The sequence below is a fragment of the Polaromonas sp. P1_F1 genome, from assembly GCF_056405795.1.
The window spans coordinates 1-55809 of sequence record NZ_JBFUBJ010000002.1; the positions used below are offsets into that span (position 1 = coordinate 1).

The 55809-nt window shown below is 61.2% G+C and carries 54 protein-coding genes and 2 riboswitches (1 of these 56 only partly in view); of the genes, 22 read left to right on the forward strand and 32 right to left on the reverse strand.

The window, feature by feature from the left end; genetic code table 11:
- Positions 1-277: 277 nt before the first annotated feature.
- The 9 genes from gcvP to AC1DZE_RS06215 form a co-directional block, all read right to left on the reverse strand.
- Positions 278-3172, reverse strand: a complete 2895-nt coding sequence (gene gcvP, locus AC1DZE_RS06175; RefSeq protein ID WP_477673252.1) for an aminomethyl-transferring glycine dehydrogenase — start codon at positions 3170-3172, stop codon at positions 278-280.
- A gap of 58 nt (positions 3173-3230) precedes the next feature.
- Entirely contained in the window at positions 3231-3596 is a 366-nt protein-coding gene (gene gcvH, locus AC1DZE_RS06180; protein WP_457280135.1) for a glycine cleavage system protein GcvH, read from the reverse strand.
- A 54-nt stretch (positions 3597-3650) separates the two neighbouring features.
- Positions 3651-4811: a glycine cleavage system aminomethyltransferase GcvT gene (gcvT, locus tag AC1DZE_RS06185; RefSeq protein WP_477667880.1), complete on the reverse strand. Its 1161-nt coding sequence runs from the start codon at positions 4809-4811 to the stop codon at positions 3651-3653.
- 55 nt (positions 4812-4866) lie between these two features.
- Positions 4867-4970, reverse strand: a riboswitch (glycine riboswitch).
- Between the two features lie 21 nt (positions 4971-4991).
- Positions 4992-5107, reverse strand: a riboswitch (glycine riboswitch).
- 27 nt (positions 5108-5134) lie between these two features.
- Positions 5135-5704 (reverse strand): hypothetical protein, encoded by a 570-nt coding sequence (locus AC1DZE_RS06190; RefSeq protein WP_477665657.1) that lies wholly within the window; start codon positions 5702-5704, stop codon positions 5135-5137.
- 72 nt (positions 5705-5776) lie between these two features.
- Complete coding sequence (locus AC1DZE_RS06195; RefSeq protein WP_477699875.1) at positions 5777-7054, reverse strand: TRAP transporter large permease; 1278 nt, start codon at positions 7052-7054, stop codon at positions 5777-5779.
- A gap of 124 nt (positions 7055-7178) precedes the next feature.
- A complete protein-coding gene (locus AC1DZE_RS06200) occupies positions 7179-7673 on the reverse strand; it encodes a TRAP transporter small permease (protein WP_477699876.1) in 495 nt (164 codons plus the stop codon).
- Between the two features lie 111 nt (positions 7674-7784).
- Entirely contained in the window at positions 7785-8756 is a 972-nt protein-coding gene (locus tag AC1DZE_RS06205) for a TRAP transporter substrate-binding protein (RefSeq protein WP_477667877.1), read from the reverse strand.
- 92 nt (positions 8757-8848) lie between these two features.
- Entirely contained in the window at positions 8849-9874 is a 1026-nt protein-coding gene (denD, locus tag AC1DZE_RS06210; protein ID WP_477667876.1) for a D-erythronate dehydrogenase, read from the reverse strand.
- A gap of 308 nt (positions 9875-10182) precedes the next feature.
- Positions 10183-11196 (reverse strand): acyltransferase family protein, encoded by a 1014-nt coding sequence (locus AC1DZE_RS06215; RefSeq protein WP_477699877.1) that lies wholly within the window; start codon positions 11194-11196, stop codon positions 10183-10185.
- Positions 11197-11571: 375 nt separating this feature from the next.
- Between AC1DZE_RS06215 and epsA the strand changes: the two genes are divergently transcribed.
- The 6 genes from epsA to epsG all read left to right on the forward strand — a co-directional run bounded on the left by epsA (position 11572) and on the right by epsG (position 18288).
- Entirely contained in the window at positions 11572-12360 is a 789-nt protein-coding gene (gene epsA / locus AC1DZE_RS06220; protein ID WP_477667874.1) for an XrtB/PEP-CTERM-associated transcriptional regulator EpsA, read from the forward strand.
- On the forward strand, positions 12353-13780 hold the full coding sequence (locus AC1DZE_RS06225) for an undecaprenyl-phosphate glucose phosphotransferase (protein ID WP_477667873.1): 1428 nt from the start codon (positions 12353-12355) through the stop codon (positions 13778-13780). Before epsA ends, AC1DZE_RS06225 begins: the two co-directional genes overlap by 8 nt.
- 80 nt (positions 13781-13860) lie before the next feature.
- Positions 13861-15000, forward strand: a complete 1140-nt coding sequence (gene epsL / locus AC1DZE_RS06230; RefSeq protein ID WP_477699966.1) for an XrtB/PEP-CTERM-associated polysaccharide biosynthesis outer membrane protein EpsL — start codon at positions 13861-13863, stop codon at positions 14998-15000.
- Entirely contained in the window at positions 14972-15991 is a 1020-nt protein-coding gene (gene epsE, locus AC1DZE_RS06235; RefSeq protein WP_477699878.1) for a polysaccharide export protein EpsE, read from the forward strand. The genes epsL and epsE overlap by 29 nt, the downstream gene beginning before the upstream one ends.
- 3 nt (positions 15992-15994) lie before the next feature.
- The gene (epsF, locus tag AC1DZE_RS06240) at positions 15995-17392 is read left to right on the forward strand and encodes a chain length determinant protein EpsF (RefSeq protein WP_477667871.1); all 1398 of its coding nucleotides are present in this window, start codon (positions 15995-15997) and stop codon (positions 17390-17392) included.
- Entirely contained in the window at positions 17389-18288 is a 900-nt protein-coding gene (gene epsG / locus AC1DZE_RS06245; protein ID WP_477646209.1) for a chain length determinant protein tyrosine kinase EpsG, read from the forward strand. The genes epsF and epsG overlap by 4 nt, the downstream gene beginning before the upstream one ends.
- On the opposite strand, the gene AC1DZE_RS06250 is transcribed toward epsG, so the two are convergent.
- A complete protein-coding gene (locus AC1DZE_RS06250) occupies positions 18275-18679 on the reverse strand; it encodes a VanZ family protein (RefSeq protein WP_477667870.1) in 405 nt (134 codons plus the stop codon). The genes epsG and AC1DZE_RS06250 overlap by 14 nt on opposite strands.
- 41 nt (positions 18680-18720) lie before the next feature.
- On the opposite strand from AC1DZE_RS06250, the gene AC1DZE_RS06255 reads away from it, so the two are divergent.
- Complete coding sequence (locus AC1DZE_RS06255; RefSeq protein ID WP_477667869.1) at positions 18721-19488, forward strand: WecB/TagA/CpsF family glycosyltransferase; 768 nt, start codon at positions 18721-18723, stop codon at positions 19486-19488.
- Here AC1DZE_RS06255 and AC1DZE_RS06260 read toward each other — a convergent pair.
- The 12 genes from AC1DZE_RS06260 to AC1DZE_RS06315 form a co-directional block, all read right to left on the reverse strand.
- Positions 19447-20127 (reverse strand): serine O-acetyltransferase, encoded by a 681-nt coding sequence (locus AC1DZE_RS06260; protein ID WP_477672769.1) that lies wholly within the window; start codon positions 20125-20127, stop codon positions 19447-19449. The two genes, AC1DZE_RS06255 and AC1DZE_RS06260, sit on opposite strands and share 42 nt — an antisense overlap.
- Positions 20115-21143 (reverse strand): NAD-dependent epimerase/dehydratase family protein, encoded by a 1029-nt coding sequence (locus AC1DZE_RS06265; RefSeq protein ID WP_477667867.1) that lies wholly within the window; start codon positions 21141-21143, stop codon positions 20115-20117. The genes AC1DZE_RS06260 and AC1DZE_RS06265 overlap by 13 nt, the downstream gene beginning before the upstream one ends.
- The gene (locus AC1DZE_RS06270; protein WP_477667866.1) at positions 21140-22831 is read right to left on the reverse strand and encodes an FAD-dependent oxidoreductase; all 1692 of its coding nucleotides are present in this window, start codon (positions 22829-22831) and stop codon (positions 21140-21142) included. The genes AC1DZE_RS06265 and AC1DZE_RS06270 overlap by 4 nt, the downstream gene beginning before the upstream one ends.
- On the reverse strand, positions 22828-24006 hold the full coding sequence (locus AC1DZE_RS06275; RefSeq protein WP_477699879.1) for a glycosyltransferase family 4 protein: 1179 nt from the start codon (positions 24004-24006) through the stop codon (positions 22828-22830). The genes AC1DZE_RS06270 and AC1DZE_RS06275 overlap by 4 nt, the downstream gene beginning before the upstream one ends.
- A 2-nt stretch (positions 24007-24008) precedes the next feature.
- The gene (locus AC1DZE_RS06280) at positions 24009-25028 is read right to left on the reverse strand and encodes an acyltransferase family protein (RefSeq protein ID WP_477699880.1); all 1020 of its coding nucleotides are present in this window, start codon (positions 25026-25028) and stop codon (positions 24009-24011) included.
- Between the two features lie 80 nt (positions 25029-25108).
- Positions 25109-26188, reverse strand: coding sequence for a glycosyltransferase family 2 protein (locus AC1DZE_RS06285; RefSeq protein ID WP_477673852.1), 1080 nt, complete (start codon positions 26186-26188; stop codon positions 25109-25111).
- 4 nt (positions 26189-26192) lie between these two features.
- Positions 26193-27161, reverse strand: a complete 969-nt coding sequence (locus AC1DZE_RS06290) for a glycosyltransferase family 2 protein (RefSeq protein ID WP_477667862.1) — start codon at positions 27159-27161, stop codon at positions 26193-26195.
- Positions 27158-28525 (reverse strand): O-antigen ligase family protein, encoded by a 1368-nt coding sequence (locus tag AC1DZE_RS06295; RefSeq protein ID WP_477699881.1) that lies wholly within the window; start codon positions 28523-28525, stop codon positions 27158-27160. The genes AC1DZE_RS06290 and AC1DZE_RS06295 overlap by 4 nt, the downstream gene beginning before the upstream one ends.
- 126 nt (positions 28526-28651) lie before the next feature.
- Positions 28652-30175, reverse strand: a complete 1524-nt coding sequence (locus AC1DZE_RS06300) for a lipopolysaccharide biosynthesis protein (RefSeq protein WP_457280158.1) — start codon at positions 30173-30175, stop codon at positions 28652-28654.
- Positions 30176-30177: 2 nt separating this feature from the next.
- Positions 30178-30510 (reverse strand): hypothetical protein, encoded by a 333-nt coding sequence (locus tag AC1DZE_RS06305; RefSeq protein ID WP_457280159.1) that lies wholly within the window; start codon positions 30508-30510, stop codon positions 30178-30180.
- 144 nt (positions 30511-30654) lie between these two features.
- The gene (gene galE / locus AC1DZE_RS06310) at positions 30655-31794 is read right to left on the reverse strand and encodes a UDP-glucose 4-epimerase GalE (RefSeq protein WP_477699882.1); all 1140 of its coding nucleotides are present in this window, start codon (positions 31792-31794) and stop codon (positions 30655-30657) included.
- A gap of 445 nt (positions 31795-32239) precedes the next feature.
- Positions 32240-33925, reverse strand: a complete 1686-nt coding sequence (locus AC1DZE_RS06315; RefSeq protein ID WP_477667859.1) for an electron transfer flavoprotein-ubiquinone oxidoreductase — start codon at positions 33923-33925, stop codon at positions 32240-32242.
- A gap of 125 nt (positions 33926-34050) precedes the next feature.
- Here AC1DZE_RS06315 and AC1DZE_RS06320 point away from each other — a divergent pair, with 125 nt between their 5' ends.
- Genes AC1DZE_RS06320 through AC1DZE_RS06335 form a run of 4 tightly spaced genes read left to right on the forward strand, consistent with a single transcriptional unit; the run spans position 34051 to position 36843 of the window.
- Positions 34051-34833, forward strand: a complete 783-nt coding sequence (locus AC1DZE_RS06320) for an SDR family oxidoreductase (protein ID WP_457280162.1) — start codon at positions 34051-34053, stop codon at positions 34831-34833.
- 16 nt (positions 34834-34849) lie between these two features.
- Entirely contained in the window at positions 34850-35500 is a 651-nt protein-coding gene (locus AC1DZE_RS06325) for a LysE family translocator (protein WP_477667857.1), read from the forward strand.
- A 3-nt stretch (positions 35501-35503) separates the two neighbouring features.
- Positions 35504-36406, forward strand: a complete 903-nt coding sequence (locus AC1DZE_RS06330; RefSeq protein WP_477667856.1) for a DMT family transporter — start codon at positions 35504-35506, stop codon at positions 36404-36406.
- A gap of 14 nt (positions 36407-36420) precedes the next feature.
- Positions 36421-36843 (forward strand): acyl-CoA thioesterase, encoded by a 423-nt coding sequence (locus tag AC1DZE_RS06335; RefSeq protein ID WP_477667855.1) that lies wholly within the window; start codon positions 36421-36423, stop codon positions 36841-36843.
- Between the two features lie 105 nt (positions 36844-36948).
- Here AC1DZE_RS06335 and AC1DZE_RS06340 read toward each other — a convergent pair whose 3' ends face one another.
- Both AC1DZE_RS06340 and AC1DZE_RS06345 read right to left on the reverse strand, forming a co-directional pair.
- Positions 36949-37851: a metal-dependent hydrolase gene (locus AC1DZE_RS06340; protein WP_477667854.1), complete on the reverse strand. Its 903-nt coding sequence runs from the start codon at positions 37849-37851 to the stop codon at positions 36949-36951.
- Positions 37852-37933: 82 nt separating this feature from the next.
- On the reverse strand, positions 37934-38557 hold the full coding sequence (locus AC1DZE_RS06345) for a peroxidase-related enzyme (protein WP_477673280.1): 624 nt from the start codon (positions 38555-38557) through the stop codon (positions 37934-37936).
- A 327-nt stretch (positions 38558-38884) separates the two neighbouring features.
- Between AC1DZE_RS06345 and katG the strand changes: the two genes are divergently transcribed.
- The 3 genes from katG (at position 38885) to AC1DZE_RS06360 (ending at position 42194) form a co-directional block, all read left to right on the forward strand.
- The gene (gene katG, locus AC1DZE_RS06350) at positions 38885-41095 is read left to right on the forward strand and encodes a catalase/peroxidase HPI (protein WP_477699883.1); all 2211 of its coding nucleotides are present in this window, start codon (positions 38885-38887) and stop codon (positions 41093-41095) included.
- 103 nt (positions 41096-41198) lie between these two features.
- Positions 41199-41588 carry a carboxymuconolactone decarboxylase family protein gene (locus AC1DZE_RS06355; RefSeq protein ID WP_477699884.1) on the forward strand — a complete coding sequence of 130 codons (390 nt, stop codon included), beginning with the start codon at positions 41199-41201 and terminating at the stop codon, positions 41586-41588.
- A gap of 90 nt (positions 41589-41678) precedes the next feature.
- Positions 41679-42194 carry an N-acetyltransferase family protein gene (locus AC1DZE_RS06360; RefSeq protein ID WP_477667850.1) on the forward strand — a complete coding sequence of 172 codons (516 nt, stop codon included), beginning with the start codon at positions 41679-41681 and terminating at the stop codon, positions 42192-42194.
- Positions 42195-42227: 33 nt separating this feature from the next.
- Here AC1DZE_RS06360 and AC1DZE_RS06365 read toward each other — a convergent pair whose 3' ends face one another.
- The gene (locus tag AC1DZE_RS06365) at positions 42228-43253 is read right to left on the reverse strand and encodes a zinc-binding alcohol dehydrogenase family protein (RefSeq protein WP_477699885.1); all 1026 of its coding nucleotides are present in this window, start codon (positions 43251-43253) and stop codon (positions 42228-42230) included.
- Between the two features lie 135 nt (positions 43254-43388).
- Here AC1DZE_RS06365 and AC1DZE_RS06370 point away from each other — a divergent pair, with 135 nt between their 5' ends.
- On the forward strand, positions 43389-44294 hold the full coding sequence (locus tag AC1DZE_RS06370; protein WP_477667848.1) for a LysR family transcriptional regulator: 906 nt from the start codon (positions 43389-43391) through the stop codon (positions 44292-44294).
- A gap of 197 nt (positions 44295-44491) precedes the next feature.
- Positions 44492-44848, forward strand: a complete 357-nt coding sequence (locus tag AC1DZE_RS06375) for an HPF/RaiA family ribosome-associated protein (protein WP_477667847.1) — start codon at positions 44492-44494, stop codon at positions 44846-44848.
- Between the two features lie 8 nt (positions 44849-44856).
- Here the strand turns inward: AC1DZE_RS06375 and AC1DZE_RS06380 are convergent, their stop codons facing one another.
- A complete protein-coding gene (locus AC1DZE_RS06380; RefSeq protein WP_477673250.1) occupies positions 44857-45342 on the reverse strand; it encodes a GNAT family N-acetyltransferase in 486 nt (161 codons plus the stop codon).
- 262 nt (positions 45343-45604) lie between these two features.
- On the opposite strand from AC1DZE_RS06380, the gene AC1DZE_RS06385 reads away from it, so the two are divergent.
- Together AC1DZE_RS06385 and AC1DZE_RS06390 are read left to right on the forward strand one after the other, a co-directional pair.
- Complete coding sequence (locus AC1DZE_RS06385; protein WP_477667845.1) at positions 45605-46357, forward strand: metallophosphoesterase family protein; 753 nt, start codon at positions 45605-45607, stop codon at positions 46355-46357.
- Complete coding sequence (locus AC1DZE_RS06390) at positions 46354-47829, forward strand: protein kinase domain-containing protein (RefSeq protein WP_477699886.1); 1476 nt, start codon at positions 46354-46356, stop codon at positions 47827-47829. The genes AC1DZE_RS06385 and AC1DZE_RS06390 overlap by 4 nt, the downstream gene beginning before the upstream one ends.
- A gap of 83 nt (positions 47830-47912) precedes the next feature.
- Here AC1DZE_RS06390 and AC1DZE_RS06395 read toward each other — a convergent pair whose 3' ends face one another.
- Positions 47913-48470 carry a helix-turn-helix transcriptional regulator gene (locus AC1DZE_RS06395; protein ID WP_457280177.1) on the reverse strand — a complete coding sequence of 186 codons (558 nt, stop codon included), beginning with the start codon at positions 48468-48470 and terminating at the stop codon, positions 47913-47915.
- 97 nt (positions 48471-48567) lie between these two features.
- On the opposite strand from AC1DZE_RS06395, the gene AC1DZE_RS06400 reads away from it, so the two are divergent.
- Positions 48568-49275 carry a CoA transferase subunit A gene (locus AC1DZE_RS06400; RefSeq protein WP_477667843.1) on the forward strand — a complete coding sequence of 236 codons (708 nt, stop codon included), beginning with the start codon at positions 48568-48570 and terminating at the stop codon, positions 49273-49275.
- 1 nt (position 49276) lies between these two features.
- Entirely contained in the window at positions 49277-49912 is a 636-nt protein-coding gene (locus tag AC1DZE_RS06405; RefSeq protein WP_477667842.1) for a 3-oxoacid CoA-transferase subunit B, read from the forward strand.
- Between the two features lie 48 nt (positions 49913-49960).
- Here AC1DZE_RS06405 and AC1DZE_RS06410 read toward each other — a convergent pair whose 3' ends face one another.
- From AC1DZE_RS06410 to AC1DZE_RS06430, 5 genes are all read right to left on the reverse strand, one after another.
- Positions 49961-50839 (reverse strand): DMT family transporter, encoded by an 879-nt coding sequence (locus AC1DZE_RS06410; RefSeq protein ID WP_477699887.1) that lies wholly within the window; start codon positions 50837-50839, stop codon positions 49961-49963.
- Between the two features lie 104 nt (positions 50840-50943).
- Entirely contained in the window at positions 50944-51099 is a 156-nt protein-coding gene (locus AC1DZE_RS06415) for a hypothetical protein (RefSeq protein WP_477667840.1), read from the reverse strand.
- 66 nt (positions 51100-51165) lie between these two features.
- Positions 51166-51738, reverse strand: coding sequence for a MarR family winged helix-turn-helix transcriptional regulator (locus AC1DZE_RS06420; RefSeq protein WP_477667839.1), 573 nt, complete (start codon positions 51736-51738; stop codon positions 51166-51168).
- Entirely contained in the window at positions 51735-52934 is a 1200-nt protein-coding gene (locus AC1DZE_RS06425; protein WP_477667838.1) for a Gfo/Idh/MocA family protein, read from the reverse strand. Before AC1DZE_RS06425 ends, AC1DZE_RS06420 begins: the two co-directional genes overlap by 4 nt.
- Positions 52931-53926 (reverse strand): PDR/VanB family oxidoreductase, encoded by a 996-nt coding sequence (locus tag AC1DZE_RS06430; RefSeq protein WP_477673429.1) that lies wholly within the window; start codon positions 53924-53926, stop codon positions 52931-52933. Before AC1DZE_RS06430 ends, AC1DZE_RS06425 begins: the two co-directional genes overlap by 4 nt.
- A 146-nt stretch (positions 53927-54072) precedes the next feature.
- Between AC1DZE_RS06430 and AC1DZE_RS06435 the strand changes: the two genes are divergently transcribed.
- Both AC1DZE_RS06435 and AC1DZE_RS06440 read left to right on the forward strand, forming a co-directional pair.
- Complete coding sequence (locus tag AC1DZE_RS06435; protein ID WP_477673428.1) at positions 54073-55380, forward strand: Rieske 2Fe-2S domain-containing protein; 1308 nt, start codon at positions 54073-54075, stop codon at positions 55378-55380.
- 79 nt (positions 55381-55459) lie between these two features.
- A protein-coding gene (locus tag AC1DZE_RS06440; protein ID WP_477667835.1) for a Bug family tripartite tricarboxylate transporter substrate binding protein crosses the window boundary here: on the forward strand, positions 55460-55809 show its start. 640 nt of this gene lie beyond the right edge of the window; the window shows 350 of its 990 coding nt (coding positions 1-350); the start codon lies at positions 55460-55462; its stop codon lies beyond the right edge, outside the window.

Genomic DNA, 55809 nt, shown 5'->3' on the forward strand with positions numbered 1-55809 from the left:
CGTCAGGACGTCAGGACCTGCCAACATTGTGTTTGCAAATGCGAATGGGGTGAAAACGGCGCCAATCAAGGCGCGCGACGACGCCCAGACCGGGCGTCTGGGCTAGGAGCGCAACGCCGAGTGGCGCCGTTTTCACCCCATTCCCTCCGGGTTGCGATCAAAAAGGCCTTGCGCGGCGTTGCAAAGCCTTGACGGGGTTCACCCCGCCTGCGTTTTGCGCCTTGCTCAAGGCCTTTTTGACTCGCAACGCATCTTGCAAACACAGTGTTGACAGGTCCTAGGCGTAGTCAGTCACGGGCACGCAACTGCAAAACAGGTTGCGGTCGCCGTAGACGTTGTCGACGCGGCCCACCGGCGGCCAGTACTTGACCTGCTTGAGTGAAGCCAATGGGAACGCACCGATTTCGCGGGAGTAGGGGCGGTCCCAGTCGGCGCCCATCAGGCTGGCCGCGGTGTGCGGCGCATGCTTGAGCGGGTTGTTGTCTTGCGGCCATTGCCCGGTTTCGACTTTGCGGATCTCTTCGCGGATGGCAATCATCGCGTCGATAAAGCGGTCCAGCTCGGCCAGGGTTTCGCTTTCAGTGGGTTCCACCATCAGTGTGCCGGGCACGGGAAAGCTCAGTGTCGGTGCGTGAAAACCGTAGTCCATCAGGCGCTTGGCCACGTCTTCGGCGGTGACGCCGCTGGGTTCCTTCAGCGGGCGCAGATCGAGAATGCACTCATGCGCGACATGACCGTTCTCGCTGGCGTAAAGCGTCGGGAAGTGGTCCTTCAGGCGCGAGCTGATGTAGTTGGCACTCAGGATGGCGACTTCGGTCGCTTGCGTCAATCCTTCGGGGCCCATCATGCGGCAGTACATCCAGCTGATGGGCAGGACGGCCGCGTTGCCCAGCGGTGCAGCCGAGACAGCGCCGACGCCGTTGACGGGAATGCCCGCCGTGGCATGGCCGGGCAGGTAGGGCACCAGGTCGGCCACCACGCAGACAGGTCCCACGCCCGGGCCGCCGCCGCCGTGCGGGATGCAAAAGGTTTTGTGCAGGTTCAGGTGGCTCACGTCGCCGCCGAACTCGCCTGGCGCGGCCACGCCCACCAGTGCGTTCATGTTGGCGCCGTCCACGTAAACGCGTCCGCCATGGCTGTGCACCATGGCGCAGAGCTCTTTCACCTGGGTTTCGAACACGCCATGCGTGCTGGGGTAGGTAATCATCACGCAGGCGAGGTTGGCGCTGTGCTGTTCACACTTGACCTTGAGGTCGGCCATGTCGACATTGCCCTGCGCGTCGCAGGCGGTGACGACGACGGTCATGCCCACCATCTGGGCGCTGGCCGGGTTGGTGCCGTGGGCCGACGATGGAATCAGGCAGATGTTGCGGTGGCCCTGGCCCTTGGCTTCATGGAAGGCCTTGATGACCAGCAGGCCGGCGTATTCGCCTTGCGAGCCGGCATTGGGCTGCAGGCTGATGCCAGCGTAGCCGGTGGCCTGGCACAGCCAGTCGCGAAGCTGCTTGTCGAGTTCGGCATAGCCCAGCAGTTGCTCGGCAGGTGCGAACGGGTGGATGTTGGCGAACTCCGGCCAGGTGATGGGAATCATCTCGCTGGTGGCGTTGAGCTTCATGGTGCAGCTGCCCAGCGGGATCATGCTGCGATCCAGTGCGAGATCCTTGTCGCTGAGCATGCGGATGTAGCGCAGCATGCCGGTTTCGGAATGGTGTGTGTTGAACACCGGGTGCGACAGGAAGGCGCTGGTGCGGCGCAGGTCGGCGGGGATCAGCGATTCAACGCCCTTTTCGAAAGCGCTGACCACGGGCACGGTCTGGCCGGGCTTGGCGAAGAAAGACCACAGCAGTTCGATATCTTTGCGGCTGGTGGTTTCGTCCAGCGACACGCCCAGGTGGTTATTCAAGCGAAAACGCAGGTTAGCCCCCGCAGAACGTGCGCGGTCAGCTATCAAATTGGTAGCGTCACCGGTTTTCACCGTCACGGAGTCAAAGGCGCCCGTGTTGGTGATGTCATAGCCCAGTTCTTGCAGGCCGCGCACAAAGATGGCCGTGTAGGCGGCCACGCGCTCGGCGATGCGCTTGAGGCCTTGCGGGCCGTGGTAGACCGCGTACATGCTGGCGATCACCGCCGGCAGCACCTGCGCAGTGCAGATGTTGGAGGTGGCTTTCTCGCGGCGGATGTGCTGCTCGCGTGTTTGCAGTGCGAGGCGGTAGGTCGGGTTGCCGTGGCTGTCGACTGTGACGCCGACCAGGCGGCCGGGCAGCGAGCGCTTGAATTCATCGCGGCAGGCGAGGTAAGCCGCGTGCGGCCCGCCGTTGCCCATGGGCATGCCGAAGCGCTGGGTGTTGCCGAGCACAATGTCGGCATCCCATTCACCGGGCGGGGCCAGCAGCGTGAGCGCCAGCAGATCGGCTGCGACGCACAGGGCCGCGCCGTCGACATGCGCCTGGCCGGCCAGCGGGCGCAGGTCATGGATGCTGCCTGTGGTGGCGGGGTATTGCGCCAGCACGCCGAAGTAATTGCCTTCGGCCATCAGCTGCGGCACCGTGACGGCGGCCGTGCTGACCTTGATTTCGATGCCCAGCGGTTTGGCGCGGGTTTGAATCACTTCAATCGTCTGCGGATGGCAGTCGCCCGCCACGATGAAGACATTGCTTTTGCTTTTTACACTGCGCTTGGCCAGCGTCATGGCTTCGGCGGCGGCGGTGGCTTCGTCGAGCATGGAGGCGTTGGCGATCGGCATGCCGGTCAGGTCGCAGACCATGGTCTGGAAGTTGATCAGCGCTTCCATGCGGCCCTGCGAGATCTCGGCCTGGTAAGGCGTGTAAGCCGTGTACCAGGCGGGGTTCTCGAGGATGTTGCGCAGGATCACGCCTGGCGTGTAGGTGCCGTAGTAGCCCTGGCCGATGAAATTCTTGAACACCTGGTTCTTGGCCGCGATGGCCTTGAGCTGCTTGAGCGCGGCAGCCTCTGTGACAGGCGCGGGGATCGCCATGGCCGTGCTGCGCGCAATCGAGCGCGGAACGATGCCTTCCACCAGCGCGCGGCGCGAAGCCGAGCCCACGATGCTGAGCATGTGTACTTCGTCGGCGTCATCGATGCCGATGTGGCGGGCGATGAATTCGGCGGGGTTTTCAAGGTCGCCCAGGGGCTTGGCGGTTTGCATCAACATGTCGGGTCCCGTGTCAGGCTTGGCAGCCAGGAGTCAGAAAAAAGAATCGGTCAGAAAATCAGGCAGCGAAAGCGGTGTAGCGGGTTTCGTCCATCAGCGCGTCAAGCTGCGTTGGGTCGGACAGCTTGACTTTGAAAAACCAGCCGGCGCCCATCGGGTCGCTGTTAGCGAGAGACGGGTCGTCTCTTAGGGCTTCGTTGATTTCGGTGACTTCGCCACTCAAGGGCATATACACGTCGGCCGCGGCCTTGACGGATTCGACAACACCGGCGGTTTCTTTCTGGGCGAAGGTGGTGCCGACAGCCGGCAGGTCCACAAACACCACATCGCCCAGCGCATCCTGCGCATGCACGGTGATGCCGACGGTGGCGACGTTGCCTTCAATCTTGACCCATTCGTGGTCTTCGGTGTATTTGACGGTCATGAGGTTCTCCAGGGGTTGAGTGGGGTGAATAAAACGGGGAGCTTGATCTGGTGCTTAACCGCGGTAGTAGCGGGCGGGAACGAAAGGCATGGCGACCACTTCCATGGGCACCGGCTTGCCGCGCACGATGGCGTTCACGCGTGTGCCTAGCGCAGCGAACTCAGGTTTGATGTAACCCATGGCGACGGGCTGGTTGATGGTGGGGCCCAACAAACCGCTGGTGACTTCGCCGATAGCCATGCCGTCGGTGCTTTGCAGTTCGGTGTGGTCGCGTACAGGAACGCGCTCCAGCGCCACCAGGCCGATACGCTTGCGGGTGAGTAGGGCGGGGTCTGCCAGTTGGGCCAGGATTTTGTCCGCACCCGGAAAGCCGCCGGCACGTGCGCCACCCGTGCGGCGGATCTTTTGCATGGCCCAGTTGAGGTTGGCCTCCACCGGCGTGGTGGTGGTGTCAATGTCGTTGCCATAGAGGCACAGGCCCGCTTCCAGCCGCAGCGAATTGCGCGCGCCCAGGCCGATGGGTTTGACTTCAGGTTGCGCGAGCAGCGCGCGTGCGAGTGCGTCAGCTTGCGAAGCAGGCACCGAGACTTCAAAGCCATCTTCACCGGTGTAGCCGCTGCGGGTGATGAAGCAGTCGCAGCCGGCCACGGTGAAGCGCCCGCCGGTCATGAACACCAGCTTTTCGACGCCTGGCGCCAGTCGCTGCAAGGCCGTGACGGCCTGCGGGCCCTGCAGTGCCATCAGAGCCATCTCGGGCATGGGGATGACTTCGCAGCGCGAACCGATTTTGGCCTGGATGTGCGCGATGTCGCCCGCCTTGCACGCACCGTTGACGATGACAAACAGGTCGCCGCCGTTCGCATAGTCACGGTTGAAGAACATCAGGTCGTCGATGATGCCGCCGTCGTCGTTCAACAGCAGGCCGTAGCGCTGCTTGCCGGCGGGCAGGTCGATCACATCAACGGGTATCAGGGATTCCAGCGCGACTGCGGCATCAGCACCCACCAGGCGTAGCTGGCCCATGTGGGACACGTCAAAAAGGCCGGCAGCCTGGCGTGTGTGGTGGTGTTCCGCCATCAGGCCCGCGGGGTACTGCACTGGCATCGAATAGCCCGCGAAAGGCACCATGCGCGCGCCAAGCTCCACATGCAGGTCATGCAGGGGCGTTTTCAACAAGGTTTCGGGGGCGGCGGAAGAGGTGGACGAATCGGACAAGGCATTCTCCAGGGGGCAAACACGGTCATGGCAAGAACTTGTTCTCAATCCATGGGCTGCCCCTGCTGTCCACTTTACCTGAGAGATTCACCCGGCGATGCAGGCTTGCTCCTTCGGTGGGCTGCCCGTGAAAGGCGGCCTCTCTCCAGTAGGGAACGCCTTGCCGCGTGGTGCGCCGCAGGGCGGTTGCCAGTCCTTTTGCCTGAGCGTTCAGTGCTACTCAAGGGGGGTGCCCCCCGGGTGCTCGTGCGCCTTCGGCGGTTTTCGCGAGGAAAACTCTCTCCTGACACCGCTGAGTGTAACGGAAGCCGCTGTCGGCTCGATCAGGCGGCCTGGTGCTGCGGCAGCAGCATGGCGATGCGCTCGCTGATGGAGTCGGCGCGCTCGTGGCCCGCGATTTTTTCGATTTCCTCGATCATTTCGCGCGAGGCGCTGAGCATGGTCTCGCGGTCTTTGGCATTGCGCAGCGCTTCGCGAAAGCGCTCGGCCATCTCCGGGTTGCGCCGGGCGAACATGCGTTCGCAGATGTCGAACAGGAACATCCGGGTTGTGGCAAGCGAGCGCTTGCCTTCAAATTGATCGGCAGAGACCTGAATGGCCTGGGTGGTTTCGGGGCTGGGAAAGTTCTGTAACTGCGCCGGCGTGAGTGTTTGGGCGGGTGCAGGCGCAGGGTTTTTTGCCGGCGCGGACGTCTTGCCGGGATGGGCTTCCAGAAAGCCGTCGCGCAAAAGGCGCAGGGCAATGGCTTCGCCGTCGCCCTCAAACAGCGGGCGGAAGTCCTGGGCCGACTTGCTGCCGTCGGCCATCAGCAGCAGGGTGCGCTCGCGCTGGCCTAGCGTTCTCACGCCGGGCTTGAGCTCGGCACGGGCACGGTCGGTTTTGTGAAGCTGCATGGATTTCATCCTGAAATGAAACCCCGAGCATGGCTGCTGAAAATGACAGCCTCGTGAATCCTGTCCGAAAAGCTATTTTGCGTAGACGAGATCCCGCAGAGCCAGCGACAGCTGCGGGACGTAAGTGACCACCATCAGGCAAGCCAGGATGACGAGCACAAAGGGGATCAGGTGCGTCACGATGCGGTCCAGCGATATCCTGGCGACGGTGCAGGCTGCAAACAGGTTCACGCCGAATGGCGGCGTGATCATGCCCAGCGCAAGGTTGACCACCATCACCAGCCCGAAGTGCACCGGGTCAATGCCGAAATGCACTGCCACTGGCGCCAGGATGGGCGCCAGCACGATGATGGCTGCGCTGGTTTCAATGAACATGCCGATGATGAATAGCGCCGCGTTGACGCCCAACAGGAAGAGGGCGGGCGACTGCAGCACGGCTTCCAGCCAGTGGCCTATGGCGTCCGGCACGCCGGCCCGGGTGATCAGGAAGGCGAACAACCCGGCATTGGCGATGATGAACATGATCACGGCACTGGAGAGCACCGATTTGCGCAGGATGACGTACAGGTCGGCCAGCTTGATCTCGCGGTAGATCACGATGCCCACGACCAGCGCATAAAACACCGCCACGGCAGAGGCTTCGGTCGGCGTGAAAATTCCGCCATAAATCCCGCCCAGAATAATCACCGGCATCAGCAATGCCCAGCCCGCCCGCCAGGTCGCCTTACCAAAGCTCAGGCGGCCGTCACCGTCCTGTTTGCCCCAGCCCTTCCAGCGGCAGTACAGGTGCACGAACAGCATCAATGCGCCGCCGATTAAAAGCCCCGGGCCGAAGCCGGCAATGAAGAGTTCGCCGATCGAGACCTCGGCGCTCACGCCATAAAGAATCATGGGGATGGACGGCGGAATAATCACCCCCAGTTCTGCGCTGGTGGCCTGCAGGGCCGCAGCGTAAGCGGTAGGGTAGCCGTGCTTGATGAGTGCCGGTATCAGGATGGCGCCTATGGCGAAAGTGGTGGCCACAGAGGAGCCGGACACTGCCGCAAAAATCATGCAAGTCAGCACGCAGGTCATGGGCAGACCGCCTTGCACGCCTCCCACAATGCTTTTGGCGAATTCGACCAGCCGGCGCGAGATGCCGCCGGTTTCCATCAGGTTGCCGGCCAGGATGAAGAAGGGAATGGCGGCCAGCGGAAACTTGTTGATCGAGGAGAACATCTCCTTGACTGAAATCAGCATGTTGGCGTTGGACGCCTGGATACCGAAGATGGACGCCAGGCCGATGGAAACGGCCACGGAAACGGTGAGTGCAAAGCACAGCACCATGGTCGAGATCATCACGGCGGTCATACCTGGCCCCCACGCTTTTCACTTCGTGTAATGCGCTGCCCCCCGAGGGGGCCGCTGCGCCTGCGGCCCGGCAAAGCCGGTTCCGCGGCCCCTGCTTGAATAAGGTGCAAGCCTGCTCGTGTCCTCATTGCGCTGTCTCCAGTTCATTGCGCTGTGGGTCAACCAGGTTGCCGATGATGCCGATCACGCAGAACATGCCGCCGATCGGCATGGCCACATAACCCCAGAACATGGAAATGGATTCAAGGCCGGCCATGGACTGCACACGCCCGCGAAGGGAATAGTCCCAGCCCCACCAGACGATGACTGCGACGAGGGCCAGAGCGGCGATGCAGACCAGCCAGTCCAGCACCCGCCGGATGCGGGGTGGGCTCCAGCGGTAGAGCACATCCACGCTGACCATGGCGCCCTGGCGGAAAGCCATGGGAATTCCCATAAAGACCATCCAGATCAGGCTGAGGCGGATCAGAATTTCACTCCACTCTGCAGGCTGCTCGAAGACAAAACGCGTCAGGATCTGGAACACACCGAGCCCCGATGCGATGACCAGCATCACGCAGGCCACCAGCATGGAGAAGCCGGTGGTCCACCGTTCAAGTTGGAGAAAAGCTTGTTTCATGGATGCGCCGATACATGAGGAGAATTGAGAATTGCAATGAAAACGCCCGCAGACCAATGGTGGCGGGCGTAAGCGGCTACAAAAAAAGTAGCAAAATAGTTGCGGTACGGTTTACTTGTAGTTCCTGATCGCGTCGATGTTGGCTTTGCCGAACTGCTTTTCAAATTCAGCGTTGACCGGCGCCAGCGTTGCCACGAACTTCGCCTTGTCGACGTTTTCGATCACGGTCATGCCTTTGCTGCGCAGCTCGGCTACACCGTTGGCATCGTCCTGGTCCACGCGGGCCCGGTTCGCCTTGGTCGCTTCCTTGGCGGCATCAACGAAGGCTGTCTTGTCGGCAGCGCTGAGCTTGTCGAAGGCCGCTTTGTTCATCAAGAAAATGCAAGGTGAGTAAACGTGGCCGGTCAGTGAAAGGTGCTTTTGCACCTGGTCGAACTTGGCGGACATGATCACAGACAGGGGATTTTCCTGGCCGTCGACCGTGCCTTGCTGCAGCGCCGTGAATACTTCGGGAAAAGCCATGGGCGTGGTGATGATGCCCAGGCCTTTGTACGCAGCGATATGCACCGGATTTTCCATGGTGCGCATCTTCAGTCCCTTCAGGTCCTCCGGAACTTTCACGTCCCGCTTGCTGTTGGTCATGTGCCGAAAACCGTTTTCGGCCCAGGCCAGCGCCTTGAAGCCCTTGGCATCGAATTTGGTCAGGAGATTCTGGCCGATGGGGCCGTCCAGCACGGCGCGCGCGTGCGCCTTGTCCCGGAACAGGAAGGGAACGTCGAGGATCTTGGTCTCGGGGACAAAATTGGGTACGGGGCCGGTGGAGGAGAAGGCCAGCTCCTGGGTGCCCAGCTGCACGGCCTCGATGGATTCGCGTTCGCCGCCCAGGGCCCCGTTGTAGAAGGTCTGGACTTTGTAGCGGCCTGCTGTGCGTTTCTCGACTTCTTTGGCAAAAGTGTCGATGGCAATGCCCTGATGCGAATTCTGGGCCGTGGAAATGCTGATTTTCATGGTGGTCTGTGCATTTGCAGACGCCATGAATCCCGCTGCGAGCGTCATACCGATAATCAGTTTTGAAAGCTTCATGTTGTTTGTCTCCGTTGAGTGATCGGGCCGGGAATTTTGTGGACGACTGGGGCCGGTTCTGCATCAGGATTTTCCGACCATAAGCACACGCATTATTGCCGCGATGCATCTGCGGTCGTGCGCGGGTTTTCGCTTAAGTACGCCGCGATGATGCTTTCAAAATCACTGTCAGGCAGCAGGCCCAGCGACCGCGCGCGTGCTGCGTCGATATCGGCGGGCCAGTTGCCCACGATTCTTGCGATGACAGGGTCGTACACCCAGTCGATCAGTCCCGCCGCATCTTTGCCGGCCACCCGGGCCAACGCCTGCGCCATTTCGCCGACCGTTGTCTTGAGGGCCGGCAGGTTGACGGCTGTGCGGGCGCCCCATTCGGTGTCGGTAGCCTCTGAAGCACGAATCAATCCCTCCACCGTACGTCCGGGCGACGCAAGAGCCACGGCCGTTTCGGGAGGAACAGGGCACTGTGCCCTCGTTCCCGCAAGGGGTTCCCGAATAATGCCGCTGAGAAAGCTCGATGCCGCACCGTTGGGTTTTCCGGGCCGCACGCTCACCGTCATCAGACGCACATTGCGCCCGCGTATGAAGCCCTTGCGCGCGTAATCAGCCACCAGTTGTTCACCGATAAATTTCTGGATGCCGTAGCTGTTCTGCGGTGTGGGCAGCGTTCTGTCATCGATGACCGCCGGGAGTGGTTGCTCGGGTGAATTGCCAAACACTGCAAGCGAACTGGCGAATACGACGGTGGGCGATGTATTCAGGGCACGGCACGCCTGCAGCAGCGCACGCGTAGCATCGACATTGCTGCGCATGCCAAGGTCGAAATCCGCTTCGCATTCACCGCTGACTGCCGCCGCCAGATGGAATATCAGCGTGTCTTTTTCTGTCACCACGAGTGCTTGCGGATGACCGTCTTCCAGCAGCCGGCTCAGATCGCCGGTGATGGTTCGAATGCGGTTGTCCGCGGCCAGCGCGGCCGGCGGCGCCACCCTGTCAACCAGTGTCACCGTCCGGATGGTTTGCGGTGCGCTGCCCGCAAGAGCCAATTGCCCCGCGTCCAGAAGTTGCCGGGCCAGCCTGGCCCCGAGAAATCCGGCGCCGCCGGTGATGACGATATTCATGGGTATGTTGTCTCTATCTTTTTGTTGGTTACTCGCCGGCATGCCCGCGCCGGTCCGATTGCCTGCGGTACGTGAGGCAGTTTAGTTCGAAAGAGGAGTCGTTCCATGCAGCCGCCAGATGGTGCTGATTTGGAAGAGGCTCGGAGAAAAGTATCGTGCAACTCCGGCGGCACGGTTTCTGCTCCGACGTTCGAGCCGTTCAGGATTCGCCGCGGCGGCAGAGTCACTGATTGGGGCGCCAGGACGCCGCCAGTGATGAGCGGCTTGGCGCCCGAATGAAATGGGCCGCTGGCTCGAGCCCCGATCCTTCAGGCTGCTACCACGGGCTTCGGATTGGTTTTCGGCTTGCCCGGCACAGTTCCCAGCAGCCACAGATTCAGGCCTGCGTGCCGGCTGATAAGCAGCGCGGATACGACGGGGCCAGCAATCCCGGCGGCGAGTCCCAGCGTCATCAGGACATAGGTGTCCGTGATACCCAATTTCCTGAAGGCGATACGGCTCGCTGCCGTAAAAAAAACATGCAGCAGGTAAATCGCAAATGAGAAGGATCCAATGTAGGCCAGGGGCGCGAAACTCCAGCCACTCCGCAAAAGAAGAAAGGCGCTTGAGACGCCGAGCGCCAGTGCGGCCACAGAACTTCCCTGCTCGGAAAATTGCGGAAAAAGCATGGCCCCGGTAGCGGCGCAAATAAATACGGCCGCCGCCACAAGCCGGGCCGTTGGCGTCCCGATGTCAAATCGTTTGCAGGCAAGCCCGGCCAGGAAAAAAGGCAGAAGGTAAACAGCGCCGCGGGCGGCGAAATAGTTGGGTGGGCTGAAGTAGTCAAACAGCACCGTGCTGAGCGCCCAGGCCACTGCAAATCCGGTCGCAGTAGAAAGTGCGTTGAGGTGTTCCAGCAGCAGAACAACCAGGAAGACAATAAAAAGCGCTTCAAGAAACCAGAAGTGCCCCACGGGCTCAATGTGCAACAGCCACCACTGGTTGACCGATGAGTTGGCGCCTGGCGTGAAGGCCTGCACGACGGCAAAAATAGTTCCCACCGTAATCAGGGGGAGCAGCAGCCGCCGGACCTTGCCTTTAATGAATTCAGCAGCATTGCCTTCATAGGGGCGAAATGCATACACATAGCCTGAGATGAAAGAGAAGAGCGGCATGCGGATATAGGCCAGCCCTTCATTGAACATCTGCAACCAGTGCCCCTCCGGAACCTTCAGGCCCACTGAGGGCGTATCCCCTACCACATGAAACAGAACCAGCAAGATGCAGGCGATGCCTCTTACCGTATCCACTTCCATGCTGCGCTTCATTTTCTTACCGGTCATCAGCCTTGCGTTCCTCTTCTTGTTTCTTTGCTGTTTTGCTCGCTGCAACTGCGTGCACAAATTATGTGCGCAGCGTAGTCAATAGCAGCCACGGCCGTGCGCCAAAAGAAAGCAAACTGTTGCAAGCCGTATCGTTTTGCGAAGCAACTGCCATCAAGCGCACAGCTGTTACGTAGTTGCAACCAATACGCGCGGGGTCTGACATCTCAATTGCATGCCTGCCACCCTACACTGAGTCGTCTTGTTCCTACATCAACTGTGCCGTCTTTGGTATTGCGACTTATACCAAGCTAGACGATTCTCAGTGGGTCCCTTCTGCCACGCCTGCACACGCAGGCAGGGGGCAGAACAAAACACAGGAAGTGATATCAAGGCATGAAATCTCACGCTCCGCTTTTCAGCGAAGATCCTGCGCACTATACGGCGCTGATAACGCAGGCTACGGCCATCACCCGGCACGCCGACCTGCTCGAATGGTTGCGCGGTGACGTCCAGTATTCCCTTCCACATGACATCCTGATGGTGGGCTGGGGCGACTTTCAGGAAGGTGCTATCCAGCACGACATTCTTTCTGAATTGCCTGGCGTACGTTCTTATGCAGCCGGTACAGACGGCGTGCCCTTTTTGCTTGGCCGGCTTCATGACCACTGGGTGGCGGCCGGCGGGCAGCCCTGCCTCCTCAATTTCAGCCAGTTCGAATATTTGCTGGGCAATGCGAGCTTGCCGGGCTCCTTCACCCGTACCCTGGCGGGTATGCGCTCGGTGCTCGTTCACGCGATGCATGACGAAAGGGCGCACCAGGACTGTCTGTATGCGTTTTTCCGTGCAGATGAGATTCCCAGGGAGTCTGGGCTGAAGGCCATGAGGATGCTGATGCCTGCCATTGATAACGCGCTGCGGCAGATGGCGCTGTTGCCACAGCAGCACCCGCAAGCCGCCGTTACGGTACGCAACGGAGCCGACGACGCGTCCGGCCTGAGCGAACGTGAAACGCAAATCATGGCCTGGGTCGCCATGGGCAAAACCAATGCCGAGATCGGAACCATCCTCAACATCAGTGGCTATACGGTGAAGAATCACATGCAGCGCATATTCCAGAAGCTCAACGTATTTAACCGGGCCCAGGCTGTCTCCAGGATTACGCGGGTGAGCTTGCATGGATGATGTCAATCCGCTCAATTCAGCCTCGGCATGGCTTAACCGGCGCGAACCCCGCTCCATGGGGTTGGGTCGAAGTCATCTTTTCACCGCAGTGGAGGCCGCGCTGGACCCTCTGGTTCTGGTGTTCTCGCTCTGGGGACTGGCTTTGTTCTTTGAAGGGTCGGTGCGTCCTGCCTATCTAATTTTGTCGGTCATCGTGTTTTCGCTGACGTTTCCCGGTACCTCCCAATTGCGTTTGCCCGTGTGGAAGGTGTTCTCAAAGATTGCATTTCACTGGATATGGATTGCCGGCTTGTTGCTGCTGACGGGTTTTGCCACCGAATATTTCTATAAATTTTCCATGACGGTACTGGTTAACTGGCTATGGGTCGCGCCGGTTGCCCAGGCGGGTGCGCATGTGGCTCTGCGTGCTGCCGCTCCGCAGTTGCTGAAATTGCAGGGGGCGGTTCGGGGTGCTGTCATCGTCGGTATGAACGAGCAGGGCGTTTCTCTGGCCCGGCACATCACAGGTTCGGCGTATTCGGGCATTGATTTGAAGGGTTTTTTCGACGACCGCGGGGAAGACCGCAGGGAGTCACAGGATGACTACCAACTGGTGGGAAAAATTGACGACCTTCCGGCTTACGTCAAGCAGCACCGTATCCAGTTTATTTATCTGTCCTTGCCCATGGCATCGCGGCCGCGCATCCTGCAGGTGCTTGATGGCCTGAAGGACACCACAGCGTCGATTTATTTTGTCCCCGACATGTTCATTACCGACCTGATACAGGGCCGCAGCGATTCGGTCTGCGGGGTCACGGTGATATCTGTCTGCGATACGCCGTTCCGGGGTGTCAGCGGCGTACTGAAGCGGGCCAGCGACATCGCGCTGTCACTGCTGATCCTGTTGCTGATTTTTCCGGTCATGCTGGTGATCGGGATCATGGTCAAGCTTGACTCTCCGGGGCCTGTCATTTTCAAGCAGCGGCGCTATGGCTTGGACGGTGAGCAGATTCTGGTCTACAAGTTCCGGTCCATGGCTGTTACCGAGGACGGTGGCACGATTCAACAGGCTCGCAAGAATGACATGCGGATCACCCGCCTGGGCGCTTTTCTGCGCAAAACCTCGCTCGACGAATTACCGCAATTCATCAACGTATTGCAAGGGCGCATGAGCATCGTCGGCCCGCGACCGCACGCCGTGGCACACAACGAGATGTATCGCTCTCTCATCAAGGGCTACATGGTTCGCCACAAGGTCAGGCCCGGCATTACCGGCTGGGCTCAGGTGAATGGGCAGCGCGGCGAAACCGACACGCTCGACAAGATGCAGTCGCGTATCGATTGCGACCTGGATTACCTGCGCAACTGGTCGCTGCAGCTCGATTTTTTCATCATTCTGAAAACGATCCGCCTGGTCTTCAAGGACAGTGCGGCTTACTAAAAGCAAAAAAAGGACAGCTGATGCCTCACCGCGACCTCCTTCCCATTCCGCTCTTGTTGCTGAGCCTGTTTCCGTTGGCGGTGCATGCCGATGAGCTTGACACCCTTCAGTTCAAGGCCGGGCAATCCGTCACGCACGACAGCAATGTCTTCCGGTTGTCCGATACAGCGAATGCCCAGGCATTGATAGGAACCACGGACCGCGCGGACACAGTTTCGGTGACGACAGCAGGTTTTAAGATAAACAAGCCTTTCGGGCTTCAGAGATTTGAGCTCGACGCTGGGGTCGAAGACCATCATTACAGCCGCTTTTCCAATCTTGATTTCACCGCGGTGAATTACGCCGCCGCCTGGCGCTGGAGTTTTACGCCGGCCTTGCATGGCAACCTGACCTCCGACCGGCGGGAATTTGTCGACAACACGGCCGACGTCCAGAACTCAGGTCAACTCAATCGCCGGACCAACCGCTCGACCGTGTTTGATGCGGAATACGAGCTCGATGGTGCGTGGCGGCTGGTTGGCGGACTTTTCGAACGCACCAGCACCAGCAGCCAGCCCTTCACCTTTGAAGGCGACTCACGAATTCGGGGAGCCGAGGGCGGCGTACGCTATGTCTTCCCCTCGAACACTTCCATGGCTTATCGCTATAAGCGGGGCAACGGTGACTATCCGGGCCGGGTGCCGTCGCCAACGTTTGCGGGGAGCTTTACGGATACTGAGCATGAGGTTCGGCTGGACTGGGCGCCGACCGGAAAAACCACCCTGCGGGCGCGCTTGTCCCACCTCGACCGCGAGCACGATGGATTGGCTGCGCGGGATTTTTCGGGTTTTACCGGCCAGCTTGATGCGACCTGGAACATCACGGCAAAGACAAGCCTTGCCGGAGGCCTGGTGCGGGAACTGGGCAGCTATCAGACTTCTACAGCCAGCTATTACGAAGGCTATCGCTTCTTTATCGCGCCGACCTGGAAGCCCAGCGAGAAGACGGCCGTTCACCTGCGCTATGACCACGGCGCACGCGACTTCCGGGGGCCTTTGCCGGGCTTTGCCGCAACGGACCGCCACGACACCAGCAATCTGGTTTCCCTGGCACTTGAGTGGCAGGCGCTGCGTGCCCTCAAATTGATAGCTTCAGTGCAGCGCGACAGGCGCAAATCCACTGAGCCGGGTTTTGACTACACCAGCAATGCCTTTGGTCTTTCAGCACAAGCGAGCTTTTGATGGAATCCTTCAACCAACCCCGCTTTCAGGCGCCGGCGTGGCCCCAGCCTGCGGCGTCCTTTACAGACATTTTGCTTTCCGAAAAGGCGACAACAAGATGAAATTCATGATTCGTAACTTTCCTCCGGTCTTATTGGCCTTGCTTCTGGCGATGACGGTTCCCGCGTTCGCCCAGCCGGCCGCATCAAGTCAGTCTGCTGCAGTGACAGCTCCGGTTGCGCCCGTTGCACCGGCTGCTGCCGGTGCTGCGGCTGTGCCGACCAACCAGGACTATCGCCTGGGCGCCGGCGATTCCATTGGCGTGCAGGTGTACCAGAGTCCGGATCTCTCGGTCGACGCACGGGTATCTGAAAGCGGCGTGATCAGCTATCCCCTGATTGGCAGCGTTCAGCTGGGTGGCCTGACGATTGGAGAGGCCGAGAAGAAAATTGCAGATGCCTTGCGCACCGGCGGTTTCGTTAAGGTACCGCAGGTCAACATCGTCCTGCGGCAGGTACGGGGCAATCAGGTCGCCGTGCTGGGGCAGGTAAGCCGCCCGGGCCGTTTCCCCCTGGAAACATTCAACACCCGTGTCAGCGACATGCTGGCTGCTGCCGGCGGTGTGACCCCTACGGGTGACGATGTACTGATCCTGACCGGCCAGCGTGAGGGTAAGCCGTTTCGGAAAGTGATTGATATTCCGGCACTCTTTCTGAACGAGAAATCAGATGAAGACATTGTGCTGGCGGGCGGAGACACGCTGTATGTCAACAAGGCGCCGATGTTTTATATCTACGGCGAGGCACAGCGCCCCGGACCGTACCGCATCGAGCGGGGCATGACCGTGATGCAGGCGCTTGCCCAGGGCGGCGGACCCACGGTGCGCGGCAGTGAAAACCGGCTGCGCCTGCATCGCCGCGACGCGGCGGGGAAGGTCGTGGAAACAACCCCCCGGCTCACCGACCCCGTTCGCGCCGAGGATGTGATCTATGTTCGTGAAAGCCTCTTTTAAATCATGACACTCCATCAATTCCTGCTGATCCTGCGGGCCCGTTATCGGGTTGTTGTGCTCGTCATGCTGGTGGCCATATTGGCCGCGCTGGCCGTTAGCCTCGCGCTTCCCCGCAAGTACACCGCCCAGGCCGCCGTACTGGTTGACGTGCGTTCACCTGATCCGGTTGCCGGCGGCGCGGCCTTGCCCGGCCTGGTCGCACCCAGCTACATGGCGACACAGGTGGACATCATCGGCGGTGACCGTGTGGCCCAGCGCGTGGTGAAAATGCTCAAGCTGGATGAAGATCCGCGCACCAAAGCCCGTTGGCTTGAGGCCACCGATGGACGCGGGTCGCTGGAGAGCTGGCTGGCTGAGTCCCTGCAGAAGGGACTGGATGTACGGCCCGCGCGCGAAAGCAACGTGATCAACATCACCTACAAGGGCAGCGATCCGGATGTCGCCGCCACTACGGCCAATACTTTTGCCCAGGCCTATCTCGATACCAATCTGTCGCTAAAGACGGAACCTGCCAAGATCTACGCCGAATGGTTTGATGATCAGACCAAGGCATCTCGCGCGAAACTTGAGGAGGCTCAGGCGCGCCTGTCGGAGTACCAGCAGAAGGCCGGTATTGTCAGCAGTGACGAGCGTGTGGACTACGAGACTGCGAAGCTGGGGGAAATTTCTTCCCAGCTCACGACTGTGCAGGGCGAGACTACCGACAGCCAGAGCAAACGCAGCTCCCGCGGAGATACCGTCGCTGAAGTCATGCAGAGTCCCCTGATCAATGGCCTGAAGGCCGATCTTTCGCGGCTGGAGGCCAAGGTACAGGAAATCAGTGTGCGCCTCGGGGCTAATCACCCTGAGCGGCAACGCGCTGAATCCGAACTGGCCGCTGTGAAAAGCCGGCTGGCAACCGAAACTGCGCGCATCACAGCATCCATCGAAACAACCTACCGCGTGGGCAAAGACCGGGAGCGTGAACTGCAGGCCGCGGTGGGTGCACAGAAAGCGCGTGTCCTCGAACTGAACAAGCAGCGGGACGAGCTCAATGTATATCGCCGCGATGTCGAGTCGGCCCAGCGCGCTTTTGAGGCTGTCAGCCAGAGTGCATCGCAGACACGCCTTCAGAGCCTGAGCAACCAGACCAATGTTGTGCGGCTGAACATGGCAACGCCTCCTGTCAACCCTTCGAGCCCGAAACTGCTGGTGAATCTGCTGGTCGCTGCTTTTGGCGGGACGTTGCTCGGCATTGCATGCGGATTGTTGCTGGAACTGGCCAACCGCCGCGTGCGCTCTGCCGAAGACCTTGTGCAGATATTGGGCCTGCCTGTGTTGGCAAGCATTTCTTCGGATGGAGGAAGCGGCAGGCTTCCCGGTTCGCGCCGCCTGATGCTAGGCAATGGAGGGACAGCATGAATAGAAACAACGCTCCGACGATCCGATCGGTTCCCCTGACAGTTCCCAGCAAACCGGCCACGGGTGCCGGCCGCTCCATGGGGACAATCCTGGTGGATGCAGGTCGGCTGTCGCCTCCGGATGCCGAACGTATCCTCCATTTTCAACGGGACCGTGGCTTGCGCTTTGGCGATTCCGGCAAGGCCCTGGGCCTGCTGAGTGACGACGATGTGCGTTTTGCCCTCTCGGTCCAGTTTGACTATCCCTACCTTGCCAATGAAACCAAGCTCAGCCGGGAGCTGGTGGCGGCGTACCAGCCGGGCAGCCAGCCGGTTGAACAGTTGCGTGCGCTGCGCAGCCAGTTGATGTTGCGCTGGTTTGACACCGGGGCCGAGCGCCGGGGGTTGGCGATTGTCAGCGCCGGCGCGAAAGAAGGGCGCAGCTATATCGCGGCTAACCTGGCCATCGTGTTTTCACAGCTCGGGGAGCGTACTTTGCTGGTCGACGCGGATATGCGGACGCCACGGCAGCACCAGCTTTTTAACCTTGGGGCGACTGCGGGCCTGTCTGACATGCTCGCTGGCCGCGCCGGGCCGGAAGCGGTCATCAGCATACCGGCCCTGCAGGATCTGTCGGTACTGCCTGCGGGGGTCATTCCGCCTAATCCGCAGGAGCTGCTTGGGCGGCAGGAATTTTCCAAACTGCTGCAATCATTGGGCGAGGACTTTGACGTCATCATCATCGACACCCCGCCTGCCAGCGAATGTGCCGATGCGCACACGGTGGCCGTCCGCGCAGGGGCTGCTCTGGTTGTGGCGAGGCAGAACATGAGTTCCATGCCGCAAATGACCCGTTTCACCCACAGTCTGCGGGAGTTCGGCGTGGCTTTGGTGGGCTCCGTGCTTAACGATGCCTGAAGAAGCGGCCAGCCCCCAGCCGATAGGCTGCCTCATGCGCGGCGGCTCCCAGAAGCCCGCCTGCGGCGTCCGCTGCCAGGTCAGACCAGCTGGCTGTCCGGCCCGGCAGGAAAGCCTGATGCAACTCATCCATGGCACCTACCATGACGGCGCTGGCTACGCAGCAAAGGGCCATGCGCCAGCCGCGCGTTCCGCTTGCAATACCGGCAGCCGCGCCCACCATGCCAAAGACGAGCAGATGTGCCAGTTTGTCCCAAGGCGCAGGGAACAGCCCAACGGCAACGGGCTGCGCGCCAAGAATGTAAAGCGCTGCGGCCGTCAGGACGACGGTGATGCCCGCCAGGATGCGAAGGGTGCGCAAGGGGTTGCCCGGGGTTACGGTGTTCAACATGACCATGATTTTGTCATGCCGGAGGATGGATGGGTGAGGCCATGCTGAGTTCTTCCTTTGACAGCCCTGCTGACTGGCGCCAGCGCTGGTCGCTACTGGTGGAAAAGATTGAGCGGGTGCAAAGCCCTGTCGACAGCCAGGCACTGCTGGCGTCCCTTAGCCACCCTGCAAGGCCGCAGGTACTGGCTTTCGCCAATGCGCATGCGATGAATTCCATGGTGGCGTCGGTTCCTTTTTTTGAGGCAATGCATTCGGCCGACCTGGTGCTCAGGGACGGCTCCGGCATGGCAACGCTGTTTAAATTGCTGCGGATGCAGCCCGGCCTCAATCTCAATGGGACGGACTTCATTCCGCAACTGATCCGGGCGTTTGACGGCCGCCGCATTGCGTTGTTTGGTACACGTGATCCCTATCTGGCCAAGGGCCGGCTGCGTGTCCAGCAGGAACTGGCTCCCCACAGCCAGCTTATTGCAGCCGATGGCTTCCTGGATGCTGAGGCATACGCCCTGCTGGCAGTTCAGCACCAACCGGCGCTGATCGTGCTCGGCATGGGAATGCCCCGGCAGGAGGAAGTGGCGGCCAGACTGCGTGCCTTGCTGGACTTTCCCTGCCTGATCGTTTGCGGCGGAGCCATCATTGACTTTCTGGGTGGAAAGACACCGCGAGCGCCGCTGTGGATGCAGAGGGCCGGTCTGGAGTGGTTGTTTCGCCTGGCGCTGGAGCCGCGCCGGTTGTTTCAGCGCTACGTGATAGGCAATCCGCTATTTTTAACGCGGGCCTTGCGCCTGGCCTCGCTGAACCGACGCTGATCCGGCATTCACTGCGAGCGATTGACGTTGCGGCCGCGAGTGCTGGCTTTCTTCGTCTACGGCTACCGGCGCGTAGCGGTTGTCTACATCCGGTGTGCAGTGGGTTTTAACAATCTGCCCGGGGTTTCCCATCACCACGCTGTAGGGGGGGACGTTCTCAAAGACATACGCTCCGCCGGCAATCCTGCTGCCTTTCCCCACAGTCACGCCGCCCACTACAATCGCGTGCGGCCCGATCCACACATCGTCTTCAATCACCGGGTAAACGGTGTTCCGCCGGCCTTCACTGTCAATGTAATCCCGCTGCCCGATCGTTACGCCATGAAACAGCGTGACGTTGCTGCCGATACGTGCGTTCGCGTTGACGACGATGCCGCGGCCATGGGTGAGTGCAAGTCCGGGCGCAATGGTGGTTCGCCAGGGTATTTCGATCCCCGCCAGCTGGCTTGTCAGTCGGTACAGCAGCTGTGCAGGAACCATCGCGAACCAGCGCCATGCAGGCGGCAGTTGCTGGGCTGCCTGGCAAAGACGCAAGGTGACCACCACGCGAAATGCCGGATCCAGAAGGGCGCCTTTCAATGCCAGATGCCCGTCGGATCGTCCAAATTTCCGGTGAATATCGGCTTTCAGGGAAGGCATACTATTTTTTCCATGGTTTGGCCGCTGGTTGATGCCCCGGTACGGAACCACCGGGCCGAGTCATGCACACCGGTACGATAAGGTGTCCACGCCAATCCCAATTGTTCCGTTGCTGCCTGCGAGTCGAGTTGAATGTGCTGGGACCACAAACGGAGCAATCCCGGTGGCAACGCATCGGGAAGCCGCCGGCCGGTGATGCCAAGAAATTTCAAGGCCTGCTCAGCTGCCTTGAGTGGTGGGCCACCTACCCAGGAGTCCACGCTCAGCTGGCGCCGGCCGATGCGTTTCACCGGCGTTGCCCTGATATCGAGAGCCAGGTCAACAAAGTAGTCGTTCCAGCGAGGACTGTCCGGCGCAGCCAGATTGAAAGCCGGCAACTCGCCTGGAGCCACCGGCAGCTGCAGCGCAACCAGCAGAGCCTGGCAAACGTCGTCCACGTGGACAAGATTGGACCAACCATCGCCAGCGATGCCAAGGTCGCCAAGACGCCCGGACTGAAGCCATCGGCCGATGCGTCCGACCCAGAGTTCACTGCCAGGGCCAAAAACACAGCCTGGCCGCAGCATCACGGCTGCACCGCCGCGACGGGTAAATTCCTCCAGACTGGTTTCCGCTTCGCACTTGGCACGGCCGTACCAACCCAGGCTGGGATCACGTGGCGCACCCTCACGGATAAGGCCTTCTGCAGGGCCATAAACCGACATGGTGCTCAAATGAACAATGCGCGGACAGTTTGCCTTGAGCGCGGCGTCGACCAGGACGTGCATGCCTTCAGAAATCGACGCTGCATCGCCCGCCACGCAGTTAACAACCGCGTCGAAGTTTTTTAGTGCCACCGCAAGTTGCCCAGCGTCTCGGGTATCTAGTTCCAGCCATTCGGCCCGCAACTTTTCCGTGCCGTTCGAAAGATTCTTCTGTCTGGACGCTCCCGTGGGGATCGCCCACGAAGTGCCGTGCAGCATTTCCAGCAGGCGCCTGCCGATGTGGCCTGACCCTCCCAATACCAGTACCTTCATGCGGCCTCCTTCAACTGGATCGGTGTCCGCTCTGCACGCAAGCGATGCGACAGCGTGTCGCCCAGCCGGAGCGACATGGCAATCAGGGTCAAAGTCGGATTGGCTTGGCTTGACGTAGGGAAAACGGCGCTTCCGGCTACAAACAGGTTGTGCACCGAGTGAACCTGGCAGTCGGCATTGACCACGCTGGTGCGCACGTCATCGCCCATGCGTGCGGTGCCGATGTGGTGTCCCCCGTAGGCGCCGAAGCGCACGAGGTCGTCCTCAAGGGTCTGGCGGTTGTAGTCGAAGTGGGCCTTTCCGCTGCGCGCGAATTCTTCAGCCATCACGTCCAGGGTTTTGCGGACGGAGTCGATGTCCGCCTGGCTGTAGCGCCAATCCACCTTCAGGCGAGGCATGCCCAGCGCATCGACAGTGCCGGCAAGTGTGACCCGGCTGTGGGCTTGGGGTATTTGCTCACCATGAACTTCAAGGCTGAAGCGGTTGGTGCGGTTGCGCAGAATCACTGACGGGAATTTGCGTTCAGCGAAGGAGCGCCTGGCCAGCCAATGGGCCAGGAAAGCCGTGGTGTCCAGAGGGTCGGCCACCACATTGAGGAGGTGGCGGGCGTAAGTCCCTGCCGTGGGGGCGTGGCCATCGTTGAGCCGCTTGCCGTATTCGTAGCTGATCAGCTTGCGGGCCAGGAACAGCCCCGACAACACCCCGTTGCGATGCACCGGATCGGTGATGCGCGGGAAGTGCAGGCGGGCGACTGCATTGGCAAGGCCCAGGCGCCTTTGCTCGTGGGCGGCCACAGACAGCCTGCGCCTGCAATAGATGCCTTCCGGGGAAATTTCATAGCCGTGCCGCACATTGCTGACGGGCCCATGAACGGTCAGGGTGCCGACATTCCCGGCGATGTGGCACATGTAGTAGCGCCCCACCACATCATGCTGGTTGCCGACGCCTTGCGGAACGACATCCCGCGACGCCAGTAACAAACGCGCCGTTTCGAGCCCGCCCATGGCCAGTACCGTGGTATTCGGAGTCACCCAAAAGTGTGTTCCTGCCAAGGTGCGTACCTCGAGTTCCCGGACGGCCCTTCCGTCGGCGTGCAGCCGTACTGCAGTGCAGTTGGCTCCCAGCAGTACCTGGATATTGGGCGCCAGCTCAAGCCGCCGTGCATAGCGATTGCCGAAATGCGTGGGACAGGAAAACCGCTCCAGCCCATTGGTCAGCACGCGCGAACTGTCGAACCCTGCAATCATCGGACCGATTTCCGGCTCCAGGGCTTCACCCGCGTCATAAATGAACCGCCCGGCTTCCGCGAGGGCATTGGCACGCGGGTAGTAGGGTCGCAGGTCTTCGTAAGACAGCGGCCACCCGCTGTGCGGAATGTAGCTGCGGGTCTCGAAGTCAATGGGATCGAAGGGCATGCAGCGTCCGCCCCAGATCGCGGTGGATCCCCCCAGGCGCCGCTGGCGATATTTGCCGGGTGGGCTGTGCAGCCGCTCATCCGCGACTTCTCCCTCGCAGAGCGACTGGGTGGGAGCGTGCGCCTGCAGCTGCCCCGACTCCAGCAGAAGCACGGAATGCCCTTGCTCCGACAAGGTGAGCGCCAATGCAATGCCCGCAGGGCCGCCACCCACTACGCAGACGTCCGCCTGAAGGCGGCTGCCGGCCTGAATGTCATTGGCCTGCGTGATCATAGGTGGGTGTCCGGGACAGATTTGGCGGTGGTGCGCAGCGGTTGGGCTGCTACGCCGAAATTGCGCTGGTGGATGCGCGCAACGCTGGCAAAGAAACGGGCAAGGGAAAAGTTCTGTTCGTAAAGTGCCCGGCCGTTGCGCTCCAGTGAAGTCCTCAGCGCAGGCTCGTTCAGCACCTGCTGCAGGCCCCTGGCAATACCGGCTGCGTCGCCAGCCTGCACAAAGCACGCATTGACCCCATCGGTCAACACGGAAGGTATTTCGCCTACCGGGCTGCAGACCACCGCAACGCCGTTGGCCATGGCCTCCAGGATGACCAGTGGCAGGCCCTCGTCGTAAGAAGGCAATACCAGGACATCGGCGCGAGCCATCAGGCGTGCGACCTGCTGCTGGTCGGACCAGCCGGCAAAATCAAGCAGTGCTTCGATGCCCAGTTGCTTTGCCTTTATCCGGTAGGCTTCGATATCGCCGCCGCCGGCCAGAATCACTTCGGTTCGTGAGGCATCAAATCCCGGGAGCGCCAGCGCCTGCAAAAGATCCGATACCCCCTTGCGCTCCGACAGGTTTCCCAAAAAGAGCACGCGCTGCACGATTTGTTCCGAGGCTATGCGCCGTGCATGGGTAGGTTCGGGAACACCGTTGATAACGATCTCCACGCGATTGGCCGGCACGCCGAGTTCTTCGACCACAAAGCGCCGTGCGGATGATCCCAGCACCACGCAGCTGGCCGGCAGCGAAAATACCCAGCGCGTCAGCATCTGCAGCGGACGGGGTAACGACCTGTAGAAATGATGCAGCTGCGCAGCGTGCAAATGAAGCACCACCGGAATACCGAGGGCGCGGCAGACAATGATGATCACGCTCTTGCGAAAGAGACTCAACCGCTCGGCCATGTTCACATGGACCCCCGCCAGCCGGCCGTTAAGTTTTCCGCGCACTATTCTGGTCATGGCAGTAGCCAGCACCCAAAATGAATACAGCGCGTTGGCGCCGCCGCGGGTGTCAAGCGGACGGAGTTCCGCCGCATCGGCAGGGGCTGAAAACGCCTGGGCCTGAATCAGGTAGTCCGCGACCTTGAACATGCCGCCGCCTTTGGGCGTCCAGGGACATGCAAGGTAGATATAGCGCCCCTCGCGTTCTCGTGCGGCCGAATGCGGCAGCGATTCACTTCTCATATTTACTTTCCTGTACCTTGATAAGAAAGACCGGGTTTCCTAAAGAGTGCGCGCTTGAAGAAGGTGGTCATGGGACGCTCCAGCCACACATACGAGATGCAGCCCGCAACCACCACGGCCATGCCCACGGCAAGCACGATGGCCAGGCTGTCCTGCACGCCCAGTTTTTTCAGTGCCAGCACACCGGCCGGTACCACGAAGGTGTGCGAGAGATAGATGGAGTAGGAAGCGTCACCCAAAAAAGACAGACGGGAAGCCAGTGGTGCGCGCAAGGTCCATGGCTCGAGCCAGATTGACCCGAGGACAACCAGCGCAGCACCGCAGCCCCATGTGGCGAAACGGTCGGCCGAGTGCCCCCAGTCAGGGATAAACATGAACATCACGCCAGCGGCGATGACGATTAGGCCGACTCCTGGCGATGCATGCCGGAAATGCAAAAAGGCATAGGCAATGCAGACCCCAAGAATGAACTCAAAAACAATGCTCTGGGCGTAGAAACCCAGGACCACCGAGTCCGGTACATACCACTCAGCCGTGAAAATCAGCAGAAAAACCAGCAAACAAAACCGGATGCGTGGTGCGCCCAGCGCAATGGCTGCCGCAAAAACCGCATAAAAAAGCATTTCAAAATTCAATGTCCAGCCGACGGGCAGCGCGGGCAATACGAGGCCCCACGGGCTCACGGCAGGGATGAACAAAAGGGAGGCGGCCAGATGCCCGGGCTCGACGGACGCGCGGGACGCGAGAGTCGGCAAAGCCAGCAAGAGGACGACCTTCAACAAGGTATAGAACCAGTAGAGCGGCGCGATCCTCAGCAAGCGCCTTCGCATGAACACCCAGGCGGCATTGACCCGGGACGCAGCGTCGGAAGGCAATGTCGACGTTGACATGGCCATGACAAACCCGCTGATGACAAAAAAGATGTCTACGCCTGCGGAGCCGTCTGCCCAATAATGGGTTGGGCCGGTTCCGCCGATGTGGATGGAAATGGCCTGGGTAATGTGCATGACCACGACAAGCATGGCCGCGGCAAATCTCAGAATTTGTACGCCCGTGAATTGCTGCGTCGCCCGTTGCTTCTGCAGGCTTCCATCTGGGCCGCTCAATGCGCGCTCCCCTGAATTACCTGGCGAGGCGCCATTGAGAAGTCCTTGAGTACCCGGCTCGCGATGGCCTCGCCAGCCGGGCGTTGCCGGCGAAGCAGGCCGCGTATGAGGCCTGCGGCATTGAAGCACCATGAGATCACCGAATACAGCGCCTTGGTGACAGACCGTTTTCGCCAGGTCATCAGCAACACCGGCGCCGTGACGATGATGCAAAAGAATGCCATGCGCAGGGGAGCCGATACCGGCCAGAATACCAGGCTGGCCATGACCGCCCACCAGCCCAGGACGGCCATGTACAGGCGCAGTTCCCGCAGGCCCTGCAGCGCCAGATGCAGTCGGGGCTGGCCGGCGGCAGCGCGGACCAGTTCGCCCAGCCCGCAGATATAGCGGGTGCTCCAGCGCCGCATCAACAAGCGATAGGGTGGTGCATCGTGGCCAAAGTGGTTGGCGGCATCCACCGGCAGGCGCCACAGATGCCAGCCGAGAGCGCGCAGCCTGATGGCCAGGTCAAATTCTTCATAGCTGTGCAGGTTACGGTCGGAAAGATAGCCTGCGGCCTCAATGGCTGTGCGACGGTAAAGCCCTCCGCCGTCGAGCCGGTCGACCTTGCCAGGCAGCAGGTGCGGCGAGGCGCGTTCTCCACGCGCAAGGTATTCCAGGCTCGCGGTGTTTTGCTCCACCACCCGTCCGCCGACGCCTGCGACGTCTTCATGGGCATCCAGAAAATCGAGTGCTTTCTCAAGAAAGCCTTCCTGCATCTGCATGTCGCCATCGAGGATATAAATGAAGTCGCCATGCGAATGCTGGTAGCCCAGTTGCGGGCCCACGCCGCAGCAGCGCTCGTTGGGATTGGCCAGCTGGACGATACGGATGGGGTAAGTACATGCCAGTTCCACTGTGCTGTCGGTCGAGCAGGAGTCGGCAAGAATGACCTCTCCTCCCACGGTGGAAACAGCGCGCAGCGCACTCTCGATGGTCGCCCGGATGCGTTTTTCCTCATTCAGTGCCTTGATGACCACGGAGACCCGGCAGGAATGCCAGAGGGGGGTAATTTTGCGGGGTGATTTGGGGTTCATTTTTTTATCCTGCTTCGGCCGGGCTGCCGGTGTGAACGGTCCGGCGCGTGCGCCAAAGCTGCCAGTTTTTCACCACTTGGCCCGGCATGAAAAGCATGGCCGCCGTCAGCCACCAGCGTCTCCCGGTAGCCGCGCGGTGTGCGCGCACCAGCCAGTCGAAGCCCTCACGGCGGCTTCCGGATGCCAATGCCTGCCGTGCCAGCGTCAACTCGTGTTGCGCCACAAGCCACAGTGCAGACCGGCGTTGTGCTGTGGTCATGGCCCCTGATAGTGCACGTGCCCGCATGCGTTCCAGAAACGGTGGCATGGCCAGGTCGGGGTGGTATGTCGTCAGGCCGCCTTCCACAGCCAGCCGATACGCCATCAAGGGCGACCGGACCAGCGCAACGGGGGTTTTCTCAGCCAGACGGAACCATAGATCCAGGTCTTCGCCGTGCGACTCTCCCGAAGGAAAGCATGGCTGCATTTGCCGCAAGCGCGCGCTTCGCACGGACACCGCGCTGGTGCACAGCGACGGCGCGCTCATCCAGCGCCGCGGCAGATCGGTGATGAGTTCCACTTCCGGTTGATCTGCCAGCACTGGCCAGTTCGGCGGCCACATGGTGTGCGTATCGGGAACCGGCAAGAAGTCGGTGGCCACCGTGTCGACCTGCGGGTAACGCGCCTGCGTCCACAGGAGGGTTTCCAGGTACTGGGGATGGTGCCAGTCATCGGCGTCGAGAAAGGAAACCCATTCGCCTTTTGCCAGCGAAATTCCCAGGTTCCGGGCGGCGGAAACACCGGCATTGGCCTGGCGCACCAGGCGCAATCGCGGGTCAGGTATGAACGTTACCAGTTCCGCACCGCCGTCGGTGGAACCGTCGTCCACCACAATGACCTCGAAGTCCGAGAAGGTTTGTGCCAGCACCGACGCGATGGTGTCGTTGATGTACGGTGCCTTGTTGTAAAGCGGAATGACAATCGAAAATTTCATGGTCGGGCTCGAGAGGTAGCCGGGGACGGATGGAAGTTCCCGGCGAAGCGGGGCGTGGCACCTTCCGGCAAGCTTGCCGGCTGCCTTCTGCGGGCATGGGCTTCGCGCGCTGCAGCCGCCAGCGTCATCAGCAAAAGCACGTGAGTGGTGAGCTCGGGGCCGTAACCGAAGAGCAGCAGCGGCACTTCACTGATGGCGCGCAGTGCCAGCGCCACGAACAACGCCAGTGAAAGGCCGCCGCTGGCACGTGCATAGCGGATAGACAGGACCAGCAGCACCAGTGCGTACAACACCAGTGCAGCGGCACCCACCGTGCCGGAGCGCGACAGCGTGTCCATAAACTGGTTGTGCGCGTGGGTCGCATTGGGCATGCCGATACTTTCACGGAAACTGACATCCCACAGGGTGGGTCCGTAGCCGAACACAGGGTTGCGCTGCCATTCGTCATAGGCAATTGCCCAGATCTGATCACGGCCGGTCATGGACGCGAGTTGCGCGCCCTGGGCGCTGTCAAAGAAGCTGGACAGACGCGCATCGATATCGCCAAACATCAGCACCAACGTGACGCCGGCCACCGCAACCATGAACCCCACCAACGAGACGATGCCGAATTCCGGCCGCACCGGGTCAGTGGCGCGGCGCAGAAACGCGGGCCCCTGGCGTACAGCAAGAATGCAGGCGGAGCACAGGGTAAAAGAAATCCAGGCTGTTTTGGATTGAGCGAGAAAAAGGACAAGGAGCCCCATTCCCCACGCCAGGCGATTCAGCCAGACGCTCTGCAGAGGACGCGCGAGAAGACACAGCAAGCCCAGCTGAGCCAGCATGCCGAGTGACACGGCATGTGCAGCCAGCCCTGCCAGCCGCGGTACACCAGGCAGCAAGCCCTGTGTATAGGAGAGGTCCAGCACCAGCGTTGGCTTGAAAGGGATCAGCAGCAAGCCCGCTGCCATAAAGAGCAGCAGGGCGTTGCGAGCCGCCTTGAATGCGAGGTCTCTTTCCATGCTGGTGGCAAGCACTGCCGCGATGCCGATGAGCAGCGGGTACACGTAATCGTGTGACACATGCGGATGCAGGCCCAGAAGAGCCGGTGAGGCCACCGTGCCTGCCCAGAAAAGAACAAAGGTGATCAACATCACCGGGGGGGCCTGCACCGTCTTGTCGCGTTGAAGCCAGTGCGTGATGATGCGTTCCCCCGCCAGCGTGAGCAGCAAGAGGGAAACCAGCGGCTGCGCCAAAGCCACCAGCGGGTGGCGCACCACCACCGCAACTTCGTCCAATTTAAATGCACTGCTGGAGAGGTCGCGCCCCGAGAGGAAATTGTTCAGGGCCACCATTGCCAGGATGGCGTAGAAAATGACATGCATGTACCCGTGCGCACGGCGTGACGTGACATGAACTGCACCCGCCATGCCCAGCGTCGCCAAAAGCGCCGCCAAAATGGCACCAGCAACCAGAACCGAAATAACGATGGGTTGATCCAGGATAGCTCCTTAGAGTGGCTGCTCAAGGGAATTGGAAAGATCGGTACGTGGTGCCGAAACACCGCGGCGCAAAAACTTCGCCAGTCCGGGGACAAACCGGATGACCATTTCGGATGTTTCCCGCCCCAGCATTTGCGGCCTCAGGGCAAGCAGCAATGCCGGCAGGACTACTGCGGACAGGCTTCCGGCAAGCAGCGAGAGCAGGGGAATATCAAACCGTGCAACCGCGTGCTGACCTGCCATCACACCTAAAACGCAAGCGGCACAAAGAAGAAACCCGCGCAGGGCATCCGGTAGCAGGGACATCCAGCCAAGCTCCAGTGCACGGAATGCAGCCGTAGCCGTAACGGCTGCGCGCAGTACCAGCAACAGACCCGCCACGACTGCAGCCATGTGGATTCCCTGGCCTGCAAACAGGTAAAAACCGAGGATGCCCAAAACGATCAGCGGGAGCTGCAGCGCAAATTCGTAGTACTTGCGTCCGGTGTTCCACAGCACGGGTGTCGACAGTCCCCAGATGACGTACGCCGGCATGCAGAGGAACAAAATTCCCAGCACCCAGGCTGCCCCACTCCATGCGGGCCCATAAAGCACACGCACGATGTCGGGCGACAGAAAGGCAAGCGTCGCAAAGGCGGGGAGTCCCAACACCACAATGGTGGCCAGCATCTGCAGATAAGCGCGGCCCAGTCGTGGCCGGTCGTTTTGCAGGCGTGCGCCCGCCGCCAGGAACGCGGGCTGAAGTGCGCCCAGCAGCAAGGTGTTGGGCATCGTGGCCAGGTTGTAAGCCACGTTATAGAGACCCAGCGATTGCGCGTTGAGCAACCGGCCTATCAATACCCGATCAAGGTTGTTGAGCACCCAGTTGACGATATTGGTCAAAAAGACCGTGTGCCCCGTGCCGACAGCGGACTTTGCATCGGCATACCAGAACAGCGGGCGAAGCGCATGCGGCTTGAGGGCATAACTTGCAACAAACACGACAGCCGCCTGAACCAGCCAGGCCGCTACCAGCGAAGCCTCACCCTGGCCAAGCAGTGCCATCGGCACCCCAACAGCCACATACCCAGCGGCATAGCTGCCGACCTGAATCAGTCCCACTGCCCGGAAATTCAAGTCACGCTGCAGCAGGTAGGTAGCCGGTGCTGCCGCAGCACCCAGCAGGCACGCCACCGATAACCATTCAATGACGAATTGCGAGCGCGGCTCCCGGAAATAAGCCGACAGCAGCGGCGCCAGAAAATACAGGGCAAGCATGGTGGCAATACCCACGATCAGTTGCCATGTCCAGGCAAACCGGACGTCCTCGTCACTCAGTGTGGTGCGTTGCAACAGGCTCCAGCTGAAGCCAAAACCGGAGACAAATGTGGCGAATGTCAGTACCACCATGCCGATGGCAAAAACGCCAAAAATCTCCGGCCCCAGGGTGCGGGCCAGAATCACCTGGGCCACCAGCTGCAGCCCAAAGCGTGCCGCTGTGGAAACGGCGCTCCATTTGACCGCTGCAACACCCGGACGGCCGAGGCCACTCATGCTCAAGACCTCTCTGCTTTATGGCGGCGAACGGCAATCACGCCCATCAACGCCAATGTGGCCAGCAGCGTGCCGTAAGGGTGCCATCCGGATTCGTCCGTATCTGCCTCGCCCGCCGCCGTGACACCCAGGCCGGATTGGCCACTGCGCACCGCGTCCACACTGTGGACTGTGTTGACCTTGACGGGCTCAGTGCCGGGCTGCAGTTTCATACGTGTCGCTTTGGCGGTAGCTCCCGTTGGCGTCACCGCTGCGGGCGCTGCAGGCGGGTTGGTAGACGCCGTTGCTGAAGCAATCCAGGTGGCCAAAATGGCGGTAAACAGGGTTCGAAACATAGGGTTTTCCTTCTGTCAAAGCAGGAAAAGAGTTTGTTGTGCAGTGCAGCAATTGACAATAGTCCGAATGGCTCATGGCGCGCTTTATGCTATTTATTGAGTTCAAAAAAGCGTGGCGCATTCTTGGGGCAAGGCTTGAATTGCTCACATGCTGACTGCCGGCTGAATGAGTCCGTTCGGGCTATTGCGCATGGGCTCAGATGCGGATATGTCCGTACCGTTTTCAGAGGTGTTCCTGTAGCCTTCGGGATTGCGCTGCTGCCAGTGCCAGGAGTCGCGGCACATGTCGTCGATCGTGCATGTGGCGCGCCAGCCCAGCAGGCTGCCGGCCAGGGAAACATCTGCAAAGTACTGTGCGACATCCCCGGCTCGTCGAGGTGCAAATTCATAAGGAATCGGCCGTCCGCTTGCCCGCTCAAACGCCTGGACCACACCGAGAACACTGGTGCCCTCGCCGGTGCCCAGATTGACCGTAAAGCTCTTGCCGCTTGCCAGCAAAGCATCGACTGCGGCCACATGGCCTGCCGCAAGGTCGGTGACGTGCAGGTAGTCGCGCACCCCGGTGCCGTCGGGCGTGGGGTAGTCATTGCCAAACACATTGAGCGTGGCCCGTTTGCCCACGGCCACCTGGGTGACGTACGGCATCAGGTTGTTGGGGATTCCATTGGGGTCTTCGCCGATCAGTCCACTGGGGTGCGCGCCCACCGGGTTGAAGTAGCGCAGCACCCCGACCCGCCACGCCGCGTCTGAAATGCGCAGCGATGCCAGGATGTTTTCACACATCAGTTTGGTGTGGGCATACGGGCTCTCCGGCATGCATGGAAACTGCTCGTTGATGGGCACGGTGGCGGGGTCCCCATAGACCGTGGCGCTTGAAGAGAAGACTACGGCCCGGCAGTCCGTCGTTTCCATCGCCCGCAACAAACTCAGGAGTCCGCCAACATTGTTCTGGTAGTACATGAGAGGGCGTTGCACACTTTCCCCTACGGCCTTGAACCCGGCAAAGTGGACGGCCGCAACGCAGTGGTAGCGTTGCAGGACCCCGGCCACAAAATCGGTGTCCAGTACGTTGCCGCGTTCGCACGGTACGGGCTGACCCGTCAGCTGCTGCAGCCGGTGCAGCACGGCAGGATGGCTGTTGGAAAAGTCGTCGAGGATGACAGGCTGGTAGCCGGCATTCACCAGCGCCACAAAAGTATGGCTTCCGATGTATCCGGCTCCACCGGTTAATAGCACACTAGGTCGCACACTGGATTTGTTCAGGGTCATTGCAAAAGGCTGCATGGCAGCGGGTTGATTTGATACGGGTCACGACGCCGGCGTAACACTGCTGAAACATGTTCGCGTGAGGGATTGCATGGACGGGCAGCATCCAGACATCACCAGACCATTCCCTTTCAGGGGCTAGTTACGAGTGTCTTTGACGCGTGGAGAAAGGATGTCAGCGTAAGCCGCATATGTGCGTGGGAAGCCGTCACGCTGGCCTCAAAGCGTTTCGAATCGTTCGGTAAGCACTTGTGAATGACGGTTGCAAATCGCCAGCTGGCGGGCAGCTGAACTGTTCGTGAGCAGTTGGCATCCCAACGGCAAACGACAAAAAGTCACAAAGATCAGGGGCTGCTGCGACTGCTCGCACAGTGCGCTGAATTCCCGGGAATTAACCCGGCGTAGCAAATCGCATGAAAAAAGCCCGGGGGAGGCCGGGCTTTCGTTGATGGAGAGGCTGTGCTTACATGCCGCTGTAATTGGGCCCGCCGCCGCCTTCAGGTGTGACCCACACGATGTTCTGAGTCGGGTCCTTGATGTCGCAGGTTTTGCAGTGGACGCAGTTCTGCGCGTTGATCTGCAGGCGGTCGGAGTTGTCGGGGTTCTTTACGAACTCGTAGACACCGGCCGGGCAGTAGCGGCTTTCGGGGCCGGCGTATTGGGCCAGGTTGATGCTCACCGGCACGCTCGCGTCCTTGAGCGTCAGGTGCGCGGGCTGGTGCTCTTCGTGGTTGGTGTTGGAGACGAAAACCGAACTAAGGCGGTCGAAGGTGATCTTGTTGTCGGGCTTGGGATACACGATGGGCGTGCACTCGGCCGCCGGCTTGAGCTTGGCGTAGTCCGGAATGCTGTTGTGGATGGTCCAGGGCGGCGACTTGAAGCCCAGCTTGGGCAACAGCCAGTGCTCGATGCCGGTCATGAAGGCGCCGACGTAGAGGCCTTTCTTGAACCAGGACTTGAAATTGCGCGACTGGTTGAGCTCCTGCGCGAGCCAGCTCTTGGCATAGGCTTCAGGGTAAGCGGCCAGTTCATCGTGCTGGCGGCCGGCGGTGACAGCTCCATAGGCGGCCTCAGCGGCCAGCATACCGCTCTTGATGGCCGCGTGGCTGCCCTTGATGCGGGCGGCATTGAGGTAGCCGGCTTCGCAGCCGATCAGCGCGCCGCCCGGGAACACGGTCTTGGGCAGGCTGAGCGCGCCGCCTGCGGTGATGGCGCGCGCGCCGTAGCTGAGGCGCTTGCCGCCTTCGAGGTAAGCCTTGATGCTGGGATGGGTCTTCCAGCGCTGCATCTCTTCAAACGGGCTGAGGTAGGGGTTGCTGTAGTCCAGGCCGGTGACCATGCCCAGCGTGACCTTGTTGTCCTCCAGGTGGTACATGAAACCGCCACCGTAGGTCTGGCTGTCCATGGGCCAGCCGGCAGTGTGGATCACAAGGCCCGGCTTGTGTTTGGCCGGGTCGATTTCCCAGAGTTCTTTCACTCCCAGCGCGTAGCCTTGCGGGTCCCTGTCTTCGTCGAGCTTGAAGCGGTTGATCAGCTGGCGGCCCAGGTGGCCGCGCGCGCCTTCGGCAAACACGGTGTACTTGCCGTGCAGTTCCATGCCGAGCTGGAAGTTGTCGGTCGGCTGGCCATCCTTGCCGATGCCGAGGTTGCCGGTGGCCACGCCCTTGACGGAGCCGTCGTCGTTGTAGAGCACTTCGGCCGCCGCGAAGCCCGGGAAGATTTCAACGCCCAAGCCCTCTGCCTGCTGCGCCAGCCAGCGCACCACATTGCCCAGGCTGATGACATAGTTACCTTCATTGTGGAAGCAGTCCGGCACAAAAAAGGCGGGCGTCTTGATCGCGCTTTTCTCGCTGAGAAAAAGAACCTCGTCGGCGGTGACAGGCTGGTTCAATGGCGCGCCTTGCGCTTTCCAGTCCGGAATCAGTTCGGTCAATGCCTTGGGGTCCATAACCGCACCCGAAAGAATGTGGGCACCGGGTTCGGAACCCTTTTCGAGAACCACCACGGAGATGTCCGTGGCTTTTTCTGCGGCCAGTTGTTTCAGGCGAATGGCGGTAGCCAGCCCGCCGGGCCCGCCGCCCACCACGACCACGTCATATTCCATTGCTTCGCGCGGGCCGAACTGGGCCAGAATTTCTTGGGTATTCATCGGGGACTCGCTGATAATGATTTTCAGGAAGGATTGTCGGTCTCGCGTTGGATTTTATGTCGCGAATGCGGCGATGCGAACGGTCGTTCTCTTTTGTACGGTTTAAATTGAGAGAGGAGCCTCTAATGGCTTACAGCATTGATCTGTCGGGGCGTGTCGCTCTCGTGACCGGTGCATCCGGCGGGCTGGGTGCGCAGTTCGCCAAAACACTGAGCCGTGCCGGCGCGGCCGTGGTGCTGGCCAGCCGCAGGCTCGACAAGCTCAAGGACCTGCGCGCGCAGATTGAGGCTGCGGGTGGCGATGCGCATGTGGTTGAGCTCGACGTGACCGACCACGCCAGCATCAAGGCCGGCGTGGCCCATGCTGAAACGGAGGTCGGCCCCATCGACATCCTGGTCAACAACTCCGGCGTGAGCACCACACAGCGCATCCAGGACGTCGGCGAGGAAGACTATGACTTCATCTTCAACACCAATGTGAAGGGCGCCTTCTTCGTGGCGCAGGAAGTCGGCAAGCGCATGCTGGCCCGTTCGCGCGGTGCCGGGCCCGGCAACTATGCCGGCGGCCGCATCATCAACATCGCCTCCATGGCCGGCTTGCGCGTACTGCCGCAGATCGGCGTGTACTGCATGAGCAAGGCCGCCGTGGTGCAGATGACCAAAGCCATGGCGCTGGAGTGGGGCAAGTTCGGCATCAACGTCAACGCCATCTGCCCCGGCTATATTGACACCGAGATCAACCACCACCATTGGGAAACCGAGCAGGGCAAGAGGCTGGTGCAGATGTTGCCGCGCAAGCGCATCGGCAAACCGCAAGACCTGGATGCACTGCTGGTGATGCTGGCCAGTGGCGAGAGCCACTTTGTCAACGGCGCGGTGATAGCGGCGGATGACGGTTTTGGCGTATGAATTTCTGGAGAGCAACATGATGGATTCGGTAGTCCCTTACCTCGGCCCGATAGGCCTTATTTTCCTGGCCTTGCTGGCGGGCGTGGTCAGCCCGGGCCCCAGTTTTGTGCAGGTTGCGCGCATCGCGGTTTCGCGTTCACGCGCTGACGGCCTGGCTGCCGCGGTGGGTATGGGCCTGGGGGCGCTGGTGTTTGCCGCGTTGGCGCTGGCCGGGCTGCAGGCGTTGCTGGCCGCCTTGCCTGGTGTCTACATGGCGCTCAAGGTCGTGGGCGGCCTGTACCTGATGTGGATCGCCTTCAATATCTGGCGCGGCGCGCGCCAGCCGCTGGAAATGAGCGGCGATGACAAGGGCGCCTCGCGTCGCACGGTGTTGCAATCGTTTCGCCAGGGGCTGGTGACGCAGCTGAGCAACCCGAAGATCGTGGTGGTTTACAGCAGCGTGTTCGCGGCCCTGTTGCCAGCGCAGTTTCCCTTGCCCGCAGCCCTGCTGGTGCTTGTGGGTGTACTCGTGATGGAAACCGGCTGGTATGCCGTGGTGGCGGTGGTTTTGTCTTCCGCTGTGCCGCGCGCAGCCTACCTGCGCAGCAAGGCTGCGGTAGACCGCACCGCCGCCGGTGCGATGGGGCTGCTAGGTTTGCGCCTGGTAGCCACTGCGCACACTGCCTGACGGATGCTGACGGGCATTCTGGCCGGGCTCGCGGCGGGCGCGCTGTGGGGCCTGGTGTTTGTGGCGCCGCGCATGCTCGACATGGGCGTGGGCGGCTATTCGTCCATTGACCTGACGGCCGGGCGCTTTGCGGTGTACGGCGTGTTCGCCGTGCTGGTGATGCTGGCGGGATGGCGCACCCGCCGCCTGCCCACAGCGCGGCAGGCGTGGGCCGCTCTGGTCATGAGCATTCTCGGGTTCAGCGGCTACTACCTGCTGCTGGTGCTGGCTATACGCGACGCCGGCACCGAAGTGCCTTCGCTGGTGATCGGCACCATTCCGATCTGGGTCATGTTGCTGGGCAAGCCGCAAGGCCTGCGTTGGGCTTCCCTGCTGCCCGGCCTGGCGCTCACCTTGGCAGGGCTGGCACTTATGATGGGTTCCACCCACGAGGCCGGCGAGGGAACGGCTACACATTTCTGGCGCGGCATGCTGTTTGTGTCGGCCTCGCTGGTGTGCTGGACGGCTTTTGCGATCCTGAATTCAGCCTGGCTCAAGCGGCACCCTGAAGTCAACGCCACCGACTGGGCCAACTGGCTGGGTGTGGCAACCGGCCTCGGGGCATTGCTGATGTGGCTGCTTGCGGGTTCGAACGCAAGCGTGCTGGCTGGCCGTGAAGACCGTGGTGTGTTCGTGCTGCTGTGTGTCCTGGCCGGTCTGGGTTCCACCTGGCTGGCGACAATTTTGTGGAACATGGCCAGCCAGCGGCTCAGCGCCAGCCTGTGCGGGCAGCTCATCGTGAGTGAAACCATTTTTGCACTGCTGTATTCGTTTGCCTGGGATGGCCACTGGCCCACACTGGTACAACTGTCTGCCTGCGTGTTGTTCACACTGGGAATCCTGGCTTCCATCAGGGCTCATCGATAGGGGAAATTGGCATCATGAAAATTGAAATTCCCGAAAAGAAAAAGCTGGTCCACGAGATGCATATCCCCATCCGCTGGGGTGACATGGACGCGATGGGCCACCTCAACAACGGCACTTACTTCCGTTATCTCGAAACCATCCGCATCGACTGGATGTACGGCATTGGCTGCAAGCCCGACCCTCAGGGGGAAGGCCCGGTCATCGTCAATGCCTTCTGCAATTTCTACAAGCAGCTGGAATACCCCGGCGACGTGCTGATGAAGATGTACGTGAGCGACCCTGGCCGCACCACCTTTGAAAGCTGGGCCACCATGGAGCGCGCGGATACGCCGGGCGTGATCTGCGCCGCGGGCGGCGCCACCACCATCTGGGTGGACTTTCCGGCACAAAAAGCCAAAGCCCTGCCCGAGTGGATGCGCAAGCTGGTTGAAGCGTAATTCTGAAAGAAAAATCCCGCTGGCCTAATCAGGTCATGCGCAAACAGCTATCAATAAGATAGCAATCCTGGCGGCATATGAGTGCTGCAGCATCGCAGCAAAGCTTCAGCGAACTGTGCGAAAGCTGTCCGCGTGCTCTTTCAACCAGCGCTGGGCAATGGCGCGGGTTTGCTGGCCGGGTTCAGCAACAGTTTCCTGGTCGGGGTGGAAGTCCCGCCTGAAGTAGGTCAGCAGCGGGGCGGTACAGCGCCACACAACGCCATTTTTTCCCCAGAAAAATTTCATCGCACTCCACCAGGTGCCTGGTTTGAACAGCGTGCCGTCATGCCAGAGGTTCAGCACCGTTTGCCGGCCCGAGTCCCAGGAAAACAGCAGCAGCGCGTAGACATACCAGCGCACGCGCCATGCGTGGTTTCCGCCAAGCGCTTGGTACAGGTCGTAGGCTACCGCGCGATGCTCGGTCTCTTCGGCTGCGTGCCAGCGCCAGAGGGTCTGCATCTTCGGGTCTGCATGGTCCAGCGCGTCACCGTGGCGAAGCATGTAGTCGGCCAGCACCGCCGTAAGGTGTTCGTAGGCTGCCGTGACCGCAAGGAAGTGGTGGGGCGCCACACCGCGTTTTTTGGCAAAGTCAATGCGGGCCGTGGCCCAGTGTTGCCAGCGGTTGACCAGGCCCTGCCTCTCCAACTGTGCGTTGTACAGGCCGTGGATGTGGCGGTGGGTAGCCTCCTGGCCGATGAACTGTGCAGTGGCTTCATGCAGCAGCGCGTGCTCTGGCGTGCGAGGCAGCAATTTGGCGCAGTCGCGCACGGCCTCGATGAACGACTGCTCGCCGACCGGAAAACTCATCGACAAGGCGTTGTGGTACTGGCTCAGGAAGGCATCGCCGCCAAACCAGTGGCGGTCAAAGCCATCGCTCAGGTCGATCTCCAGCTTGCGCACGGTCAGGCCGTAAGCGCCGGCTGATGGGGTAGAAGATGTCGAGGCGGTGGATGTGGCGTCTGGTGCCATGGTTTTTAAGTCTTGTGAGAAGGCTGATTCATGAGCATAGCGGGTGCGCAGGGTCCTGGGCGTGATTCGCGCCTGAGCGGTTTCAGGCGGCCTTGGGCGGCTTGGGCACACGGCCCATCAGGTAGAACTCGGGGTTGGGCTGCATGTTGCTGAAGCTCGCCATGCGGTTGGAGAGCCCAAAAAAAGCCGTGATGGCCGCGATATCCCAGGCGTCTTCATCGTCAAAGCCGTGGCCGTGCAGCGCTTCAAAGTCGCTGTCTTCAATCTGGTCCGCTTGCAGGCATACCTTCATCGCAAAGTCGAGCATGGCGCGCTGGCGTAGTGTGATGTCAGCCTTGCGGTGGTTCACCGCCACCTGGTCGGCCACCAGCGGTTTCTTTTCATAGATGCGCAGGATGGCGCCGTGCGCCACCACGCAATACAGGCATTTGTTGGCGGCGCTCGTCGTGGTGACGATCATCTCGCGCTCGCCCTTGGTCAGACTGCCGTTGGGGTTGGAGCCTTCTTCCTTGAGCATCAGCGCATCGTGATAGGCGAAGAAGGCACGCCATTCGGCAGGGCGGCGCGCCAGCGCCAGGAATACGTTGGGCACGAAGCCGGCTTTTTCCTGCACCTCCAGGACTTTGGCTTTGATGTCTTCCGGCAGGTCCTTCAGTTCGGGAGCAGGGTACCGGGGTGCTGTGCCGGCGGTTTTGGGGCTGGTCATGAGGGTTCCTTCAAAGGCTTTATAAGTGACTCGATAAGTGACTCGGACCCAAGCGTAACTGCAAGATTACCCGTCAGGTCGCGTTGGGGAATTGAAGCCAAAACAGATGCAATTGATAAAAACTATTAGGTAAATATCTTTAATTGCCTTTGATTATTTTGCAGTGAAACCTAGACTGTGCTTCACAGGCCATCACCTGGCAAGCCCGTCAAAGGAGACCCCATTAGCAGCCCCACCCACACGGCCTTGACCAAAGCGTCCCGGCTGTCCCGCAGTGCAATTCCATGCCGTCATTCGGCACCACTTAATCATCAAAGGTAACTCATCATGGCTGATCACAACACGCAAAGCGAAGGCGGCTGCCCATTCTCGGGTGGCGCCCGCAAACATGCTCTGGCTGGTGCCGCAACGAACGCCGATTGGTGGCCCAACCAGCTGAACCTCAAGATCCTTCACCAGAACTCATCGCTGTCCGATCCCATGGGCGAGGCGTTCAACTATGCCGAGGAATTCAAGACCCTGGACCTGCATGCCGTGGTGAAAGACCTCCATGAGCTCATGACGGATTCGCAGGACTGGTGGCCTGCGGACTACGGCCACTATGGCCCATTCTTCGTTCGCATGGCGTGGCACAGCGCAGGCACCTACCGGATCGCCGACGGGCGCGGCGGCGCCGGCTCCGGCACACAGCGATTTGCGCCGCTCAACAGCTGGCCGGACAACGGAAACCTCGACAAGGCACGCCGCCTGCTGTGGCCGATCAAGCAGAAGTACGGCCGAAAAATCTCCTGGGCCGACCTGATGGTTCTGGCCGGCACCGTGGCCATGGACTCCATGGGATTCAAGACCTTCGGCTTTGCCGGCGGGCGCCCGGACGTCTGGGAGCCGGAAGAGATTTACTGGGGCCCTGAAGCCGAGTGGATGGGCGACAAGCGCTACACCGGCGACCGCGAACTCGAAAACCCGCTCGGTGCTGTGCAGATGGGGCTGATCTATGTGAACCCCGAGGGCCCGAACGGCAAACCGGACCCGCTGGGTTCGGCGCGGGACATCCGCGAGACCTTCGCCCGCATGGCGATGAACGACGAAGAAACTGTTGCGCTCACCGCCGGCGGGCACACCTTCGGCAAGGCCCACGGCGCAGCCGATCCGGGCCAATACGTGGGTCCCGAGCCTGAGGGCGCCACCATTGAAGACCAGGGGTTTGGCTGGATCAACAAGTTTGGCGGCGGGCACGGCGTGCACACCGTCACCAGCGGTATCGAAGGTGCCTGGACCAAGAACCCCACCAAGTGGGACAACGGTTACTTTGAAAACCTGTTCGGCTACGAGTGGGAGCTCACGAAGAGCCCTGCCGGTGTCCACCAGTGGAAGCCCAAAGACCCCGCCGCGGCGACCACCGTGCCGGATGCCCATGACCCCGCGCTGCGCCATGCCCCGATAATGACGACCGCTGATATGGCCATGCGCATGGACCCGGCTTACGRGAAAATCTCGCGGCGTTTCATGGCGAACCCGCAGGAGTTTGCCGATGCCTTCGCCCGGGCCTGGTACAAGCTGACGCACCGTGACATGGGCCCGGCCGCGCGCTACCTGGGCCCGCTGGTGCCGAAGGAGGCACTGATCTGGCAGGACCCCATTCCCGCCGTCGATCATCCGCTGGTCAATGAGCAGGATACTGAGGGCCTCAAGGCCAAGGTCCTCGCCTCCGGGCTCTCCATCTCCCAGCTCGTCACAACGGCCTGGGCGTCTGCTTCCACCTTCCGCGGCAGCGACAAGCGCGGCGGCGCGAACGGTGCGCGCATCCGCCTGGCACCACAAAAGGATTGGGAGGTCAATCAACCGGCCGAGCTGGCGAAAGTCCTGAAAGTGCTGGAGGCCATCCAGGGCGAGTTCAACGGCGCGCAGTCCGGCCGCAAGAAAATCTCGCTGGCTGATTTGATCGTTCTGGGTGGCTGCGCGGCCGTCGAGGCGGCTGCACGGAAAGCCGGTCACGACGTGAAGGTGCCCTTTTCACCGGGCCGCACGGATGCTTCGCAAGCGCAAACCGATGTGGCGTCTTTTGCCGTGCTGGAACCTGCCGCAGACGGCTTTCGCAACTACACCCGCAAGGGGCAGGCGCAGCGGGCAGCCGAGCAGCTGGTGGATCGCGCGAACCTGATGACGCTGAGCGCTCCCGAGATGACGGTTCTGGTTGGCGGCATGCGCGCCCTGAATGCCAACGTCGGGCAGGCCCAGCATGGAGTTTTCACCAAGCGGCCCGGAACCTTGAGCAACGACTTCTTTGTGAACCTGCTCGACATGCGCACGAAGTGGCAGAAATCTGCTGACGCAGAAGATGTGCTGGAGGGCCGCGACCGGTCGACGGGCGAACTCAAATGGACGGGTACGGTGATCGATCTCGTCTTCGGTTCGAACTCGCAGTTGCGGGCCATTGCGGAGGTCTATGCGTGCAGCGATTCGCAGCAGGTCTTCGTGCGTGACTTTGTGGCAGCCTGGAACAAGGTGATGAACCTGGATCGCTACGACCTTGCCTGATTGAGCCGGACCCTCATAGGCCCTGATTGAGGCAAAGCCCGCCCGGTGAAGACCGGAGCGGGCTTTTTTGCTTTCCATTACGCTTCGTCTTTTAGGAGCCTCCATGACGCAGCCCGCAGACAAGGATTTCGAAAAAGGCCTCGCCACCCGCAAACAGGTAATGGGCGAGGATTTTGTGGCCAATGCTTTCGACAAGGCCACCGGTTTTTCCCTGCCGATCCAGCACTTTGTGACCCGCAATGCCTGGGGTGACGTGTGGCAGCGGCCGGGGCTGGACCTCAAAACACGCAGCCTGATTACCGTAGCCATGTTGACGGCACTGGGCAAACAGCACGAACTCAAAGGGCATGTGCGCGGCGCGCTCAACAACGGCGTGACGCCGGAGCAGCTTCAGGAAGTGCTGCTGCACGCGAGCATTTATTGCGGCCTGCCCGCCGCGGTCGAGGCATTTCGCACGGCGGCCGAGGTTGTTGATGCGCCTCCAAAGGCTTGAGGTTTGTAAGCGATTTGAGGTTGCAGCTCTTCCAATACATGGATGTATAGCTACTAAAAAGATAGCAAATAGCTTTTATCCTTATCCGCCATGAATGAACCCAAGCCCTTGATCCGCCGCTGCACCGAGGCCGACTGGCCCGCCGTTTGGCCGCTGCTGCGCGCCACCTTTGAAGCAGGCGACACCTATGCCTTTTCGCCCCACAGCACAGAAGCTGAAATACACGCGGTGTGGATGGACGTGCCCCGGGCGACGTATGTAGTGCGTGAGGGGAACAGCGACGACGGCCGAGTGCTAGGCACCTACTTCATCAAACCCAACCAGCCGGGGCTGGGTGCGCATGTCTGCAACTGCGGTTATGTGGTCGCGCCCGAAGCGCAGGGCAAAGGCCTGGCGTCGGCGATGTGCGAGCACTCCCAGCAGGAAGCGCTGGCCATGGGTTTTCTGGCGATGCAGTTCAACCTGGTGGTGTCGACGAATGAGCGTGCTGTTCGGTTATGGCAAAGATTGGGGTTTGAGATTGTGGGGACCTTGCCGGAGGCTTTTCGGCATGTGAGGTTGGGGTTGGTGGATGCGTTTGTGATGTTCAAGACTTTGCGGCGTTAAGGCCGGAACAAGCCCCGGCCTCAACAAGAAAACTCAAACCCATCCTTCAAGCACAACCTTCCCCCGCGCCTTCCCAGACTCCACCAACTCATGCGCCCGCCGCAAATTGGCGGCATTGATCACACCAAACGTTTCCGTCAGCGTCGTGCGGATCAAGCCGGAATCGACAAGTTGGGCGACCTCATTGAGCAGGCGGTGCTGTGCCACCATGTCGGGTGTGCCGAAGAGGGGGCGGGTGAACATCAGTTCCCAGTGGATGGATGCGCTCTTGCGTTTGAACAGCGTGATGTCGAACTTCACCGGGTCGTCAATCAGGCCGAACTTGCCTTGTGGTGCGATGGCTTCGGCGATTTGTGCCAGGTGGCTGTCGGTTTGCGTGAGGCCCACGATGTAGTCCACCGCGGGGATGCCGATACGCTTGAGCTCTTCGGCAATCGGCCGGCTGTGGTCGATGACATGATGGGCGCCGAGTTCCTTCACCCAGGCTTGGGTTTCCGGCCGTGACGCGGTGCCTATCACGGTGAGCGAGGTCAGGCGCGTGGCCAGCTGCGTCATGATCGAGCCCACGCCGCCCGAGGCGCCGATGATGAGCAGTGTTTTGTTGTTCGGTGTTTTGCCCGGCACGATGCCGAGACGGTCGAACAGCATCTCCCAGGCGGTGATGCTGGTCAGCGGCAGGGCGGCCGCTTCGGCAAACCCCAGCGTTTGCGGCATGCGGCCGACGATGCGTTCATCGACCAGGTGGAGTTCGCTGTTGGTGCCGGGCCGGGCGATGGACCCCGCATACCAGACCTTGTCACCGGCCTTGAACAGTGTGACCTCGGGGCCGACGGCGCGCACGATACCGCTGGCGTCATAGCCCAACACCTTGTAATCCGAGCCAGCGCTGCGCGCCGCGCTGGCGCGTACTTTGGTGTCCACCGGGTTCACTGAAACGGCTTTCACCTCGACCAGCAGGTCGTGGCCGGTGGGCGTCGGGTCGGGCAGGGTGATGTCGGTCAACCCGGTTTGGCCGGTCTGGTTGAGTGCGTGGGCTTGTGTGTAGCCGATGGCTTTCATGGTGATTTCCTTTGCGTGTGATGTTGCGTGGCGTTGTGTTCAGCAGTGCTCAAAACTGATTCTTGAACTGTATTGAATTTGAAAATGAAGATAAACAAGCTTTCAGTTGAAGCTATTTGCAAATAAAATTTGTAAATGAAAGCCCTGCAAGACCTGGAAATCTTTATTCGCACTGTCGACACAGGCAGCCTGTCGGCCACGGCCCGCAGCCTGGACCTGACGCCGGCGGCCGCCAGCGCGGCACTCAAACGGCTGGAGGCAGAATTGCAGGCGCCGCTTTTTGTGCGTTCCACCCGCAGCTTGCGGTTGACGCGCGAAGGTGAGGTTTTCCTCGCACACTGCCGGCCCGCGCTGGCCGCCCTGCGAGATGCCCAGCTGGAGCTCGCCAGCGGCCGGCAGCAGGTGCGCGGTGTGCTGCAGCTGGCCGCGCCATCAGACTTCGGCCGCAATGTGCTGCTGCCCTGGCTGGAAGCGTTTCAGCTGTTGCATCCCGGCATTCAATACCGGCTGCACCTGTCGGATCGCGTGACCAATGTCTACAGCGACCTGGTGGACGCGGCTTTTCGGCAAGGCGAGCCGCCCGATTCCAGCATGCTGGCGTTGCCGGTGGATTTGACGAATCGGCGCGTGCTGTGTGCGTCACCTGCCTACCTCGCGTTGCACGGTACGCCTGATACGCCGCAGGCACTGGCAAAGCATATTTGCCTGTGCTTCATGCTGGGTGAAGACGTGTATGACCGTTGGAAGTTCTGGAGAAATGGCGAAGAGCTCACGGTGCGTGCCACTGGCGGCAATGTTGCCAACGATGGCGACGCGGTTCGCCGGTGGGCCCTGGCCGGCCGCGGCATCACTTACAAGTCGCGGCTGGATGTGGTGGGCGACCTGGCTGCGGGGCGGCTGGTCGCCCTGTGCACAGAATGGCAAACCGAGGCTGTACCGCTGTACATGGTGTTACCGGGACGGCGGCAACTGACGCCCGGCCTGCGCCTGCTCAGGGAATTTATCGGCGCACGCTGCCTGGCGCTTTCCGAAGCCCGGTGAGGCACTCACCCCATGAGGAAACCGTATGTCCGTGTGCGGTGTGGAAAACCACCCTTACTTCAGGGTGGGGATCAGGACTACAGGCTCGCAGCCGTGCAGGGCGCACAATGAATTTTCCAGTTGCCCCCCGGCAACCGCAAGACAGCCCGGCCGGCAGGCCTCTTCGCTGTAACCGTCCTGAAAGGAAAACAATACCCATGCAAGTCCAAGTCAATTCCAATCACACCATGCACACCGGCGAATCGTTCGAGCGCTGGGCCAGCACCGAACTCAACAGCTCACTGAGCCGCTTCAAGGGCGACATCACGCGCATTGAGGTTCATATGAGCGATGAAAACAGCGACAAAATCAGCCCGGACCAAAAACGCTGCGTGATGGAAGCGCGGCTGGCGCACCATGAACCACTGGCCGTCAACCACCACGCGCCCAGCCAGGACGAAGCCTTTCGCGGCGCAAGCGACAAGCTCAAACGGGTGCTTGACCACACGTTGGGAAAATTGCGCGACCACCACCGCACGCGTGAGACCATCCGGCACGAGCCGGACGCCATCTGAACCGTTGACTAACCCTGGTCGCCCAGGGGGACGGTCTTGGTCATCGCAAAGCGGCGGAGCATGGCCCCGCGCCGTTCAACGCATTGCTCTTCCCTCACCGCGAATCCCTGGCGCTCGAAAAATGGCCGGCTCACCAGGCTGGCCTCCGTAAAAAACTCCACGATGCCGAGACCGCGCAGCGCAGTTTCGGCATGGCCGTAAAGCTGTGAAGCCACACCGCGGCGCGCGGCAGCGGGCGACGTAAACAGGAGGTCGATATGGCCATTTTTTTCATAGCCAATAAAGCCCAGCAGACCGCCGCCTTCCGCGTCTTGCGCCAGCAAGATTTGTAATGGCCCGAGCCGCGTTTTCCATAGGCCCGGATCGGGTGGGTGAGGCGCCCAGGCCTCGCGCTGCACGGCGTCGTAATGGCTTCCCGCCAGGCCATGAACCGCATCGGTGAACAGCTGGGCGACTGCGGCGAGGTCTGAGTCCTGGTAAGGGCGGATATGCATGATGGGATCAACGGCGATAAAGCAGGCGATGATAAAGGTGATTGTGGCCTGCAGCCCAGTCAGGGCGAGCGCAAGCAGCTATTAATTTGGTAGCATGCTGATGGCCGCCATCTTGGACATTGGCGCATGGCAGTTGCGTTGACGCGGATAAAAACAGCCACGGCCTCTTCCTTTTACGGCAAACTGTACTGTCCTGCTCCCGAATGACAGGACATCAGCTGCCTGGGATTGCCTGCTGTGAAATAAAACTGCGCCTCACCTTATGAAAATAGCCCTGCTGTCCGATGTGCATGCCAACCTGCGTGCGCTGGAGGCCTGCCTTGCCCACGCTGCAGAGCAGGGCGCCGGCCGACTGGCCATACTGGGAGACCTGGTGGGCTATGGCGCGCAGCCGGCCGAGGTGGTGCAACGGATTCGCGACCTGGCTGGGGAGGGCGCCGTCGTGCTCAGGGGCAACCATGACCAGCACACGGTGACGCCGCCCGCACAGGCCCGATCGGTTGACCAGAGCGGCGCAGCCTGGACGCACGAACGGCTGGACAAGGATGCCCTGGATTTCCTCGAGAGACTGCCACTGACGGCCACCATTGGCACCGCGCTGCTGGTACACGCCAGTGCCGACTCGCCGGGGCGCTGGCACTATGTGGACAATGAACGCCGCGCCGAAGCCAGCCTTGACGCCGCATCGCTCGATCCGGACGTGCGCTATGTGTTTTGCGGTCACGTGCACCAGCAGACGCTGTATTTCCACGGTGCGGGGCAGGGGCTGATGCGCTTTCAGCCTACCCCGGGCGTGCTCATTCCGGTGCCGGCGCACCGTTACTGGCTCGCCACCGTGGGTTCGGTGGGCCAGCCGCGCGACGGCAATACCAAAGCCATGTATGCACTGTTTGACCCGGAGCTGGCCGAGCTGACTTTCCACCGCGTGGCTTATGACCACCTGGCTGCCGCAGCCGATGTGCGCGCAGCCGGCCTGCCCGCATACTTTGCGCAGCGGCTGGAGGCGGGCCTGTGAGGTTGATGGCACCCGGCACCGTGGTAGATGGATTTGTGGTTGGCGAATGCCTGCATGCCGGTGGCATGGCGCACATCTACCAGGTGGGGTATGCCGACACAACGCACGCCGTGCCTTTTCCGCTGGTGATGAAGGTGCCGCGCATGACGCCCGGCGACGGCGCGGAAAACATCGTGGGCTTTGAGGTCGAGCTGCAGTTGCTTTCCGTGCTGACCGGGCCGCATGTGCCGCGCCTGGTGGCAGCGGGAGACCTCGAAAAGCTGCCTTACCTGGTGATGGAATACGTTTCCGGCCGCACTCTGCAACAACTGCTGGACGAGGCTGCAGCGCCGCTGCCTGCCGAAGAAATTGCCCGGCTGGGTGTGGCAGTGGCCCAGGCGGTACACAGCCTGCATCTGCAGGATGCCTGCCACCTGGACCTGAAACCGGCGAACGTGCTGATACGCCCCGATGGCAGTGCCGTGCTGCTCGACTTCGGGTTGTCTTGCCACGCGCATTACCCGGACCTGCTGGCTGAAGAGCTGCGTCCCGCCGTCGGCTCCCCGACCTGGATGGCGCCCGAACAGGTGGTGGGCGTGCGGGGCGATCCGCGCAGCGACATCTTTGCCATCGGCGTGATGTTGTACGAACTGGCCACACGGGCGCTGCCTTTTGGCAACCCGCAGACCCGCGGCGGCCTGCGGCAGCGACTGTGGATGGATCCGGTGCCGCCGCGCGCGCTGCGGCCAGACTTGCCCGAATGGCTGCAGGAAGTGATCCTGCACTGCCTGCAGAACGAGGCCGACCGGCGTTATGCGTCGGCTGCACACCTGGCGCTGGATCTCTCTGACCCAGCGCAGATCGCCGTGACCGGGCTGGGCCAGCGCCTGCACCCCACGGGATTTTGGGTGCATTTCAAGCGTTGGCTGCGCGCAGCGGGCAAAGACTACCAGCCCAGCCCGCTGCCCTCCCGGCAAATTGATGCGGCGCCCATCATCCTGGTGGCCGTGCCTTGCCTGGACGTGAGCGACGCTACGCTGTATTCGCTGCGGCGCGCCGTGATGCGGGTGCTGGGCACGACACCGCGCGCGCGGCTGGCCTGCGTGACGGTGATTGATCCGAAGGCAACCCCGGGCCATGACACGCAGACGAGCGAAACCACCGTGCACCGGCGCTACCTGGGCATGCTTCGCCAGTGGGCGCAGCCTTTGCACCTGAACAGCCAGACAGTGTCTTTTCATGTCATCGAATCGGGCGATGTTGCGCAGGCACTGCTGCACTATGCCCAGGGCAATCATGTCAGCATGATCGTGATGGGCGCTGCGACGCATGGCCTGCAGATGCAGCGCCTGCTGGCGACGGTTCCGATCAAGGTCGCCATGGCGGCGCCCTGTACGGTGATTCTGGTGAAGCAGGCATTGCCGTTTGACCGGCTGGCGAGTGAAGAGGCCAATCCCTCGGAGCCGGCCAGCACCCATGCATCAATGGTTTAAGCGGAAAAAGCCTCCAGCCCTTTTTGGTAAAGCGCAAGGTGCTATATAAAACGTAGCAAATTAAAGCGCGGCAGATGGTCTGTTCACGACCCGGCCATGAGCCGGTGTACCAGGTCGGCCGTGGTGGACGCCTTGTATTTGCGCATCAGGCGGGCGCGGTAAATTTCGACGGTGCGGTGGCTGATCACCAGCGCGCGGCCAATTTCCTTGGAGGTCATGCCGTCCATCAGGTGCGCGGCCACTTCACGTTCACGCGCGGTGAGTTCGGCCGTGACGGGGCGGCGCGAGCTCAGGTCCTCGAAAGTCCAGATGCCGGCTTCGTGCGGTGCGCTTCGGTTGAGCGCCCGCCCCGTGACGTGGCACCAGAAGGTCTCACCCTTGTTGCGGCCATCCACGCGCTTCATGATGCGGTCGTCGGAATACAGGCCCTTGGCGTTCAGGATCGGAATCATGCGTGCGCCTATGCGCTCGTACTCGTCCGCACTGGGATAAAGAATCATGAACGACTGGCCGGCAAGTTGTTCGCGCGTGGCGCCGAACATCTCGCACAAATGCTGGTTGCAGTCCACAATGGAGCGGTTGCGGGACAGCACCAGTCCCACCGGTGCCAGATCGAATGCGAGCTGGTAATCGACTTCCACAGTACTTACCTTTACGGAAAACTACCTAACTTGATAAGTAGTATCGTAATGGGTTGCTGATGGCACCTGCCAGCATCACGACTCAAGGAGACTATTTGTGAAAAAACTTTTCCCTTCCGCCGCAGAAGCCCTCAAGGGCGTCGTCAAGGACGGCCAGTTGATGGCCGTCGGCGGTTTCGGCCTGTGCGGCATTCCCGAGGCGCTGATCGAAGCCTTGCGCGACAGCCGGGTGAAGAACCTCACCGTGATTTCCAACAACGCCGGTGTTGACGGCTTCGGCCTGGGCAAGCTGCTGGAAACGCGGCAGATCAAAAAAATGATTTCCAGCTACGTCGGCGAGAACAAGGAGTTTGAGCGCCAGTACCTGGCGGGCGAGCTGGAGCTGGACTTCACGCCGCAAGGTACGCTGGCCGAAAAGCTGCGTGCAGGCGGTGCCGGCATTCCGGCCTTCTTCACCAAGACCGGCGTGGGCACGCAAGTGGCCGACGGCAAGGAGCTGCGCGAGTTTGACGGCGAAACTTATGTGATGGAACGTTCACTGGTGCCCGACGTGGCCCTGGTCAAGGCGCACGTGGCCGACAAGTCCGGCAACCTGCGCTTTAACCTCACGGCCCGCAATTTCAATCCGGCCGCCGCAATGGCCGGCAAGATTTGCATCGTTGAAGTGGAGAAAGTCGTTGAGGTCGGCGAGCTCGCCCCCGACGACATCCACCTGCCAGGGATCTATGTGCATCGGATCGTGCTCAATGCAAATCCCGAGAAACGTATTGAGAAGCGAACCATTACCGAGAAAGCGGGAGTTTGATATGCCTTGGACCCAAGACCAGATGGCGGCACGTGCCGCCCAGGAACTCGAAGATGGTTTCTATGTGAACCTCGGCATCGGCATCCCGACGCTGGTGGCCAACTTCACAGGCGACAAGGAAGTGTGGCTGCAGTCGGAAAACGGCATGCTGGGCATTGGCCCGTTTCCGACCGAAGACCAGGTGGACGCCGACGTGATCAACGCCGGCAAACAGACCGTGACGACGATCAAGGGCTCATCCATCTTTGGCAGCCATGAAAGCTTCGCCATGATCCGCGGCGGCAAGATCAATTTGTCCATCCTGGGCGCCATGCAGGTCAGCGAAAAAGGTGACCTTGCCAACTGGATGATCCCTGGCAAGATGGTCAAGGGCATGGGCGGGGCCATGGACCTGGTGGCCGGCGTCAAGCGCGTGATCGTCCTGATGGAACACGTTGCCAAAAAGAAGGACGGCACCGAAGACATGAAGATCCTGCCGAAGTGCACCCTGCCGCTGACGGGCGTGGGGGTGGTCGACCGCATCATCACCGACCTGGCCGTGATGGACGTGGTGCCCGAAGGCCTCAAAGTCGTGGAACTTGCGCCCGGCGTAACCCGCGAGGTCTTGCAGGCCAAGACGGGTGTCCAGCTGATTTGATCTGTAGCCGGGCGGCGGTTTTGCACTGCCGCCCGGTAACTCTCAGGGTCAGCGTGCGGCCAACGGCTGCACAGGGTTGCGGAAGACCTGCACCAGGCCCAGCAGGATCGCCAGCATGCCCACCAGGCTCCAGGGTGCCAGGCGGTTGCCCAGCACGAGGTAGTCCAGTGCAGCCGTGCCTGCAGGCACCAGATAGAACAGGCTGGTGACGTTGACCAGGTTGCCCGCGTGAATCAGGCGGTACAGCAGCAGCGTTGCCACCACCGACATGACAACCCCCATCCACACCAGTGCCACCCAGAAGCCGGTGCTCAGATCAACAGACATCGGCTGAAACGGCGCAAAGAGCAGGCACAGCAACAGGCTGCAGGCCAGCTGCAGCGGCAGCACTTCGCGCGGCGCTTGCCTGACTGACTTTTGCAAGATGGCGCCCAGTGTCATGCATGCCAGGGCGCCAAAAGCAAACAGCATTCCGGCTGCGGTGAAGTGCGCACGCGCAATGCTTTCATACACCACCAGCACCAGTCCGCCCAGAGCCAGGCCGAGGCCCGCCAGGCGTCGGCGCGAAAAGGCCTGCCGTTCCGTCAGTGCCAGCGTCAGGATGGGCTGCACGCCCAGCACGGTGGCCAGTACACCGGGTGTGAGGCCGTGGTCCAGCGCCAGCAAATGGCAGATGGAATAGCTGCCGATCATCAGAAGGCCTGTCAGCGCGACGCGCAGGCGTGTGCCGGGCGCCGGCAGCCAGCGGCGCCCGGCCAGCCCGAGCGCCAGCAGAATGCTGAGCGCAAGGGCAAACCGTAAACCGAGGAAGGCGAAGGGGCTGGCGTGCTGCAGCCCGAGTTTGGAGAAAAGCGCGCCGCTGCTCCAGATCAGGACGAAAAGGGAAGTCGGGCCGAAGGTGGCCCAGGCCGTGTTTTTTGAAATCATGAAAATTACCTGCCGAAAAAGGGACAAGCTCCAGCGAGCGCACGTGGCGCGGCTGCGCCAGTGGCTGAATCAAACGAGGGCTGGAGAGCTGGACCGGCTGGGACTCAGCCGGGAACGTGTGCGGCCGGCGGGTAAGCGCCGGAAGCAACCACGTTGCGCGGAGGTGCGGCAGGTGGGGGAGCGGTAAAGCCGCCTGTCAGGCGCATGTCATCGGCCACCAGGGCTGGCGCTGTCGCATGGCTTGAAAAAGGCGTGTACATGGGCAGACTATACCCGGCGAAACGGGTGCGGGAGCGATGGCTTCACGAAGGGACGCCGTGCGGGTTTCAGGACGCGGCTTTTTTACCACGTTTGCTGTGCGTGGCCGAGGGGGACTGCGTGGCCGGTTTTGCGGCAGCCTTGCGCTTCGTTGCGGGTGGTGTTTGCAGCAGCTCGTCTTTTGCGAGGTTTTCAATCATGGCAAGCAGCACCGCGCGCGTGGTTTTGATGTCTTCGGGTGCAATGCCTTCAATGCTGACGTTGTTGGTTTCTTCGGCCAAAGGCACCAGCAGCTTCTTGAGCGCCCGGCCCTTGTCGCTCAGGTGCACGTACATGTTTTTCTTGTTGGTGGGCAGCTGCTTGCGCACGATGTAGCCCAGCGACTCCATGGCCTTCATCGCGATGAAGGTGGTGGGCTCCATCACGCCGGCACGCTCGCTGAGCTCCTTTTGCGTCAGCCCGTCCGACTCCCAGAGGATGCGCAGGAAGGTCCAGTGGCCAAAGGGAACGCCATGCTCCGCCAGCCGTACCTGCAAGGCCCTGTGAAAGGCCCGTGAAGCGTCACGGATCAGGTGCGCCAGGCGGTCATTGGGAACGGCTTCACGCCAGTGCCGGATGATGTTTTGGGTGTCGTTGGTCATGAACCGGCATTGTGACGCACTTGGTACCCCGGCCGGCAATCCCGCCCGGTACGCGCGGACTCCAGCAGCGCCAGGCACACCGCCGTGGTGGCCCGGGCCCATTCGCCGCTATGCACCGGTGAGCGACCCTCCACCACCGCGGCAAAGAGCTCGTCGATCACTTCCTGGCGTGGGACTGTCGGGGCAGGAAGGGGTTCGAAGGTTTTTTCGCCGTCAGCGTAGATGGCGATGCCTGTCGGACCGGGGCGAAGATCAGCTTTTTCGCAGCTCACGATGAGTTGCCCGAAGTGCTGGTTTTGCAGTTCCTGCGGCGGCGCGGTGCCGGCGGAATACTGGCTGCCGCCATAGTTGCGGGCCGCTTTCAGCATAGCCTCTTCGGTGGAACTGGCGGCGCCTTGCAGACGCTTTCGGGCGGTGCCGTAGTCGTTGGGGTTTTTGGCCTGACCCATTTCGCCAACGTTGTCCAGCAACTCGTCCGAGTCGTAGTGGCCGTAGCCGCTGTAGGTGGCCGATGCGAATGCACCGTCTTCAAATTCGACCAGTGCGCTGTAGGCACCTTCGGTGGGGCGGGCGGCATCCCAGGCGCCGGTATGGGCGCGCACGCTGCGCACCAGGCCTCCGCCCAGCAGTCGCACGATGTCTATCTGGTGCGTGGCCTGGCTGTGGATCACGCCACCGCCGGCGGCCGTGTCGAGTTCCTCCGGCCTGCGCGGCCGGTAGAGAAAGTCGGTGTAGTTCATGGCGTGGATCATCTTCACCGTGCCGTAGCGGCCGCTGTCGATAAGCTCGCGCGTGCGCCGTATCGGCGTGTTGAAGCTGTGGCTGTGGCCCACGATAAGGTGAGTGCCAGCGCTGAGGGTCGCTTCAATCATGCTGGTGCATTCGTCAACCGTCAGGGCCATCGGTTTTTCCACCAGCACATGTTTACCGAAGGAGGCGGCCAGGCGCACGTGCTCCGCATGGAACTGGTGGGGCGATGCGATGTAAAGCACATCCACGGCCGGGTTGGCGCACAGCGCTTCAATGGATTCGTAGCTGGGCGCGGCGAAGTCTTTTTCAAACTGTGCGCGGGCCTGGGCAATCGGGTCGGTCGCGCCCACCAGCGTGACGCGGCTGTCATGCACAAAGGTGGGCAGCATGAGCGTGAACGCCCGCCCCAGGCCCACCACGCCCATCTTCAGTGTGCGGTTTGTCATAAGTCGAGTACCAGTTCAGGCGATTTTGCCCGTGAGACGCAGACCATGATGTGGTCGGCCTTTTCCTCGTCGGTCAGCACCATGTCGCGGTGCTCGGCCTCGCCTGCCAGCAGGCGGGTCTTGCAGGTGCCGCAGGTGCCGCTCTCGCAAGAGCTGGCCACGCGCAGGCCCGTGGCGCGCAAGGCCTCCAGAATGGTTTGTTCTGCACTAACCTCGACGTTCTTCCCGCTCTTTTGAAGGCGCAAGGTAAAGGGCGTGTTGTCGGCGTACACCTTGGCGTCGACGCCGAAGCTTTCAAAATGCACCGAACCCGAAGGCCAGTGGCCCGACATGTCGGCCACGCTGTCCATCAGGCCTTTGGGGCCGCAGCAGTAAATGTGCGCGGCGGTGGGCTTTTCAAACACCGGCCACAGGTCCAGCGCCTGGTCGATGTCTCCGTTGTCGTGGTGAATCTGCACCTGGCCAGAAAACTCGGATTGCAGCTCATGGATGAACGCCGTGCTGCCCGCATCGCGCGTGCAGTAGTAGAACTTGAAGCCGGCGTTCGCACGCTTGAGGTGGCGCATCATCGACAAAACCGGCGTGATGCCGATGCCGCCCGCCACGAAAATCGACTCGGCGGCGTGGCTTGCCAATTCGAAGTTGTTGCGCGGCGCGCTGACCGACAGCAACTGCCCCGCTTGCACGTCATCGGCCATGCTGACGGAGCCGCCACGGCCGCGCTCATCACGCTTGACGGCGATCTGCCAGGCGCTGTTGTCGGCCGGGTCGCTGCACAGCGAATAGTTGCGCCGCACGCCGCTCGGCACTTCAACCGTCAGGTGCGAGCCGGGCGTGAAGGCGGGCAGGGGCGTGCCGTCCGGATGACGCAACTCGAACAGGTAAATGTCTTGTGCAACCGCTTCCTTCCGGACAACCCGCAGGTTAAAAAAATCTGGCTCAGTGGCGGCTGCGGCAGGGCTGCCTGCTGCGACGCTAGGGTTAACGCTCATCGTTGTCTCCGCACGGTTGTTGACAAATATCAAAAGTCCGATATTCTTAGTGTGCTAAGAATAATCCGCTTGCCCCGGATTTGCAAGCTGCTTTTTTGATTGCATGCGAGCCCATGAATTGGCAACCGATGTGAAGGATATTTGCGATGTTGACCGCTGAAGAAAATGACCTGTTGTGCCGCGTGGAGGGTCAGGCTCCCATGGGCCAGTTGATGCGCCGTCACTGGACGCCGGTCTGCCTGATCGAAGAAGTCAGTGAGCCTGACGGCACGCCTGTCAAGGCGCGGGTGTTTGGGGAGGACCTGGTGGTGTTTCGCGACACCAAAGGCCGCGTTGGCGTGATGGACGAATATTGCCCCCACCGGCGTGTCTCGCTGGTGTTTGGCCGCAACGAAGACTGCGGCCTGCGTTGCCTCTATCACGGCTGGAAGATGGACGTGGAGGGCAATGTCCTGGAAATGGTCTCGGAGCCCGCCGCCAGCGGCATGGCGCAAAAGGTCAAGCACCTGGCTTACACGGTGAAGGAGTGGGGCGGTTTTGTCTGGGCTTACATGGGCCCGAAAGAAACCCAGCCGGAGTTCGAGCCACCAGCCTGGGCACCCACCGCCGACACGAAAGTGACGATTGCCAAAGCATTGATTCCCTGCAACTGGGCGCAAATCCTGGAAGGTGCGATCGACTCGGCCCACAGCTCCAGCCTGCATTCTTCAGACATGGTGCCGGCGCGCGTGGAAGGCGCCGAGGCCACGGATACCAACTGGCTGCGGCCCTCTACCGACAAGGCGCCGCGCATGCAGGTGGAGCGCGGCGGCTACGGTTTTCGTTATGCGGCCATACGCCGACCCATCAAGAACGCGGCGGCCAACGACTACATTCGATCGACGGTGTTTGTGGCGCCAGCCACAGCGCTGATCCCGCCCAACAACCTGTACAACGTCGCCAACATCAACGTGCCGATGGACGATACCAACACCGCGTTCTATTTCATCGCCTGGGGCCATCCGTCGCAGACGCCTGACACCGGCGCCTGGCGCAAATTCCTGGGCCAGCAACTGGGCGCCGACCTGGACGAAAAATACCAGCCGCTGCGCAACCGTGCCAACCACTTCTGGCAGGATCGCGAAGCCATGAAGGCCGGCAATTTCACCGGCATCACAGGTTTCCCCAACCAGGATATCGCCATGTGGGTGACCATGGGTCCGATTGCCGACAGAACACACGAACGCCTGGGCGCCAGCGACATGGCGGTGGTGGAGTTCCGCAAGCAGATGCTGGAGGCGGTGAGCGCGTTCCAGGCGGGGGAGGCCGCCATCGGCACAGGTGAGCTCCGCATTCCGCCCAGCGTGGTCGCTTTTCAGGCTATTGTTCCGAAAACGACGGACTGGCGTGCCTACCAGGCGTCCTATGTGTGGGATTCCCGCGAGCCAGCGCTGGAGCCGTCCTATTCCACATAGGGCGCCACACAGGGCATTTTTTCTGCCTCTGTGCTTCTTTTCCGCCATGACACTTTAAAAAATCATCAGGAGACATTTCATGAAACAGCGCCGTCATCTTCTTCATCTGCTAGGGGCCAGCGCCATGCTGGCAGCCGGCACCTTGCTGCCGATGTTTGCAGCCGCCCAGGGCGCCTACCCCAACCGCCCGATCAAGTTCGTGGTGCCCTACGCGGCCGGCGGCCTGCCTGATACCGTGGCCCGCATTTTTGCGCAGCGGCTGGGCGACAAGCTTGGCCAGTCGGTGGTGGTCGACAACCGGCCGGGCGCCAACGGTGTGGTGGCCGCGCAGGCGCTGGCCACCGCCCCCAAGGATGGCTACACCTTCCTGGTGACGGACGGCTCGATGTTCTCCATCAACCCAGCCATCTACAAAAGCCTGGGTTACGA

What these genes read in the sequence shown, in the direction of transcription:
- gcvP (WP_477673252.1), bottom strand. Translation starts at nt 3,172, where the DNA reads ATGTTGATGCAAACCGCCAAGCCCCTGGGCGACCTTGAAAACCCCGCC.
- gcvH (WP_457280135.1), bottom strand. Translation starts at nt 3,596, where the DNA reads ATGACCGTCAAATACACCGAAGACCACGAATGGGTCAAGATTGAAGGC.
- AC1DZE_RS06190 (WP_477665657.1), bottom strand. Translation starts at nt 5,704, where the DNA reads ATGCAGCTTCACAAAACCGACCGTGCCCGTGCCGAGCTCAAGCCCGGC.
- AC1DZE_RS06195 (WP_477699875.1), bottom strand. Translation starts at nt 7,054, where the DNA reads ATGACCGCCGTGATGATCTCGACCATGGTGCTGTGCTTTGCACTCACC.
- AC1DZE_RS06200 (WP_477699876.1), bottom strand. Translation starts at nt 7,673, where the DNA reads ATGAAACAAGCTTTTCTCCAACTTGAACGGTGGACCACCGGCTTCTCC.
- AC1DZE_RS06205 (WP_477667877.1), bottom strand. Translation starts at nt 8,756, where the DNA reads ATGAAGCTTTCAAAACTGATTATCGGTATGACGCTCGCAGCGGGATTC.
- denD (WP_477667876.1), bottom strand. Translation starts at nt 9,874, where the DNA reads ATGAATATCGTCATCACCGGCGGCGCCGGATTTCTCGGGGCCAGGCTG.
- AC1DZE_RS06215 (WP_477699877.1), bottom strand. Translation starts at nt 11,196, where the DNA reads ATGACCGGTAAGAAAATGAAGCGCAGCATGGAAGTGGATACGGTAAGA.
- epsA (WP_477667874.1), top strand. Translation starts at nt 11,572, where the DNA reads ATGAAATCTCACGCTCCGCTTTTCAGCGAAGATCCTGCGCACTATACG.
- AC1DZE_RS06225 (WP_477667873.1), top strand. Translation starts at nt 12,353, where the DNA reads ATGGATGATGTCAATCCGCTCAATTCAGCCTCGGCATGGCTTAACCGG.
- epsF (WP_477667871.1), top strand. Translation starts at nt 15,995, where the DNA reads ATGACACTCCATCAATTCCTGCTGATCCTGCGGGCCCGTTATCGGGTT.
- epsG (WP_477646209.1), top strand. Translation starts at nt 17,389, where the DNA reads ATGAATAGAAACAACGCTCCGACGATCCGATCGGTTCCCCTGACAGTT.
- AC1DZE_RS06250 (WP_477667870.1), bottom strand. Translation starts at nt 18,679, where the DNA reads ATGTTGAACACCGTAACCCCGGGCAACCCCTTGCGCACCCTTCGCATC.
- AC1DZE_RS06255 (WP_477667869.1), top strand. Translation starts at nt 18,721, where the DNA reads ATGCTGAGTTCTTCCTTTGACAGCCCTGCTGACTGGCGCCAGCGCTGG.
- AC1DZE_RS06260 (WP_477672769.1), bottom strand. Translation starts at nt 20,127, where the DNA reads ATGCCTTCCCTGAAAGCCGATATTCACCGGAAATTTGGACGATCCGAC.
- AC1DZE_RS06265 (WP_477667867.1), bottom strand. Translation starts at nt 21,143, where the DNA reads ATGAAGGTACTGGTATTGGGAGGGTCAGGCCACATCGGCAGGCGCCTG.
- AC1DZE_RS06270 (WP_477667866.1), bottom strand. Translation starts at nt 22,831, where the DNA reads ATGATCACGCAGGCCAATGACATTCAGGCCGGCAGCCGCCTTCAGGCG.
- AC1DZE_RS06275 (WP_477699879.1), bottom strand. Translation starts at nt 24,006, where the DNA reads ATGAGAAGTGAATCGCTGCCGCATTCGGCCGCACGAGAACGCGAGGGG.
- AC1DZE_RS06280 (WP_477699880.1), bottom strand. Translation starts at nt 25,028, where the DNA reads ATGCTTGTCGTGGTCATGCACATTACCCAGGCCATTTCCATCCACATC.
- AC1DZE_RS06285 (WP_477673852.1), bottom strand. Translation starts at nt 26,188, where the DNA reads ATGAACCCCAAATCACCCCGCAAAATTACCCCCCTCTGGCATTCCTGC.
- AC1DZE_RS06290 (WP_477667862.1), bottom strand. Translation starts at nt 27,161, where the DNA reads ATGAAATTTTCGATTGTCATTCCGCTTTACAACAAGGCACCGTACATC.
- AC1DZE_RS06295 (WP_477699881.1), bottom strand. Translation starts at nt 28,525, where the DNA reads ATGCATGTCATTTTCTACGCCATCCTGGCAATGGTGGCCCTGAACAAT.
- AC1DZE_RS06300 (WP_457280158.1), bottom strand. Translation starts at nt 30,175, where the DNA reads ATGAGTGGCCTCGGCCGTCCGGGTGTTGCAGCGGTCAAATGGAGCGCC.
- AC1DZE_RS06305 (WP_457280159.1), bottom strand. Translation starts at nt 30,510, where the DNA reads ATGTTTCGAACCCTGTTTACCGCCATTTTGGCCACCTGGATTGCTTCA.
- galE (WP_477699882.1), bottom strand. Translation starts at nt 31,794, where the DNA reads ATGCAGCCTTTTGCAATGACCCTGAACAAATCCAGTGTGCGACCTAGT.
- AC1DZE_RS06315 (WP_477667859.1), bottom strand. Translation starts at nt 33,925, where the DNA reads ATGAATACCCAAGAAATTCTGGCCCAGTTCGGCCCGCGCGAAGCAATG.
- AC1DZE_RS06320 (WP_457280162.1), top strand. Translation starts at nt 34,051, where the DNA reads ATGGCTTACAGCATTGATCTGTCGGGGCGTGTCGCTCTCGTGACCGGT.
- AC1DZE_RS06325 (WP_477667857.1), top strand. Translation starts at nt 34,850, where the DNA reads ATGATGGATTCGGTAGTCCCTTACCTCGGCCCGATAGGCCTTATTTTC.
- AC1DZE_RS06330 (WP_477667856.1), top strand. Translation starts at nt 35,504, where the DNA reads ATGCTGACGGGCATTCTGGCCGGGCTCGCGGCGGGCGCGCTGTGGGGC.
- AC1DZE_RS06335 (WP_477667855.1), top strand. Translation starts at nt 36,421, where the DNA reads ATGAAAATTGAAATTCCCGAAAAGAAAAAGCTGGTCCACGAGATGCAT.
- AC1DZE_RS06340 (WP_477667854.1), bottom strand. Translation starts at nt 37,851, where the DNA reads ATGGCACCAGACGCCACATCCACCGCCTCGACATCTTCTACCCCATCA.
- AC1DZE_RS06345 (WP_477673280.1), bottom strand. Translation starts at nt 38,557, where the DNA reads ATGACCAGCCCCAAAACCGCCGGCACAGCACCCCGGTACCCTGCTCCC.
- AC1DZE_RS06355 (WP_477699884.1), top strand. Translation starts at nt 41,199, where the DNA reads ATGACGCAGCCCGCAGACAAGGATTTCGAAAAAGGCCTCGCCACCCGC.
- AC1DZE_RS06360 (WP_477667850.1), top strand. Translation starts at nt 41,679, where the DNA reads ATGAATGAACCCAAGCCCTTGATCCGCCGCTGCACCGAGGCCGACTGG.
- AC1DZE_RS06365 (WP_477699885.1), bottom strand. Translation starts at nt 43,253, where the DNA reads ATGAAAGCCATCGGCTACACACAAGCCCACGCACTCAACCAGACCGGC.
- AC1DZE_RS06370 (WP_477667848.1), top strand. Translation starts at nt 43,389, where the DNA reads ATGAAAGCCCTGCAAGACCTGGAAATCTTTATTCGCACTGTCGACACA.
- AC1DZE_RS06375 (WP_477667847.1), top strand. Translation starts at nt 44,492, where the DNA reads ATGCAAGTCCAAGTCAATTCCAATCACACCATGCACACCGGCGAATCG.
- AC1DZE_RS06380 (WP_477673250.1), bottom strand. Translation starts at nt 45,342, where the DNA reads ATGCATATCCGCCCTTACCAGGACTCAGACCTCGCCGCAGTCGCCCAG.
- AC1DZE_RS06385 (WP_477667845.1), top strand. Translation starts at nt 45,605, where the DNA reads ATGAAAATAGCCCTGCTGTCCGATGTGCATGCCAACCTGCGTGCGCTG.
- AC1DZE_RS06405 (WP_477667842.1), top strand. Translation starts at nt 49,277, where the DNA reads ATGCCTTGGACCCAAGACCAGATGGCGGCACGTGCCGCCCAGGAACTC.
- AC1DZE_RS06410 (WP_477699887.1), bottom strand. Translation starts at nt 50,839, where the DNA reads ATGATTTCAAAAAACACGGCCTGGGCCACCTTCGGCCCGACTTCCCTT.
- AC1DZE_RS06415 (WP_477667840.1), bottom strand. Translation starts at nt 51,099, where the DNA reads ATGTACACGCCTTTTTCAAGCCATGCGACAGCGCCAGCCCTGGTGGCC.
- AC1DZE_RS06420 (WP_477667839.1), bottom strand. Translation starts at nt 51,738, where the DNA reads ATGACCAACGACACCCAAAACATCATCCGGCACTGGCGTGAAGCCGTT.
- AC1DZE_RS06425 (WP_477667838.1), bottom strand. Translation starts at nt 52,934, where the DNA reads ATGACAAACCGCACACTGAAGATGGGCGTGGTGGGCCTGGGGCGGGCG.
- AC1DZE_RS06430 (WP_477673429.1), bottom strand. Translation starts at nt 53,926, where the DNA reads ATGAGCGTTAACCCTAGCGTCGCAGCAGGCAGCCCTGCCGCAGCCGCC.
- AC1DZE_RS06435 (WP_477673428.1), top strand. Translation starts at nt 54,073, where the DNA reads ATGTTGACCGCTGAAGAAAATGACCTGTTGTGCCGCGTGGAGGGTCAG.